Source organism: Acinetobacter sp. YH12254 (assembly GCF_013417415.1).
GTDB classification, from domain to species: domain Bacteria; phylum Pseudomonadota; class Gammaproteobacteria; order Pseudomonadales; family Moraxellaceae; genus Acinetobacter; species Acinetobacter pseudolwoffii.
In genome coordinates, this window is record NZ_VPEB01000009.1 from 115,343 (window position 1) to 161,455 (window position 46,113).

The following is a 46,113-nucleotide window of genomic DNA, read 5'->3' on the forward strand; positions in this document are numbered from 1 at the left end:
GACGGTTAATCAGCAGATCACTTGGCAAGCCTGCACCCAGTGCCGTATTGGACGTGATGCGGGTTACGCGTTGTGCCGGCAATAAAGTCGCAGGCACTTGCTGACCGACCAGCAGGTTTAGCAGGTTTTGTGCCTGTGCCACCTGAGTGCGGTAATTCGCGACATCATTGCGTGCCGTTTCAACGGAAATCTGGGCCTGACGCACAGGAAGTTCGCTGTCGATGCCCACATCAAAACGTTTCTTGTTCAGGTTAAACGATTCAAGCTGTGCTTTTAGCGTTTGTTCAGCCAAAGCCAGATTGGCATTGGCAAATGAATAGCTGAGCCAGGCTTGAGACACCTGACCAATCAGCGCAATTTGCGTCGCATCTCGCGCACTTTGAGTCGCCAGGAAGTTATCCAGTGCATTGTCACTTAAGCTACGTACACGCCCCCAAAAGTCCAGCTCAAATGCGGTTACACCCAGACCTACATTATAGGTGGTTACAGCACCGCGGCTTTGAGGATTGCTGCTGCCCATGTCTTGACGTAACACGCTGCCACTGGCACCAATGGTCGGTAACTGACTGTTTTCAGTAATCTGATACTGTTGCTGGGCGCGTTGAATATTCAGGGCAGCAGTGCGCAGATCACGGTTATTGTTTAATGCCAGATCGAGCACCTGTAACAGGCGCTGATCGGCAAAAAAGTTTTTATAACCTTGTTCTGCTACAGAAGTACCAGACGCATTGGTATAGCTGCTCGGGATATTTGCCTGTGCAACCGGCTCTGGACCACGCATGCTTTGACAGGCTGTCAAAGCAAGCGCAAGGGCAGATACCGCAATGCTACGACCTGTAATAGACCATACATTTTGCATTACGACTTATACTCCTGATTTTGTTGTTTTGGTTTGTATTTAAAGATACTTCGAATCCACACGTAGAATACCGGGATAAAGAAGATACCTAACAAGGTCGAGCTGATCACGCCACCAAGTACACCATAACCGACTGAGTGCTGACTACCTGCACCTGCACCTGAAGCCAGGGCAAGCGGCAATACACCAAAACCAAAGGCCAAAGTGGTCATGATAATTGGACGTAAACGCATTTTCGCCGCATGCAAGGTTGCTTCGAATAAATCTTCACCTTGCTCTTGTAGCTCTTTCGCAAATTCCACGATCAAGATCGCATTTTTCGCAGAAAGACCAATCACGGCAATGATCGCCACCTGGAAGTAAATGTTATTCGACAGGTTCGGGTTTTGCAGCAGCACCATCCCGCCATAAGTCATGAGCAATGCACCGACGATACCCAATGGCACCACCAGCAGAACCGAGAACGGAATCGACCAGCTTTCATACAGGGCTGCCAGACACAGGAATACGATCAGGAGTGACAGGGCATACAGGAACGGCGCCTGTGCACCAGATTCACGTTCTTCCAAAGACAGACCGGTCCATTCGAAGTCAAAGCCGGTTAAGCCCATTTCTGGTAACTTCGCCGCAATTTCTTCCATGGCCACCATGGCATCACCCGAACTGATTCCCGGAGCCGGTGTACCTTGAATGTTCATCGACGATACGCCGTTATAACGTTCAAGACGTGGTGAACCATAGGTCCATTCGCCTGTGGCAAAGGCCGAGAAAGGCACCATTTCACCGCGATTATTACGCACATACCACTGGTCCAGATCTTCCGGCATCATACGTGAGCCAGCTTCACCCTGAACATATACCTTCTTGACCCGACCGCGATCAATGAAGTCATTGATGTACGAACCGCCCCAAGCAATACCCATAGTACTGTTAATTTCGGCAACGCTGACACCCAGTGCACCGGCTTGTGCATGATCAACAATGACACGGTACTGTGGATTATCTTCCTGACCATTTGGACGCACACCTGCCAGACGCGAGTCTTGTGCTGCCAGGCCCAGAACCGCATTACGTGCTGCCAGAAGCTGGTCATGACTTTGACCACCTGCCGCCTTAAGCTGTAAGTTAAAGCCAGCCGACACACCCAGTTCAGGCATTGCAGGTAATTGCAGAGGCATGATGTAAGACGCATCTTTGACAATCATGTTCAGCGCCATACCACGTTGAATAATGGCACCGACTTGAGATTCCGGACTGTGACGCTCTGACCAGTCTTTCAGTTTAATAAAGGCCAGACCTGCGTTTTGACCCACACCGGTAAAGGAGAAACCCGCCACACTAAAGACTGACTCGACATGATCTTTCTCGTTTTCCAGGAAATAGTTGGTCATGGTATTGACCACCTTGTCGGTACGTTCCAGAGTGGCATTTGGTGGTAACTGAACCAGTGCCATGACCACACCCTGGTCTTCATCCGGCAAGAATGAAGACGGCAGTTTCTGGAACAACAGCACAATAATACCCAGTACCACCGCATACACGATACCTGAGAAAATCTTACTGTGGGTCATGCGATTCACGCCGCCCTGATATTTCACAGATACCTTGTCAAAGCTGCTGTTAAACCAGCGGAAGAAACGCGCAAAGATACCATTGCTTTCCGGCTTGTTCGGATCATGCTGTTTGAGCAGGGTCGCACATAGGGCAGGGGTAAAGGTCAAGGCGACAATCAGTGACAGGATCATTGCCGTGACCAGCGTAATCGAGAACTGACGATAAATGACCCCGGTGGTTCCACCGAAGAAGGCCATTGGAACGAATACTGCAGACAGCACCGAGGTAATACCAATCAGTGCGCCGGAAATCTGTCTCATCGATTTTTCAGTTGCAGACACCGGATCCAGATGCTCTTCCACCATGACCCGTTCTACGTTCTCGACTACAACAATCGCATCATCGACCAGAAGACCGATCGCCAGTACCATGGCAAACATGGTGAGGGTGTTGATCGAGAAGCCAAAAACGTTAATGACCGCAAAGGTGCCCAATACCACCACTGGAACAGCCATGGTTGGAATAATCGTGGCACGCCAGTTCTGTAAGAACAAGAACATGACTAGGAACACCAGAATAATCGCTTCGATCAGGGTCTTAACCACACTCTTAATCGACAGTTCAATAAATGGTGTTGTATCAAAGGCCAGTTGATCGACCATGCCTTGCGGATAGTTCGGACGTAACTGTTCTAAGCGTTCTTCAACCGCTTTTGCTGTATCAAGCGCGTTAGCACCTGTGGCAAGTTTAATTGCCACACCACCAGCCGGTTTGCCATTAAATTTCGAATCAAACTGATAGTTATCTGCACCGAGTTCCACCCGTGCAACATCACCCAGACGAACTTGCGCGCCCGAAGTGGTATTTTTTAGGAAGATATTGCTGAACTGTTCTGGGGTTTGTAACAGGCTTTGAGCCGTTACGGTTGCATTCAGCACTTGACCTTCAACAGCAGGAGCACCACCAAGCTGACCGACCGCAACCTGTGCGTTCTGGGTGCGAATTGCAGTCGCAATATCGCTCGGTGTTACTTGCAGGCTGGCCATTTTGGCCGGATCTAGCCAGATGCGCATCGCATAAGAGCCACCAAAGACCTGAACTTCACCAACCCCGGCCACACGGCTTAAAGGTTCAGAAATATTCGCGTTGACATAGTCTTTGATGTCATCGGCGGTCAGGCTGCCATCAGGTGAATAGAAAGCCAATACCTGAAGGAAGCTGGCACCGGATTTGGTGACACGCACACCCTGACGCTGTACATCTTCGGGAAGAAGTGCAGTGGCAGACTGTAATTTGTTCTGAACCTGAACCTGTGCGATATCAGGATCAACACCCTGGTCAAAGTTCAAGGAAATAGAAGAAGAACCGTTACCCGCGCTGTTAGACGAGATATAACGTAAGCCATCCATACCGTTCATCTGCTGCTCGATGATCTGGGTGACTGTATTTTCAACAGTTTCAGCAGATGCACCTGGATAAGTCGCAGAAATGGTCACGGTTGGCGGAGCAATCGTTGGATATTGTGCAATTGGCATTTTGCTGATGGTTAAAATACCGGCCAGCATGATAACCAATGCAATCACCCATGCAAAAATCGGGCGATGAATAAAGAATTGAGCCATGAACCATTACTCCTTATGCATTTGCAGCAGGTTTTTGTTCAGGTTGTTCTTTCTTTGCATCATCTGCCTTTTTCTCGCTTGCTGCAGGCTGTTGCGGTGCAGCACCTTGTGGCGCAGCAGCTTGAGGTTGATAAGGTTTAGCTACAACTTGCTGTTCAGGTTTCACTTTTGCAATCCCGTCCACAATCACTTTATCACCTGGATTCAGACCTTCAGTCACAATCCAGTTGTTGCCTTGAGAGCCGGTGGTCGTGACTGGACGTGGTGCCACTTTACCATCAGCACCGACCAGCATCGCCATTGCCTGACCTGTTGGAGTACGGGTCAACGCCGCTTGTGGGATCAGGAAGGCATTGGGCACTTCACCCTGTACGATTTGCGCAGTCGCAAACATACCTGGCAGGAGTAAATGGTTTTTGTTCGGGAATACCGCACGTAAAGTCACCGTACCTGTTTCCGGATTTACGCTGGCATCCGAAAATGCAAGACGGCCTTCAATCGGGTAGATGCTGCCATCTTCAAGCTTTAACTTCACTTTAGTGTTGTTTGAGCTATTCAAATCGCCTTTGTTGAGCTGCTGACGTAAACGTAAAAGCTCAGCACTGGACTGGTTGATATCCACATAAATTGGATCTAAACGCTGAATGGTAACCAATGGCTCTGGTTGATTCGCCGTCACTAATGCACCCGCAGTCACAGAGGAACGGTTGGTCTGGCCCGAGATCGGTGCACGTACAGTCGAATAGCCCAAGTTAATTTCGGCATTACGCAAGGTGGCACGGTTGGCATTCAGATCGGCTTCAGCCAGTTTGACCTGTGCCACGATGTCATCATATTCTTGTTTAGAAATGGCATTGGTTCCAACCAGCTGGCGGTAACGGCCTTCCTTCACACGTAATACACCCAGATTGGCTTCAGCACGGGCAATTGCTGCACGAGCATTATCCACGGTCGCACGGTTGGTGCTTGAATCGATTTCGTACAGAGCCTGACCTTCACGCACATAACTGCCTTCAGTGAACAAGCGTTTAAGCACCACACCACTGGCTTGCGGACGTACTTCTGAAATTTCAAATGCTGTTGTACGACCCGAGAGCTCTACAGACTGCTCTACACTTTGTGGTTGTGCAACAAGAACACCGACTTCAGTCGGTGGCATTTGTTGTTGAGCACCAGCTTGCTGGCCCTCTTTTGGATCTTTGCTACAACCAACAAGTGCAAGACTTGTTGCTAATGCGCAAGCAGTCAGGGCAGGTGCCCAAAGCTTTGCAGACATCATTGTTTCACCTCTATTAGATCTTTATCTAAATTTTCTTATTTGTGCGCCGCGCAATATCTGATCCAGACCATATACCACAACGAAATCCAAATAAAACTGATACTCCAGCCGGATATGACATCTGAAGGAAAATGTACGCCTAGATAAACTCTTGAAATCCCCATCATCAGCATCCATAAGCCTGCACCGATCATGATGATGGTAAAGCGAGAATGTTGCCGATACATGTAAATTGCCAGACAAGCCAGACATGCCGCATACAGACTATGCGCACTTGGAAAGGAACTTCCAAAACTTTCAACCAGATGCAAGGACTCTGGTGGTCGGGGTCGGGCAATTGCAAACTTTAACAGCCAAGCTAGGAGTATTCCTCCGATAATTCCGATACATATAAAAATTACGCTTGTATGCTTTTTATACCACAGCAAGGCAATACACCATAGTGTGGATAAAAATAATACAAATGGCATGCCACCTATCACTGATAAGGACAGAGTAATTCGATTCCAAAACTCGGTGCGATACAGACTCATCCACTCCACTGCGTGCAAATCAAGCTTGCTTAAAGCAGGGATATTCAGGATGAACACACTGAAAATTAAAAATAAAATACCGACAAAAAGTAACAAGTAATGCATGCCAAAAATCCTTGTCCCTTTAACCGTTCGCAGATCGGTTAATTGTCTGGAGTAGAAGTGTACTTGTCAGTACACTTTTTTTCAAGTGTGCGTATTTTATGCGAATTCCATTTTTTTAGTAAGGAATTTGTTGCTAAATATACTGTAATTGTCGCAGTTTTAAGATTTTGTCGATGTATGATTTTCGTCAATTTCAATGCTTTGCTTGGGTGGCCAGAAGAAATCACTTGGCCGGGTCAGGAAGTGAGTCATGACCAGTTTTGCCAACGGTTTCCACTGTTCAAAACGTACCCGTCGTGCACGTAAGGCCACAATAATGGTCAAACTGAAACTGACAAATAAGTTGGTCAGGCCAATCAACAACACACCGAGGAAAGACACCACAATCAAGCCAATATCCGGGCCATTAATATTGATCAGGCCCTGAATAAAGTTAGCCGAGGCAAAGGCAATATGCCGGATATCGAGCGGCAACCCCAGAATAAAACCAATGGTGCCCATACTGCCGAGCATGATGCCAAACATGAAATTACCTGCCAGCGCTCCCAGATTACGTTCAATATAATCTGCAAACCGGTACAACCGTTCCTGTCCCATCAATTGCGATAAACGTATATGGGCTTTCAGGCGGGGGCCTACCTTGCGGTAGACGGCCATATTGTCAAAATAACCGGCCAATAACCCGGACAGGAACAGACATACCCCGGCAATCGCAGCATGCGGAATCGCCAAAGAGGTAAAGGGATTCAGGTCATGTAAGGTTTTGGTTGCCTTGGCATGATTCATTAAGGGTTCATGCAGAGCAACGTCCCACATTAAGGTAATCAATGCCGCCACCGGAATGGCAATCGAAATATTGCCCAGAATTGCCACAAACTGGGTACGGATAATATTCACAATCAGCGCAGCCAGCTCGGCAATTTGCGCCATTTTTGAGCCTTTGCGTTGCTGGACTGTGGCCGCCAGTGCAGCGGCTGTCATCGCTGGCTGTTTGGTCGCCACGGTAAAATGCAGCACATGAATCAGCATAAAACCCAGCGAATAATTCATGCTATAGCTAAAGGCCTGCATGAGAGGCGCCATGCTCAGGCGTGTCATCAGGATTTTCAGGGTGGCCATCGTCGCGATGATTGCACCTGCACCGGCGGCCGATTTGTACATGGCCAGAAAGCCTTTTTTGTCAGTACTGACATAGTGTTCGCCAGTTTTACTGGCATTCTCAGTCACCTGCAAGGCCAGGAGTTCACTGTTGGTCGCCAGCAGGGCACGTACACTGCGTTCGCTATAAATCGCTTCAGTGATATCTGCAATAAACAGGCCGATGGACTGGTAGCGTAGGTCATCCTCGTCCATGACCATGTTGAGCAGGATTTCAACCCGCTCCAGACACTGCTCCAGCAGTGCCAGCATATAGGTCAGACTCACACTGACCCCAATCCGTTTGGTAGAGCGGCGAATTTTTGCCACGACATCATGGCACTGTTCCAGCATGACCAGCGCTTGCGAAGCATCTGGCGGGGTGATCGAATCGACCAGCGTGACCGTGTTATAGCGTTTTTTGTATTCCTGAATAAATTCATTAATCTCACGGTTCTGCACCAGAAAAGGAGATTCATATTCCATCAGTTCCGGCTGTGCATTAATAAATTCAGGATGCAGACCAATACCACTGATCCGATACGACAAAATGGTCAGTGCCTTGATCAGTTGATCTTTAATGCGGGTCTTTTCAGGCTGATTGGAGTGACCCTGATTGAGAACTGAAAATAAGCGTTGCCAGTCATCTTCATCAAAATAGTCGAGCCAGTATTTATCGGTCGGCTGATAAAAAACCTTGCGAAATAATTCTTGTAATTGCTGATGATCCGGAATAACTGGCAGGATATGCGCGCCAATACGCTGATTGAGCTGATTCCAGAAACCATCCAGAGACAAAATACCGGTATCGGAAAACAGACTGGTCTGTTTATAACGGTTAATGATCCGCAGGGTAAATGTCTGTAATGCTGAAACTGCATTCGGCGTCAATAATAAAGCCTGGATAAATGCATTGAACTTTGCTTCGATTTCTTCGGTATTTCTGCTGTCTTCCGGTCTGATTCTTTCAATCAGTTCAATGAGAAGATTTTCATCCAGCACCGCCTGAGGTTGCTCAAGCTGATGCTGCATGTTTTGGAAAAGATCAAGAAAATTAATATGCATAGGCGAGTTTAAAGATTACTGAATTCGGTGTAGGGCCAGTTTGGCCAGATTAATCAGAGCTTGACGATACTCAGAGTCAGGTAATGCCTGCAGGGCATGAATGGCGGTTTCCGTTTCTTCAGTCGCACGTTGACGGCAATAGTCCAGTGCCCCAGATGCATTGACAATTTGAATGACTTGATCGAGATGTTCTGTACCGCCAGTGGCAATACTGCGACGGATAATTTCATGCTGCTCACCGGAGGTATTTTTTAGCGCAGCAATCAATGGCAGGGTAGGTTTGCCTTCCATCAGGTCATCACCAATATTTTTGCCGAGGGTTTCTGCATCGGAGGTGTAATCTAGAATGTCATCAATAATCTGGAAGGCATTGCCGAAATGACCGGCGAAAGTTTTTAAAGGCTCACGGAATTCATCTTTACCCGACAGAATCGCTGCGCCTTCTGTCGCCAGTTCAAACAGGCGCGACGTTTTACCATGAATAATATTTAAATAAGTCGCTTCACTGGTTTCTGGCTGGTGCTGGGATTGCAATTGCAGCACTTCACCTTCAGCAATTTCACAGGTGCCGGTCGAGAAATCTTTCAGCAAGACCATATTGTTTAAATCGACCAGCAGATCAAATGCACGTGAAATCAGGAAGTCACCGACTAGAACAGCAGTCTGGTTATTCCATGTCGCATTGGCAGTCGGACGGCCACGACGCAGGCCAGATTCATCGACCACATCATCATGCACCAGCGTCGCCGTATGCAGCATTTCAATAATCGCGGCCAGCTTGCGATGCGGTTCTAAATCTTCAGCACCACAAGCCTTGGCAGCCAGAAGACACATAATCGGGCGCATGCGTTTGCCACCCGCTTCGACCACATGTTTGCTGACGGCCATCACCAGTGCAACTTTTGAAGTAATTCCTTCATTAATGAATGTGTCCATCGCAGCAAAGTCGTTAGCAACAGGAGCGAGAATGTCTTGCTTAAAGTCGATGGTCATGTGAAAGAAAACCTCTAGTCTGGTAAATCGCAGGTCGTAGTTTAACAATTTATAACATGAGTGAAACCTAAGAAATGCATAAACTCCACTAAAAATCAGCTTTTTATAGATCTTATTCAGATTCGATCTATATTCTGCGCTACAAAAAATCAGGAAAGGTCAGCGATATCGCTCTCTTCATCAGGCTGAGTATATTAATCAAACTGGCCGAATTTCTGCTGTATTATTTTGTTGCTGAATATATCTTGAGTGTCTGATTTGATAGAAATTATTTAAGTGTTAAATAATTAGCACATACTCGCCATTATTATTTCAGTAAAATGGCTTGTTGTTTTTTTGAATATCCCTTAAAATCCTCGCCCTTAGATATCCCCCAGTGGCGTACGTCTTAAGATCGATATCTTCCTTTATCGGCACGACGACACGGGCTTGTTTGGAGTACATTATGTACGCAGTAATCCAAAGCGGTGGTAAACAACACCGTGTAATCGAGGGTGAAACCCTTAAAGTAGAATTATTGAAAGCTGAAACTGGCTCAACTATTACGTTTGATGACGTATTGATGCTTGTAAACGGTGAAAGCATTCAAATCGGTGCTCCAGTTGTTGCTGGCGCTACTGTAACTGCTGAAGTAGTTAGCCATGGTCGTCACGACAAAATCCGCATTATCAAAATGCGTCGTCGTAAACACTACCGTAAACAACAAGGTCACCGTCAATGGTTCACTGAGTTGAAAATTACAGCTATTTCAGGCTAATTACGAGGAGTAAATAGACATGGCAACTAAAAAAGCCGGTGGTTCGACTAAAAACGGTCGTGATTCGAATCCTAAAATGTTAGGTGTTAAAATGTACGGCGGTCAATCTGTGACTGCTGGTAACATTATCGTTCGTCAACGTGGTACTGAATTCCACGCTGGTCAAAACGTAGGTATGGGCCGTGACCATACTTTGTTTGCGACTGCTGACGGCGTAATCAAATTCGAAGTGAAAGGCCAATTCGGTCGTCGCTACGTATCTGTTGAAGCGTAATTCGCTGAGATAGAAAAAAAGCCCACAGTTTCTGTGGGCTTTTTTATGCCTGAAAATTGACTGTAATGAACGCCTGATCCAGCTTATGTAAAAAAACGGCTGAAATCTTCATCATGATGAACAAAAAAATAGATTTCGAATTAATAACCATACAAAAGTTCTTATTTTCTATCATTTTAGCTTTTAATTTTCGTTTAAGATGAGACATCAAATAAATTGCGATGACGCAAAATATAAAGGTGAAATTATGAATATGCTTCGTAAAACCGTCTGTGCTATGGCTCTGGGTGCAGTGACTTTAGCACCGGTGATGAGTACAACCGTGTTTGCTGCACCTGTGGCAGCGTCGGAGCAACAGGCAACTGCCAGTCTGGTGAAGCAGCTGAATTATGTACGTAGCATGACGGCAAATTTTGAGCAAAGCACCAAGGTGACCAATCCGAGAGCAACCCAGAAAAAAGGCTTGAGCGCACAACATATGAATCAAACCTTTAAAGGGGTGATGAAAGTCGAGCGTCCGGGTAAATTCTATTGGGAAACGACCGCACCATCGAAGCAAACCATTACAACGACTGGTAAAACAGTATGGATTTATGATCCGGATTTGCAGCAAGCGGTTCGTCAAAATCTGGATGAGCAAGTTGCCAATACACCGGCTTTGCTTCTGTCAGGAAATACCAGTCAGATTATGCAGTCTTACCGGGTCACTCAGCCGAATAAGGGGAAAACCTATTACACACTGTATCCTAAAAATACCGATGGTGTCTTTGAGAGCCTGACCATTAGCTTTGGCGCCAATAAAGCACCTAGCTTGATGATCCTGCAGGATTCACTTGGCCAAACTACAAATATTAAGTTTAGTAATGTGAAAGTGAATGGCAGTATTCCAGCTTCTACTTTTAACTTTACCCCGCCAAAAGGTACGGACATTATTGATCAATAATCAGAAGTATCAAGTAAATCAAAGAGCAACCGATTCAGGTTGCTTTTTTATTGCCGATTATCAGGATTGCTTTGAGCAGGCTACAAGGTTCAGCTATATCTAGACACAAGAGCATCTTAAAATAAATAAAAGTCGAGTCAATGAAATTGCAAAATTTTGGGAGCTCAGGATGAAGATCAATCTGTTTAAAACTGCTGAAATTTATGCTGTCTTATTAATCACTGTATATATGTTGGGCTGTCAGCCGCCATCCAATTCAGTTGTTACCCAAACAGATCCGTGGGTGCAGATTGAAGCCAAGAGTATTCCCGTCAAAGGGGTGGCCAAAGTGGTGTGTGAAATAGAAGGCTGTGTACGCTTTGAGCTTCATACGGTGGATACCAACCTCGACTGGATTGATCAATATTTTATAGCGCGTATTCGGGATACCGAGCCGGTTGCATTCACCAAAGTGACTCAGAAAAATCCTAAAAAAGCCGATGAGCCCCATTATCTGGATCAGCGTTTTATCAAGGTACTATTTATCGCTCAGCGTGATCATCTGGCGACTTTTGCCTTAATAAGTTCCAATCTGGTGAAGAATCACACTGCATCAAGTGAACATGTGGAATATATCAATTTTGATATGAAACAGAAAAAGCGTCTGGCTTTGCATCAATTGATGTTAAAGGGCGGTGAGCAGAAACTACTCAATGTGATATATCGAACCAATACTCGATGGCTACGCACACAGGGGATACAAGTACAGCAGTTAAAACTGAGTGATAACTATTATTTTGACAGGTCGGGTCTGGTGTTGGTGTACCCGGCAGGTGAATTAACTTCTAAAGCAGCAGGAACGCCTGAATTAAAAGTGTCCTATGCAGATTTGGGTGAAGTGATTTGGCCTGAATATTTAGCCATTTTACAGCCCAAGACTTCCTAAATATTGTGCTAATAAGGCACAGCTGGGGTCGTAGTCACTGTATTTTTTGACGTTAAGAGCTTACACTATAGCCAGTTTTTTTCTTCTGCAAAGATTGATTATGATCGACCCGAAATTACTCAGAAACAATATTGAGGCTGTAAATTTGGCCTTGGCAAAACGTGGTGTTCAACTCAATGTTGAAGAGTGGGCCTCCCTAGAAGCGCGCCGTAAAGAAATTCAGTCCAAGACAGAAACACTGCAAGCTGAACGTAATGCCGGTGCAAAACAAGTCGGTCAAATTAAAAAGGCAGGCGGTGATGCTTCTGAAATCATGACACGCATGTCTGCGATTGGTGATGAAATCAAAGCGGCTGAAGCAGCATTGGCTGAACTGCAAGCGGAGCTTGAAGAAAAATTACTGTCTATTCCAAACTTGCCAGATGAAGCTGTGCCTGAAGGCAAAGACGAAAGCGATAACGTGGAAATCCTGAAATGGGGTACACCACGTGAATTCGATTTTGAGATCAAAGACCATACTGACCTCGGTGAAATGATGGGCGGTCTGGAATTTGAAACCGCAACCAAATTAACCGGTTCTCGTTTCAGTGTTTTGAAAGGCCCATTGGCGCGTTTACAACGTGCATTGACACAGTTCATGCTGAATACGCATACAGACCAGAATGGTTATACTGAAGCTTATGTACCGTATTTGGTGAATGCGGATTCATTACGTGGCACAGGTCAGTTGCCTAAATTTGAAGAAGATCTGTTTAAACTTCAAGGCGAAAAAGAATTCTATTTAATTCCAACTGCTGAAGTGCCAGTGACTAACTTCGTGCGTGATGAAATCATTGATGCAGATCGTCTGCCATTAAAATATGCAGCACATACCCCATGTTTCCGTAGTGAAGCAGGGTCTTATGGTCGTGATACCCGTGGCCTGATTCGTCAGCACCAGTTCGACAAAGTGGAAATGGTTCAGATTGTTAAACCTGAAACGTCTATGCAGGCACTGGAAGATTTAACCGGCCATGCTGAAGGCATCTTGCAAGCATTAGGTCTGCCATACCGTAAGATCATCCTTTGTGGCGGTGATATGGGCTTTGGCGCGACCAAGACTTATGATCTTGAAGTTTGGGTGCCAAGCCAGAATACTTATCGTGAAATCTCTTCATGTTCAAACATGGGTGACTTCCAGGCGCGTCGTATGAAAGCGCGTTACCGTGCCGACCAGAAAAAAACTGAATTTGTACATACCTTGAATGGTTCAGGTCTGGCTGTTGGTCGTACCTTGCTTGCAGTGATGGAAAACTATCAGCGTGCAGACGGTTCGATTGAGATTCCTGAAGTATTGCGTCCATATATGGGTGGTGTGACTTATATCGACTAATGCTTGATATCAGCATCGCTAAATGTGCATGAAAATTGCATAGACAATCAGATTTAAAATTTTGAGGTAGTTCGTGGATATCTTTCCAATCTCGTTAAAGTTGCAACAGCAACCTTGTCTGATTGTCGGTGGTGGACATATTGCCTACCGTAAAGCGGTATTATTAGCAAAAGCCGGAGCAGTGATTCATGTCATTGCCCCTGAAATTGATGCCAATTTACTTGGGATTGTTCAGCAGTCTCAAGGGCAATATGATCAGGCACCATTCAGTATACAGATTCCTTTGCGCCATTATCGTTTAGTGATTGCAGCAACAGATGATGCTGATGTGAATCGTCAGGTTTTCGAGCTGTGCGAAGCTGAAAATGTACTGGTCAACAGTGTCGATGATCCACCACATTGCCGTTTTATGGTACCTGCGATTATTGACCGTTCGCCGCTGGTGATTTCGGTGGCATCGAATGGCACGTCGCCGGTGTTGTCACGCCAGATTCGGACTCAACTGGAAGCGACGATTCCACATGGCATGGGCAAGCTGGCTGAGTTCTCAGGCAAATGGCGCAGTCGCGTTAAAGCAAAAATTGTCAATCCGGATCAGCGCCGTATTTTCTGGGAAGATCTGTACGCCAGTCCGCTGAAAGAACAGGTGTTTAATGACAATATGGCTGAAGCAGATCGTCTGATCGAGCAAGCATTACAAGAGTGGCAACAGCCGAAAGGTGAAGTCTATCTGGTGGGTGCTGGTCCAGGTGATCCAGAACTGTTGACCCTGAAAGCGTTAAGGTTGATGCAGCAAGCCGATGTGGTGATTTATGATCGTTTGGTGTCTGAACCGATTATGGATCTGTGTCGCCGTGATGCGGAAAAAATCTATGTTGGTAAGGCGCGTTCCAATCATGCAGTTCCACAAGATGGGATTAATGCTTTATTGGTCAAATATGCCAGTGAAGGCAAGCGAGTTTGTCGTCTGAAAGGCGGTGATCCTTTCATCTTTGGGCGTGGCGGCGAAGAAATTGAAGAACTGTTTGCGGCAGGTATTACTTTTCAGGTGGTGCCGGGTATTACCGCAGCTTCAGGTTGTTCCGCCTATGCCGGTATTCCATTAACGCATCGGGATTATGCACAAAGTGTGCGTTTCCTGACAGGTCATTTAAAAGAAGGTTCGCCTGAATTGCCTTGGCGTGAGCTGGTCTATGAAAACCAGACCTTGGTGCTGTATATGGGACTGGTGGGACTGGAAAGAATCTGTGCGCAATTAATAGCCCATGGTCAACGCGCAGATATGCCGGTGGCACTGGTCTCTAAAGGCACGACTCCTGAGCAAAAGGTTGTGGTGGGAACCCTTGCCGACATCGCCTCCAAAGTGTCTGAGCATCAAATTCAGGCACCGACTTTAACCATTATTGGTGAAGTGGTTCGCTTGCGTGAACAACTGCAATGGCATGAGCGAGGATAAGCAAAGCACTGCTTTGCCCGAGCGCAAGACGAAGGCTATGCCTGAGTAAGAGGATAAGCAAAAGTTGTTTCTTGGTTTGACCGCAAGACGAAGGCTGTGCCTGAGTAAGAGGATAAGCAAAAGTTGTTTCTTGGTTTGACCGCAAGACGAAGGCTATGCCTGAGTAAGAGGATAGCAATAGTTGATACTCTTTGTCTGAATGCAAGACGAAAATTACACCTGAATAAAAGGATATGACGATTAATCTCATGGTCCGAATACAGGAAAAAGCTGTATCTAGATAACAGCACTGATGTTGCTGTTTGATCTATAAGTTGAAAGCTATATCTGAATGAAATGTATAAAGTGAGAAATAAGTGATCCACGTTGTTTTATATGAGCCCGAAATTCCTGCAAATACAGGCAATATTATTCGTCTGTGTGCCAATACGGGAGCACATTTGCATCTGGTCAAGCCACTGGGTTTTGAACTGGATGATAAAAAACTGAGACGTGCCGGTCTGGATTATCACGAATATGCACGTATGCAGATTTGGGACACTATCGAAGATTGTTTGGCCGATCTGGCAAGCAAAGGCATTGCTCTGGATGCGGTCTATCCGCTGACCACCAAAGGGACTGAAACGCCACATACCTCGGACTTGAACCGTTCTGTGGCATTGTTGATGGGGCCGGAAACGCGTGGTCTGCCTGAACATGTTCGGATGATGTTCCCGCAGCAGCACTGGATTCGTTTACCGATGGCAGAGAACTCTCGTAGTTTAAACCTTTCGAATGCCACGGCAGTGATTGTATATGAAGCCTGGCGTCAGCAGGGTTTTAAAGCGCTCTAAGCTTAAATTTACAATAATTTGAAAAGCTGCCTTTGGGTGGCTTTTTTATTTGCTAGGATAGAGAGAGACAACTGATTGGAATAAGAAGGATATACGCGTGAAGCCGATATTAAAATTTGCCTTGGCCTGTTGTATTGGAATGACTGCTTTACACCTCGGTGCGCAAGAAGCAAGTGATGTAATGGGGGAAACGCAACAAGTTCAGCCAATTACGCAAGCGGAAATACAGCAAGGATTGGCTGACATGCAAAAACGCTTGGATGCGCGGATCGATAACTGGGGACAGAGTCTGAATTCCGATGATTTTGAATGGACTTGGCGTGGACGTAAATTGAAGCAGACCAAACGTCAGGAAGTTTGTGCTATTTTTCAGGATGTGGTCAATGAAATGTATCAGCTGGCGGTCAAGAATAAAGCCAGACTAAATCCGGAAGAGCAAAAATTATTGTCGAATAGAAGTCTGTTCATTGAAAAACTGGGCTATGAAAATAATCGGGTCAATACCCAAATGGGTTTTGATTGTCGTTTATCCTAAGTAAAATCAAAAACATAAAAAAGGCGCTTAAAGCGCCTTTTTTATTTGAACCGGAACGATATTATTTATCGTCAAATTCGTTGTGCTGAGGTGCAGGATGCTTGAAACCTTTGGTTTTATAACCCAGGTACAAGATACCGCCAAATGCCCAGATCAGACCATATTTCAATGAGGTTTGATCAACTTCGAGCCATAAGGCAAATACTGCAATGAAACCTGCAAGTGGTACCACCACAAAGTTCAGAATTTCTTTCGCAGTTTTGGTACGACCATCACGTAAAGCATAGCGTGAAATGACAGACAAGTTTACGAAACTGAACGCCGTCAATGCACCGAAACTGATCAGTGAAATCACAAAATCAAGATCCATGAAGCCAGCTGTTAAGGCTACAGCACCGACAATCATAATGTTGTATGACGGTGTGTAGTTTTTCGGACTGATATGACCAAAGATTTTCTTGTTGATCACGCCATCACGGCCCATGACGTACATTAAGCGAGATACACCTGCATGTGCAGAAATCCCTGATGCCATGACGGTAATGATTGCAAAACCAAGTACATAAGCCTGGAACAAGGACCCACCCACCAGCATCAAAATTTCCGGCTGAGTTTCAGCAATATTCTGGAAATATGAACCTGGATTGTTCGGGAAGTAAATCTGCATGAAGTAAGTGCTGATAATGAAAATAATACCGGCAATTAAAGCGGTCAAGAAAATCGCTTTAGGCAAAGTTTTTTCAGTATCTTTGGTTTCTTCAGCCAGCGAGCTTAAAGAGTCAAAACCAGTGAAAGAGAAGCACAGTAAAGTCGCACCAGTAATCAGGGCGCCTACTGAGGTTAACTCATTCCAGAACGGTTCCAGACTCCAGAGCTGATAGCGTTGCTCAGCTGTGATTGGACCATCCGCATTAAAGCCAGCCTGTAACTTGCTGTAGACCATCCAGGTAAATACGGCAATGACAATCAACTGCACGAACACGATCATACTGTTGAAGTTTGCTACAAAGCGCGCACCACGTAAATTGATGCCAGTCATGAATGCAGTCAATACCACGACCCAAACCCAATGATTGATATCAGGGAACAGGGCTTCTAGGTAAATGACGGCAAGAATGATGTTGACCATTGGCGACAATAAATAATCGAGCCAAGATGACCATCCCACCATGAAACCCACATTCGGGTGAATGGATTTTTGCGCATAGGTATAGGCCGAACCCGAAGAAGGGTAGCGACGAATCATATGACCATAGCTCAAAGAGGTTAACAAAATTGCAATCAGTGCAAAAATGTAAGAGGTGGGAACGTGGAAGTTACTTTCTTCAGATACCAGACCGAATGTATCAAACAAGGTCATGGGTTGAATATAAGCCAAACCAATAATAATGATGTGCCAGAGTCCCAGCGTTTTTTGCAGTTTAGCTGCCGATTGAGTCCCAGAGATATTAGTCAACGGCGTTATCCTCTTAATCGTTGATCAAGGATCAGTCATATTTATAAGGATCGTTTGAGACGAACGATCCCCCCTACAGTTTTCTATAAAAGCCCGCCAATCTACTTGAAAAGAAGGGCTTTTGCTAGCTATTTTTTTGACTTTTGAGGTGCATAAAGTATGCCATTCAAATTAGCGCAATGATTTCTTTATGCAAGATAAAAGCCTGATGTCTAAAAAAACATCAGGCTTTAATTTTCGCTATATTGGCTTATTTTTCAGTAATTACCAAGCCTTTTTTAAGATAGATTTTAAATCTTCCAAGGTGGCTTCTTTCGGGTTATAAATGATGGAACCATCGTTCAGGGCTTTCTCTGCCACTTCATCCAGCTGCGCTTCAGAAATCTTGCCGGTTTCACGTAATGTACGTGGCAGTTTGGTCAGACTATAAATCCGATCTCGCATGGTCAGAATAGTGGCAATGGTTTTGTCTGCACGTAAATGTGCTGGTGTTTGCGCATAAATATCGGCACCTGCCAAAGGTAGTAACAGATCAGCAATCTTGTCACCATTGACCTCTTTGTTGTATTCCAGCACATACGGCAGGAACAGGTTCATACATAAACCATGCGGCAAGTGCACCACTGCACCCAGTGAATGACCGAGTGAATGCACAATCCCGACCATCGAGTTAGAAAATGCAATACCGGCCATGGTCGATGCTTGAGCCAGTTCCAGACGGCCTTGCGCATCATTGGGATTATCCAGCACATTGAATAGATGGCTACTGATCTTCTTGACTGCTGCGGTGGCATAAGCATCTGAGATTGGATTGGCTGCCATGCAAGTATAAGCTTCGACCGCATGGGTCAGTGCATCCATTGCGGTCATGGCGGTTAAATGCGGCGGCAAAGTCTGGGTCATGCGCGGATCTAAAATCGCAGCATGCGGCATCAAATAATACGATGCGAAAGGCATTTTAACATTCTTCTCAGTATCTGAGACGACGGCCACCATGGTGACTTCTGAGCCTGTCCCCGAAGTTGTTGGAATCACAAAAAATGGCTTCAGCGGCTTAGGCAGGTTATGGGCACCAGAATATTTAAGCAGGTCATCACCGCCTTCAGAGACCAGAATATTAGTTGCTTTGGAGGTATCAATGACTGAACCGCCGCCCACAGCAATGATCGCATCACAGTGATTTTCACGATACAGTTTCGCCGCACTACGTACTGTACCCAAGCTAGAATCGGGTGGTACGTCATCAAAAATGGCTACAATTGCAGCATCCGCCATTTCAAATGCTGCTTCAATCGGTGCCAGCAGATTATTGGCGCGTACACCTTTGTCGGTAATGATGAGTGGACGTTTTGCACCTAAAGTCGCAAGTTCAAACGGAATATGTTCTAACGCGGCATGCCCGGCAATGACTTTGACCGGACAGAAAAATTCATAATAAGGTTTAGCCATGTTATACACTCCGTTTTAAATAAGATTGAGCGATTTTTAGATAAATACTGCTCGCTTCGCTTAGTTTTTCTTTGAGGCTGAGATTGCTTGGATATTCTTTGACAGCCAGTTGCGCCACCAGTTTAGGCAAAATCAGTGCTTCCATTTTATTTAGACAACGCACCAGACGAATGGCATTGGAAATATCGCCATCGGCAATCATGCGGTCATTGGCAAAGGCTTGAGAGGTGCTTTCCTGAAAGGAAAAAACTAAAAAAGCATGGTGCAGATGTTTAAAGGTAATAGTCAGATCAGGTGCTTTTTCCAGATTTTTCACCAGTTCCAATTGCTTGTCCTCAGTGACCCGCGCCACAAAGGCTGGGCCATGCGGAAAGACTTTCATGGAAAGAGTGAAATGGACTGGAAATTGGGCAACTTCCTGTTTGATTTCTTCATCCACCTGGCTTGCCATGACCAGACCGCGGCCAATCACATCCATCATGAGTTTGACATAGGCAAGCTGCAAAGCGGGTTTTACGGATTTAGTTGCAATCACGTGATGATCCCTATCTCAATATTATTGGTTTAGAGTAAATACTCTAATTTATTTGGAGGTGAAATGCAAAGGCTTTATCTTTGCTCGACGGTGACTTGATTAAAGTAACCGCTGTGGCGCAAAGTTTCAATAATTTCACGACATAACTGGTTGAATTGTGGCGGTTGTTCCAGTAGGTCGCTCATGCGAACCATTTCCAGTCCCGCATAACCACAAGGGTTGATGGTATTAAATCCGCTCAGGTCACAATCCAGATTTAAGGAAAGACCATGATAGCTACGGCCTTTACGAATTTTAAAACCCAGTGAACCAATTTTTCGTTCAGCCACATAGACCCCCGGTGCATCGGGTTTGGCATAAGCATCGATGCCGTATTTTTTCAGCAGATCGATCATCAGGTTTTCAGCATAGGACACCAGTGTACGCACATTCCAGCCCAGGCGATTCAGGTCAAACATGAAGTAAGCCACCAGCTGGCCCGGGCCGTGCCAGGTCACTTGACCACCACGATCGGTTTGAATTACCGGGATATTGCTCGGTATCAGAATATGTTCTGGCTTACCGGCCTGACCTTGAGTCAATACATCCTGATGTTGCAGAATCCACAGCTGATCCGGGCTATGTTCATCACGGTTTTCCGTAAAAGTTTTCATTTCCAGAAAACGATCTTCATAAGGTGTGAGGTCGTGATATTGACGAATGATCAGCTCGGGCTTTTGCAGCACATCAGTCACAGGAAGTGTCCTTGGTAATTATAAAAAACTGATCATAATTATAATGATTTCGGCATGAAATAGGGGCGAGACCTACAATATTTAAGCGCTAGCTCAGTCATTGTACAGGCATAAAAAACACGCCCGAAAGCGTGTCTTTTGTATTTTTGATTACAGTGCGGTTTTAATCAGCGGACAGGCGGCCAAATCTGCATATACTGCATGCACCTGCTCCAGTTCCAAAAAGCGCAGTTGTGCGGTAATGGAATGATATTTGCCAGTACGCGACGGTGTGATGGTCATTTCACTGCCATCAAACTCAGGAAAATGTTTTACAAAGATATCATTTACGGCCTGACGCAGTTCAATGCCAGCAAGGCCAATCAGTTTAATCGGATAATCCATAGGGAAAACCCAAAGATGTTCTTGAAGTTCACGAGATGGTGTACGGTCTAACATGGTAGTCCCCCTGATTTGAAACGCCTGCAATCATGCAGGCGTTTGGGTCTGTCTTGGCTACTTAAGTGGAGACTGATGATTAAATTTCAAGTCTCCAGAATAAGCATCAAATCTTAATCATTCTCGAGGAATGAACGTAAGTGTTCTGAACGTGATGGATGGCGAAGCTTGCGTAACGCTTTAGCTTCAATCTGACGAATACGTTCACGTGTCACATCAAACTGTTTGCCCACTTCCTCCAAGGTGTGGTCGGTCGGCATGTCGATACCAAAACGCATTTTCAGGACTTTGGCTTCACGTTCAGTCAGGTTTTCCAGAACTTCGCGTGTCGCTTCTTTTAGGCCTTCTGAAGTCGCAGCATCAATTGGTGACGTGATGTTGCTGTCTTCAATGAAGTCACCCAGATGCGAATCTTCATCATCACCGATCGGTGTTTCCATCGAAATCGGTTCTTTGGCGATTTTTAGCACTTTACGTACTTTGACTTCGTCCATTTCCAGACGTTCGCCCAACTCTTCAGGTGTCGGTTCACGCCCCATTTCTTGAAGAAGCTGACGCGATACACGATTGATCTTGTTGATGGTCTCGATCATGTGCACCGGAATACGAATGGTACGTGCCTGATCGGCGATTGAACGGGTGATCGCCTGACGAATCCACCAGGTTGCATAAGTCGAGAATTTATAACCACGACGATATTCAAACTTGTCCACCGCTTTCATCAAGCCAATGTTACCTTCCTGAATCAGATCCAGGAACTGCAAGCCGCGGTTGGTGTATTTTTTCGCAATTGAAATCACCAGACGCAAGTTGGCTTCGACCATTTCTTTCTTGGCGCGACGTGCCTTAGCTTCACCAACGGCCATGCGTTTGGCAATGTCTTTAATGCCTTTAACATCAAGACCCAATTCTTTTTCAATATCGGCAATCTTTTGCTGGAAGGCCAATACATCTGGACGTACTTTTTCCAGATAGGCTTTCTGGTCTGCAGGTGTTTTCGCGATCTGTTCATCTAACCAGGCTGGATTCGATTCCTGTCCCGGGAAAGAAGTACGGAACTGGGTACGATCCATACGACCACGGCGCACGGCATAACGCATCACTTCACGTTCTGCACCACGGATCTGGTCATGCGTACCACGAATCATTTCTGAAATGATATCGAATAGACGCGGCGTGAATTTGAACATCATGAATACGGTCGCCAGTGCTTCCAGCGCAGCTTCAGATTCTTCACTATCACGACCATGTTTTTCGATGGCTGTTTTGGTATTCAACCATGCATTTTCAAGTTCAGTGAAGCGCGCTTTGGCAATTTCAGGATCTGGACCAGAATCAGCTTCTGAATCATCTTCAGTTTCAGCTTCTTCCTCTTCATCATCGTCCAGTTTTACATCTTTGGTCGATTTTTTCGAGTCAGTCTTGTCTTCAGCGATCTCGACTTCTTCTTCAAGTACTTCAGGAATTTCTTCGTCTGATTCAGGATCTAAATAACCCGATAACAGGTCAGCAAGACGGCGTTCGCCCGCTTCATAATCTTTATATTCTTGGAGTACAACTTCTACCGCATTGGGCCAGTAAGCAATCGAGTGCAAAACATCACGAATACCTTCTTCGATGCGCTTTGCAATGCTAATTTCGCCTTCACGGGTTAAAAGCTCAACGGTACCCATTTCACGCATATACATACGCACAGGGTCAGTTGTACGACCTGGCTCATTTTCTACAGAGGCCAGTACGGCTGCAGCTTCTTCTTCTGCAACTTCATCGGCAGCTTCTGTAGTATCTTCGAACATCGTATCATCAGATTCAGGCGCGCGATCATGTACAGGAATACCCACGTCATTCAGCATCTGAATGATATCTTCAATCTGCTCGCTTTCTGTGATGGAGTCCGGCAGATGATCGTTAACCTCAGCGAAGGTTAAGTAACCTTGTTCTTTGCCTCGGCTAATCAGAGCCGCTACTTGTGAAGTAGGGGAAGTCATATCGCTCATCTTTTGCTTACTCTTCGTTGAATCTGTGACAGGAAAAACCGTACAACTTATGCACGATTTAAGCTCATTAAATTTAGTGAATAGCCTACGTATTTCATCAGAGTATTCAGCGTTCAAGCTGTCTGATAAAATATTTAAAATGAAATTCAGTAATTTAAGATGGGGATGAATTTGTTATTTTCAAGTCCAACCCCGGCATCTGTGTATTTGACCAAAAAATGTGTAGTCAAAAAACATAAGGACGCAGGGTGGATTATATCATGTCACACAATGTCCTTAAAAAAAAGCCCTATTTACAACTTTAAAATACGAAAATTTAAATAAAACTTGACTTGTGGTTTTAGGCAAGATAAATAGCGCTAAAACCATTTACATTTTTCACTATGAGGAAGTTTTAGTGTCTTCTACAGATTTTGAACTAGATGATAGCTTCGGTGAGGATGATGTTAATTTCGATGAAGCTTCCAGTAAGCTGAGCGCTAAAGAGTCGTTGGAAAAACGTCGTCTGATTGATGACTTACTTTCACAACGTCGCTTGGAACGCGAACTCAAAGATTTTGACTATGACTTCGACGATGATGACGATTTTGATGACGAAGATTAACGAATTCGGATTTAGCATGGCCTGAATAAATGCTATGCTAAACCTTTCGGTTTTCTAAGTTTGGATGTTAGATGAGTGCTTTAGATTTAGACCTGTTGAGTGAATATCTAGATGGTGACCAAAATGAACATGGTCTAGATTTCGCAGCAACCCATGGTTTCTTATGTGCTATTGCAGTAGGCCCAAAATTCGACAAATGGTTAGACGAGCTTTTTGATAGCAATCAAAAGAAAGTGCCTGCAGAAATCATCACTCAGGTACAAGCATGGTTAGAGTCTATCCGTCAAAGCTTAGCCAATGAAGAAGGGATTACATTCCCATTTGAAATTGAAGAAGCAGACACCGAATCAAGCTTGGGTGACTGGAGTGTGGGCTTTGTCGATGCCATGTTCCTGAACGAAGAAGCTTGGTTTACTGAAGAATTTGAAGAACAGCTGGTAGATTTAACTCTGCCAATCATGGTCTTCAGCGGTATCGATGATGAAGATCCGCAAATGGAAACTTTCCGTCGCAATGGCCAGTTAATGGACGAACTTGCAGAAGAAATTCCAGACAATTTAAATGAATTGTATCTGATGTATCACACTCCAGAATAATTCATAAAAAAAGCACCGCACGGTGCTTTTTTTAGCTTTGGACTTTTATCAAAGCATCGAAGGGATTTTATTTTCTTTCAATACCGACCCGTTTGCTCAGACTGTAGCGGGCATAGCTATTATAGGCAATATGAAAGATCAAACCATGCACCGCAATCACAGCGGCCATCAGAAATGAATTCGGGCCCCTTCCGGTATAAGCCATGTTGTTGAAGATGGCTTCAGTCTGTGGATGCATCCAGATCACAACAAATATAAAAATAAACCCAAATGTAATCGCAATGATGGTAGAACCCCATACCAGTTTGCTTTTCTCTTCCTTGCTGGGTAAATGTTGTTCTCTCTTCACAAAGTATCGGGCACTGAGAAAGGCTGACGCGATCAGGGCCGGGATCAGGAGAATCGCGCCCAGATTGAATACATAAATGAGTACGCCCACGAATAGAACCAAGCTAAGATAAACGGTGGCAAAATATTTAAGATAGTGCGACATCGTTTTAGCCTCCTTCATGCTGAGGTCTATTCAGGATGGACGATTTTTACGCTGCTGTCTACGGTAGATAACCCAGGCAATAATGACTATAACAATCGCAATAATCACATAACTGACTTTACTGAAAATTTGCTGCATCAACTCTTGGTTTTCACCAAAGTAAAATCCGACACAGGCCAAAAACGTGGTCCAGATGATGGTTCCGAGTGCGCTATAGAACATGAATTTCCAGAAGGGCATACGGCTCATGCCGGCAGGAATGCTGATCAGTGAGCGGACGGCAGGAACCATGCGGCCAAAAAACACAATCCGATGTCCATAATGTTCAAACCAGCTCAGTGACTTTTTCACATCATTGGATTTGATAAACAGATATTTGCCATAACGGTCGACAAACTTGAAAATGGAATCGTGATTGAATTTATAACCCACCCAGTACAGCAAGGCTGCTGCTAGTAATGAGCCAATGCAACCGGCCATGATCACCCCGACCAGTATTAACTCACCCTGAGAGGCCGAATAGCCCGCAGAAGGCATAATGATTTCGGAAGGGATGGGTGGGAAGACATTATCCAGAAACATGAGCAGGGCAATACCCCAGTAGCCCAGTTGTTCCATGACGGAAATAATCCATTCAGTTAAATTCATAAGATGGTCAAAATAAAAAATACTGCCTGTATCCTAAGCAGTATTTTTTATGCGGTAAAGTCTTGGAATATAAATGAGCAGGCAGAATCAGCTATGTGTCAGCGTATAAATATAGACTTTGCGTAAGCCATAGGCCAAACAGACAGGTAAAACACTCAGCAGCATAAAATGAATGACACTGGTATTAAGATGATAACCAATAAACAGCGCTAAAATCGCGCCAATCACAGTTCCCAAGATGACCACAAACACATGTGACTGGCTCTCAAGCTCGTCATTAACCTGATGAAGTCGTTGTTGTTTTATATTCTCTTTGGGTTGAAACTGAACCAGATTATCTGGATCTCGAGCAAGTGAACTGGTCATGTTATATTCCTTTTCATTTTAAAATTTAAGTTAATAATGAAAGACTTGGCTTAAGATAGACTTTTCAATAGACTAGCAATCTTGCTTGGAAAAAAATAAGGTTCTTGGTAATGAATTGGTGAGAGTTTTATTACTGTTGTAATTTTTATGTAAATAAAAAACCCTCCGAAGAGGGTTTTTATATATTTTCTTACAAAGCGGCTGGCTTAGAGACGTTTACGTTTTGCTGCCAGAATTTGGGACTGACGCATACGGAAACCGTCTTTTTGTTTCTCTGTGGTCTTGTCAATGCAGTACACGCAAGAGACACCATGTTCATAACTTGGCAGCGCCACTTCTTCAGGAAGCAAAGGCCAGCCACAGGCATGGCATTTGGTGTTTTGACCTTCTTCGACACCGTGTGTTACTGCTGTACGGCCATCAAATACGAAGCATTCGCCTTCCCACATACTTTCTTCAGCCGGAGTTTCTTCCAGGTATTTTAAAATACCGCCTTTCAGGTGATACACCTCTGTAAAACCTTCTTGCAGAAGCAGAGAGGTTGATTTTTCACAGCGAATACCACCGGTACAGAACATGGCAATTTTCTTGTCTTTGTGCTGTTCCAGATTATTTTTCACATATTCAGGGAATTCACGGAAGCTTTCAGTTTTCGGGTCAATCGCGCCTTTGAACGTTCCTGCTTTGTATTCGTAATCGTTACGGGTATCAACCAGAATCACGTCATCACGCGCAATCAGTTCATTCCATTCCTGAGGATCAAGATAGTGACCGACCAGATCACGTGGTTTCACTTCTACCCCTAAAGTCACGATTTCTTTTTTTAATTTAATTTTCATTTTACGAAATGGCTTGTCAGAGCTGTCTGACTCTTTATATTCCATCTCAACAAAGCCTTCATTGAGAAGGAACTGGTGAATTTGATCAATCGATGCACGGTCACCTGCAACCGTACCGTTAATCCCTTCACCCGCTACAATGAGTGTTCCACAAAGGTTGATTGTTTTTACCAAGTCTAAAAGACGTTGTTGAAGATCGGCAGGATCTTGAACTTCTTTGAATTGATAAAGTGCGGCAACAACCCAACCTGAGGTCGCTTGCTGTTCTACAGGTGCAAGCTGTTCTACAGTAGCGTTCATGGAATACTCCAACGTAGCATGATAATTTAAAGGCGCATATTTTAGCGTGATTCGAGTGAATAAGCGAGTAAAACACTTGCCTTTTAACAGGCTTCAATTCGTGGGGGAGAGCGTGTATAGTCATGCCCGACCCGGAATTTTGTAAAGTTTTATGCAGTGATGCAGGTACTGGAAGTTGTAGTATCTTTGGAGTGTGTTTTGAGTTCAGATCGTCGTATTGCGTCTTTAACCCCGTGTGCTGGGCGTTGCTCGACCGTATTTGGTGATGCGGTATGTCGTGGTTGCCGCCGTTTCAATCATGAGGTGATTCACTGGAACACTTATGGCGCTGATCAACATCATGCCGTATGGCGGCGTCTGGATGCACAGCTGGATCAGATTTTAGTGCCGTTGTTGCCACATGCAGATATCGTCAAGGTTCAAGCCTTTGTGCTGTCAAAACGGGTACGTTTACGTGACGATGCCTCCAAAGGACGTAAGCTGTATCATGCTTTAAAGCTCTGTGAAAAAAATCGGCATTTTACCGATGATAGTGGTTTGGGGATTCATTATAAGCAGGTACGTCCACTCTGGGATGAGTTTGAGCGCCGGATTCTGGCTTTGGCCACTGCCAGTTATGATCTGGCTTTTCTGCGGGCGGATGGCATTAGTCAGCATCTGATTCATCTGCAGGAAGAGGAATAAGTCCTCTTTTTTTATGCAGAAAAATAACAACAGCTGAGGGAAAAGCATGAATATCAGTGAGTATCTCTTGTATTGTCTGGCTGTTGTGGTAATGATCGCCACGCCTGGTCCGGTGATGTTGCTGGTGGCCAGTGCCGGTCTAAAAGGCGGTTATGCTGCGGCTTTAAGAACTATTTTTGGCACCAATTTCGCTTCATTGATATTGATTGCTTTATCGATATTAAGCCTGAAAGGCTTGCTGGTCATTAATGAACAGTGGCTGGATGCCATCAAGTTGCTGGGTTGTCTGTATATTGGTTATCTGGGGCTGCAAATATTTCGGGAGGTGATTTTCCAGCAAGCAGAGTCAACTCAAAAGAAGTTATCTCCGGTACGTGGCGGCTTTCAGCAGGGTTTTCTGGTCGGTATTTCCAATCCCAAAGATATTATTTTCTTTGCGGCTTTTTTCCCGCAGTTTATTGGTATTACATCTGATCTCGATTTGAGTCTCATAATCTTAACCTTGAGCTGGATCGTGCTGGATTTCCTGACCCTGTCGGTGGTGTATTTGGGTTTTAACCGTTTATCCCGTTCTCGGTTGTATCCGCATTTGCTGGCCTTGTGTGGTCTCATTCTGCTGATCATTGCTCTTTACGGCATTTATCAGATCCTGATTTAAAAAAGTACTGCACAGTTGTAAGGTTCCTGCCTGGCATATGCGCTAAAAATCATGCTAAGGTAAAATCAAATAAAAATTGAACAGATCAGCATGTCTAAAACAGTAACCAAGCCCGATCATCCATTCTCACCGCTGTTATTTATTCAACCTGCTGTTATTCAGATTCTTCAAATCATTGGACTCGCGCTGATCGCTGTCAGTATCGTGTATCTGCTGGCAGCAAACTGGTGGATGCTGCCGAAATTTGTCCAGTTGTTTATGCCGCAAGTTTTATTGCTGGGTTCGGCATTGCTGAGTGTGCATTTTGCTGCGCGAGAAAAGTTAAGACAAAGTCTGGATACTGTATCGGGTTTAATGCTGGGCTTAAGTCTGGCGGTGATTGGGCAGATCTATCAGACTGGCGCGGACAGTTATCAACTATTTTTGCTTTGGGCATTGTTACTTTTGCCTTGGCTGTATCGACCGAATATTGGTGTGTTTGCATTATTTTGCGTGGTCAGCCAGCTGGCGCTTTATTTTTATTTTAAACAAAGCTTTTGGTTGGTGCGTGCTGAAACTGCCTATCTGCTCAGTCTTAATCTGTTGACCGGACTGAGTCTGATCTATGCATTACGCTATTATCCGGTTTTACGCTATCTGTTGATTGCCGTGGTGGTACTCATTTCGGTATTCAGCATGTTTCGATTTATCGACTCGAATTCGATCTGGTATTTGGCTTCGGTACTGGTCTTAGCACTGTTATTTAGTGCTTATTTCTATACTCGGCAGCAACAGCTGGAAACCAGTTTGCTGGTTGCAGGGCTGGCACTGAGTTTTAGCATTCTGATTTTTGATCTCACAGACCAATATTTGCAAAATTCAGCTGCAGGCTTATTGGTGCTGGCTTTGCTCATCTTTGGCTGGTTTGCGGCGATTAGTGCGCTGCTGATAAAGCTGTTACCCCAGAGCCGGTTTTCGGTCATTCCACTGGCGCTGGGCGCATGGATTGCTGGTGTGATACTGGCCATGCTGTTGCTGACCTATTGGGAAAGTTTATCCATCCTGATGGGGCTAATCTTTATCGGGATTGCCTGGTGGCTGATTCATAGCAAGCCTTCAGTTTTTCTGCGGCAACTGGCTTATTGTTTGTGGGTTTGCGGTCAGGCTGCTGTCCTGATTCATACCGAATTGTTGACAGATAGTTTATTGCTGATCTGGCTGATACAAATCGGTATTACGTTGCTAAGTATCATGAATCGCATGCATTGGCTGGTGCTGCTATTACAGTTATTACTGGCTCATGCGTTGGGAATTGCAGTTTTAATCGAGCAGCACCCATTTTCTCATGACCATCGCCTGATCACATGGATCATGCTGTTGAATTACAGTGTGCTGACCGTGGCTTTACTCACTGCAAGACACTGGCTTGCTTCAGCTTATGCCAAAAGTGTGAATCTGTGGATGATCAGTATTTTGGCAGCAACGGCTATTTTTCAATGTCTGTTGCAATTTGGCGTAGCGCAGCAACTGCATCCGCGCGGTATAGATGAAGCAATTGTTTTCTATATTTTACCCGCAGTATGGCTGCTGAGTTTTATCGGAATACATCTGAAGCAATTTTCGCTGACACCACTCTGGCTGATTCCTGCCGTAGGCATTTTACTGATTGCACTGGGCTATTTTGAAATTTTCATCATTCTGGTACTTATGGCCTGGGCGATGGTCAATCAACAGCGATTGATGCAGGCCTTATTGGTTCTGTTACTGATCTTCTGGTTATGGTTGCTGTATTACAATCTGGGACTCAGCTTTTTATTTAAGAGTGTCAGTATCTTTGCTTCAGGTCTGCTGGTTTTGCTTCTGGCTTATGTGTTGAGCTCACCGAAATTTCAGTCGAAAACAGGAGTAGCCTCATGAAAAAGTTCTGGGTGCTACACCTGAGTATTTTTAGTATTGCCTTATTTGTGGGCTTAATTATCCAGCATGAATGGCATTTAAGAAATAGTCAGAGTATTTTTGTTAAGTTGGCGCCCGTCGATCCGCGTTCGATTTTGCAGGGCGATTATATGGCGCTGAATTATCAGTTGCATTTTGCTGGTCTAGATGCTGATGAAACTGCCCTGAATCAAACAGGTTCAGATATCACTATTCAGGATTTTAAAGATCGGTCTCAGATCATGAGCTATGTACGCTTGGATGCACAACGACGGGTGATACGAAGCAGTTTTGATCCGCGTCTGTTACAAGTTCATCCGGCATCTTCCGCAAAACTGCTTTTAAAGAATCCACGCAATAGTTTTGAAGCTTTATATCCGGCGGCCAATAGTTTTTTATTCGCCGAAGGCCTGGAGCCGTGTTATCGCAATGCCAAATTTGCCGAACTTAAGCTTAAGGAAAATGGAAAGGCTTTACTGGTTAATCTTGTTGACTCCCATTTAAAGCCCCTAAATTGTGAAAGTTCTAAAAGCTGGCGGCAGGGCAGTTAATTATATTTAGTCATTCTGGCCATAAAAAAGCCCGCGAGGTGCGAGCTTTGGGAATCTGGTCGAATCGACTTAAGCGACTTGTACCGGAATACAGTTGGCAGTATGGCTGACGGTATTGTTTGGATTTGCATAGACCAAGCGTGGCTGATGTGCATTTGCTTCAGCTTCAGTGAAATCACCAAAAGTTGCAATAATGATGATATCGCCTACATCGGCTTGATGTGCAGCGCCACCATTGACTGAAATGATGCCTGAATTATCTTCGCCACGAATGGCATAAGTTGCAAAACGTTTACCATTGGTCACGTTCCACACATGAATTTCTTCGTATTCGCGAATGCCAGCTAAATCCATCAAAACGCCATCAATTGCACATGAACCTTCATAGTGTAATTCTGCATGTGTAACGTGAGCGCGGTGAATTTTGCATTTTAATAAACGAGATAGCATGGCTAGCGTCCCCTGAGTTGAACTAAGACTTTGATCATCATATGGTTGAATCAATTTCTACGACACTGGATAAGTGGGTAGGCTTGCGCATTTTGCGCTTAAATGATCTTTCTGACAAGCGGAATTGTCCAGCGATTTTTGAATGATCAGTTAGGCTTATAGGCATTAATTTGATTCATGGCTTGCTGTACTTCTGCATTCACCAGCATTTTGGTACGTGCGAGCGCATGTGAAATTGCATCATCCATTAACTTTTGTTCGCTGCTGGGCGCTTTACTGAGCACATGACCAGAAACACGGTCTTTGGCACCAGGATGACCGATTCCAATACGCAGGCGATGGAAGTTTGAACCAATATGCGGCACGATATCGCGTAGACCATTATGGCCACCGTGACCACCACCCGTTTTCAGGCGAATGATACCAGGATTCATATCCAGTTCATCATGGGCAATCAGGATCGATTCAGGTGCGATATTGTAGAATTTGGCGAAAGGAACAACACTTTTACCGGAAAGGTTCATAAAGGTTGTAGGTAGAAGAAGACGAACGTCTTGACCTTCGATATTGCCACGACCACTAAATCCATTGAATTTCGGGTCTTTCTTGAGGGTAATGCCATATTGCTCTGCAAGGCGTTCTACGAACCAGGCCCCTGCATTATGGCGGGTTTGGGCATACTCAGAACCTGGGTTGCCCAAACCAACAATCAGTGAAATATTTGACACTAATTACACCATTAACACTTATGCGCGTTTAAAGTCAGCGTGCATAGGCGTGTTTTTAGCTGGGTGACGTTGTAAGGCTTGGATTTTCACGCTTTCAACTTTACCGTCTACATCAATTTCGATAACTTCTTCAAAGAAAGAGTTATTTTCTAAAAATTTAACAAGCTGACGAAGCTCAAGAGTAACAGCTACAGGAGCAGCTTCGCCACCGTAGATGATTGCAGGAACTTTAGCTTGAAGACGAAGGCGGCGGCTCGAACCTTTCCCTTGAACTGCTTCTTCACGTGCTGCTGCGTTTAATACGAAGTTTGCCATGATAGACATCCTATTTAAGTTAAATGAACCAGACTTGCGACCAGTCTAGTGAGTAAAAGCCCTACCAAATGGCAGGGCTTTGAAAATTCAGCGCTCTATTATAGATAAGAATCGAACATTGCGCTAATAGATTCTTCGTTGTTAATGCGACGAATCGTTTCGGCAACCATGCTGGCTACGGAAACCTGGCGAATCTTGCCCAGTGCTAAAGCTTCATCTGAAAGTGGGATGGTGTCACAAACCACCAACTCATCAATCACAGAATGTCTTAAGTTTTCTAATGCTTTACCAGAAAGTACTGGATGCGTTGCATAAGCAACAACCTTGCGAGCACCGAAAGTTTTCAATGCATCAGCTGCTTTGCATAAAGTGCCTGCAGTATCTACCATGTCATCGACGATGACACAATCACGATCTTTCACATCGCCAATCAAATGCATCACTTGTGATTCATTCGCTTTTTGACGACGCTTATCGATGATTGCAAGATCGATATCACCCATTTGTTTCGCAACAGCACGTGCACGAACCACACCACCGACGTCAGGTGAAACCACCATCAGGTTGTGATGTGACTGCTGACGTAAGTCAGCAAGTAGCGCTGGTGTACCGTAGATGTTGTCTACAGGGATATCGAAGAAACCTTGGATCTGGTCAGCATGAAGATCAATCATCACAACGCGGTCAATACCTACAGTCGTCAGCATGTCTGCAACGACTTTAGCAGTAATTGGCACACGGCTTGAACGTGGACGACGGTCTTGACGAGCATAACCAAAGTAAGGAATCACGGCAGTAATACGACCTGCACTTGCACGACGCAAAGCGTCAGCCATGACTAAGATTTCCATCAGGTTATCGTTAGTAGGAGCACAAGTAGGTTGCACGACGAATACGTCTTTACCACGAACGTTTTCAGTAATCTCGACAGCGATTTCACCATCAGAGAACTGACCTACAGAGGCAGCGCCTAGAGGAATATGTAAGTGACTTACGACTTTTTGAGCGAATTGTGGATGCGCAGATCCACTAAAAACGACAAGATTGGGCATGAAGCACCCTTGGCGGTTGGGATATATGGGAATAGATGGCAGGGGTAGCTGGATTCGAACCAACGGATGCCGAGATCAAAACCCGGTGCCTTACCACTTGGCGATACCCCTAATGCGGCAGAACTTTAATATTTTTACGGTAAAGTGTCAAGGTAAATTAACAGTCTTACAGCAAATGAGTGTTCTGTCTTTTTTCGAGAAAATGGCAGGGGTAGCTGGATTCGAACCAACGGATGCCGAGATCAAAACCCGGTGCCTTACCACTTGGCGATACCCCTAAATTTGATGAACTGTAAGATGGCAGGGGTAGCTGGATTCGAACCAACGGATGCCGAGATCAAAACCCGGTGCCTTACCACTTGGCGATACCCCTAATACAGTACATCTACAGGTGAAAATGGCAGGGGTAGCTGGATTCGAACCAACGGATGCCGAGATCAAAACCCGGTGCCTTACCACTTGGCGATACCCCTATCTACACTTTAAACTGAACTAAAGGTGATTCTTGTAAACTGTTGACCAGGTAAGCTTTACATGGTGCATTTGCAAGAATATCTTCGATATTCAGATTTTCAGTGACTTCAATAAACACACAAGCACCTGTACCTGTAAGTTTTGCAATACCGAACTGGTCGAGATATTGCATCGCTTCATCGACTTCAGGATATAAGGATCGAGCCAGTGGCTCAAAGTTATTTCCAAAATCAGATGGCGTTTGCTGATAGGCGCAAAATTTAGTGCTCTTCGTGTCTCTTGTCAATGCTTTTTGCGAAAAAAGCCGTTGAGTGCTGATAAAACAGTCAGGTTTTAACACAATGAATTGTTTTTGATCTAAGTCTATGAATGTTAAGTGTTCGCCAATGCCTTCAGCCCAAGCATTTCGACCATGTACAAATATCGGTACATCTGCACCCAGCTTGACTCCGAGATCTGCCAGTTGCTCGATATTTAAACCGCACTGCCAGAGCTGGTTCAGCACAATCAGGGTGGTGGCTGCATTAGACGAGCCGCCCCCGAGTCCAGCACCCATCGGGATATTTTTTTCCAGATGAATCTTTAGTCCGGATAGTGTTTGAGCATAGGGCTTCAACAGTTGTACCGCACGATAGATTAAATTCTGTTCTAGGTCGACGGAGGCCAGCCCTTCAATCTGGATGTGTTGATTATCTGTTTGTTCAAACTCCAGCCAGTCATACAGATCAATCAGCTGAAAAATGCTTTGCAGCTCGTGATAGCCATTTTCACGGCGACCGGTAATATGTAAAAACAAATTCAGTTTAGCAGGCGAGGGAACACGAATCATCATGGGCTAACATCAGGTCAATTAACGGTTTTCAATGATCATTGTAATACGGTTTTCCGCGCCATTTTCAAGTGACTGCTTTAAAATCAAGCGGTTTGGTATTTTGGCCTGCGCATTGTAATTGAGATCGACCGTCCAGCCCTGTTCAATAATCTGGCTAATCCGCTGTGTATCATCTTTTTGCAATTTGGCAGTCGTTGTCGCAGGGCGGGCCTGTACCCAGTCCACTAAATAGCTGATCGGTGCTTGCCAGCCTGTGGCGCGTTGCAGTAATTCTTCGGCACTTGCCGCTTGAATCACACCTGTTTTAGCACTGTTTAATGTGACTTGGCCGGGCGTGCCGGAAATCTGGGTTTTGCCCACACCTAAAATACCACTCAGCTCAATATCAAATTCTTCTTGCTGTTGTACCCAGGTAAAGAATGCACTGCCGGTCTGTTGCGGTGTGCGCACACCAATTTTACCTTGCAGCTGGAATTGATTATCTGCCTGTACAGAAGGTGTCACTGGCGTTTGCGGATTGATCATCTGCTGACAGCCAGTTAAGAATAAAGCAGTTGCTGCAAAGGCACAGCAGCCCAATTGGCTTAAATTGCGCATAAAAGAATTAACTCGTTTGGTTTTGTGGTGCTAACAATAGCGAATTAAGTTGTTTTAATTCGGGGTCATTTGGATGGTTTTGTTGTAATTGTTGTAACACTTGATGGAAGTGTTGTATATCACCATTCATGTACAACGAACGCGCATAACGTACCCCAATCTTCACGCTTGGATTGAGTTGATATGCTTTGTATAAGACATCTGCAGCCGTGGCAAAGTCATTCTGTAAATAACAGATATAACCATAAGTATCCAGAATGGAAGCCTGTTCCGGTGCATATTCCAGTGCCTGTTCGACATAGCGGCGCGCTTCTTCCAGACGCCGGTTCTGCATTGCCAGGGTATAGGCATAGGCATTCAGATAGGTCGGACTATTCGGTTCAATCTTGAGTAAATTTGCCAGCAATTTATCCAGCTTGTTGCGATCCTGATGTGGATCTAGCAATAGCACTTGCGCATAAACCAGTTCCGGATCATCCGGCAGGTTTTTGCTGGCTTCTTCTAGCAGGCGGATCGCAGCTTTTTTATTCTGCATACGCGTTAAAATATCTGCCTGGGCCAGATATAAAAAGCTGGCATGTTGTGGATAATTCACCCGTTCCTGAGTCAAGAAACGCAGCGCATCATGCAGCTTATCCTGCTGGGCAAAAATCGAGATCATGTTACGACGCGAGACGGTGTACAGACTGCCATCGACCAGACGATAATAGGCTTTGGCGGTTTCATAATGCTGTTTGCGTTCAGCATTCACTGCCAGATAATAATAGGCTTCATTTTGATACTGCGCAGAATAACGCAGTTCGACCAGATGTTTTTCGGCCTTCTCGTATTCTTCCAGATCAATACTGGTCAGTCCGGCAATGAACAGGGCTTCTTCAGCCGTTGGCCATTTTTTTAGAATGTCTTGCAGTTTTTTCAGCGCCAAAGTCGCTTCGTTCAGCTTGACCAGATATTTGACTTCGGCCAGACGCACATCCAGATTATTGCGGTGTTTACGGCTGGATTTTTCATACCATTGCAGGGTTTCTTCTGGATCGCCAAGAGCATTCAGCAGATTGGCTTTCATCAGGATATAACCAGTCGCATTCGGACGTTTTTTTAGAGCACGGTTAATGGTATTTAAAGCCTGTTCCAGCTGACCATTTTGTGCTTCCAGACCGGCCACCAGCACCAGAATAGACGGATTGTCTCTGGCTTTGGTGGTGCTTAAAGCCTGAATCAGATAGCTGCGGTCTTCTGTGCCTTCAGGTGAAATCCCAGCGAGAATTTCTTCCAGATCGGCACTGTCATCAATTTGCAGGATTTTCTCTAAGGTCTCTGCCGCCAGCTCATACTCATGCGCTTTCAGGGCAATATGGGATAAATAAAATAAAGCGGGGACATCCTGCGGCTCCTGTACCACCCAGTGGGTCGAGATATCGAGGGCTGCCTGTAAATCATCATGTTCCAATGCAACATTCAGTGCACGCTGCTTGACCGTGGTGGAATTGCTCTTGATTGCCAGAACCGTATAGTTGTGCAAAGCAGTCGGAATGTCATGTGCGGCAATGGCAAACTCGGCCATCATACTTTGTTTTATGGCATCATAATTTTGATTTGCATGGTAAACTGCTTCCGCTGCATAAAGATGAGCAGTTGAAGCCATGCTACCCACCAATAGGAATGTGGTAGAATATTGCTTAATTGTAGGGCCGTTGATACGGCTGATTGTTTGACGCAATTTTTCTTGATCCAAGTAATGCTTTTTATGACACCGATATTGCACAATAGCATAAATTTATTGAAATGATGACCTGATATGTCTTTCTTTGCATTGGGTGTCAACCATCAAACTGCCTCTGTAGAACTGCGGGAACAAGTTGCGTTTAACCCTGAAAAGTTAAGTGCCATTCTTGCCGAGCAAAGCCAACACCCTGAATTAAACGACATGGTGGTGGTGTCTACATGTAACCGAACCGAAGTTTACGCGATGTCTGACAATGTCGACATGGTGCTGAACTGGCTCGCCCAAAAAAATGGGGTGGATGTCAAACAACTGCAAAATCATGTCTATCGTTATGAAAATGCCCAAGCCGTGACGCACTTGATGCGTGTCGCCAGTGGTCTGGATTCACTGATGCTGGGTGAACCGCAGATTCTGGGACAAGTCAAAAATGCACTTTCTCTTGCCAAAGACTCCCAGACGGTGTCACGCAGTTTAAACCGAATTTTTGAATATGCCTTTTATGCGGCCAAACGGGTTCGTTCCGAGACTGCTGTCGGCAGTCATGCGGTATCGATGGGCTATGCGGTTGCACAGTTGGCCCTACAGGTATTTAGTCATCCAGACAAGCTCACCATTATGGTGGTAGCAGCCGGGGAGATGAACAGTCTGGTCGCCAAGCATCTCGCAGAAATGGGTGTGGGCAAGATTATTATCTGTAACCGTACCCGAGAACGTGCAGACATTCTGGCGCAGGAAATTGCGCATCGGGTAGAAGTAGAAATTATTGACTTTGACCAGCTGGCAGACAATCTGCATCGCGCCGATGTGATTTCCAGTTGTACCGGCAGTCTGCATCAGGTGATTCATTTTGCAGATATCAAAGCGGCACTGAAAAAACGCCGTTACCAGCAAATGTTGTTAGTCGATCTGGCCGTGCCACGTGATATCGATCCTAAAGTTGAAAAACTTGATGGGGTATATCTGTATGGCGTCGATGATCTGCAAAGCGTGATTGAGGAAAATCTGGCGCATCGTCGTCAGGCTGCGGTTGAAGCCGAAGTTATGGTGAATCAGCTCGCAACAGAACTGATGACCCAGCAAAAGGTCAAGCAGGCCGGGGCCACCATTCATGCTTATCGTGACCATGGTGAAGAGTTGCGGCAGGAAGAACTGGCATTGGCGCTGCAACGTATTGCCCAGGGTGAAAAAGCAGAAATGGTTATGGCTGAGTTTTCGCACCGCCTGACACAGAAACTCTTACATCCGACTTCTATTGTGCTGCGTGAGGCGGCCAAGGCGGAAGATCCAAGCTGTTTTGAAATGATGCGCGATACCTTGCAAGAGGTAGTTGATACACGCCGCAAGACCAAACATTAGCGAGCTCTTTAACAATAGCTATTTTGAAGAACGGCGTTTAGAGATAAACGCCTTATTTTTATTTGAAGCGATTTAAAACTGTTAATCGTCCAATAAGGTCATGGAGCGTTTTTTATCAATTTCGTAAATCTGCATTTTCAGATTCTTCATTTCTGCAATGCTGCTAAATTTTTTCGATTTTATCTTGTTTTTCAGACACTGATATTGCAGCTTGGTCGAGAAGTCTGCCGCCAGTTTGTCGGCCTGTTCAGGCGAAGAGGTATAATCGCTCACATTGGCATGTTGTAGAATATGCTGTAATTCATGATGATGTACTGCACAGGCACCTAAAACATAATAGATCGAGAGTTCAGGATCATCCGGCAGGTCATCAAAAATCACATTCAGAATATTTAGGATTTTAAACAGCAGCTGATCTTCAGATACCAGCGCACGCAGTGGTTCAAAATGAATATACAAATAGGGATGATTCATCAAAATTGCAATCACATATTCTTCAGCATCAATTTTGGTGCTAAAACTTAAGGATGCATCGGTATTAACCTTGGGTTGCCATTTACGGTTAAAGCCCAGTTTTTCGCGGAAAAATTGCTGCAGCAAATAGCGGAATGAGCCATGTTTAGGCAATAATTCGGTCAGATTTTTCAGTTCACCCATGACCTGACTTTTACCTTCAGGGGTAGTGATGTCCTGATTTTGGGTCAGATGGGCAAACACGAAGTCCGACATCAGCGGCGCCTGATCCAGCAAGCGTCTAAAGTTTTCGATGCCTTCACGGCGGATCAAGGAGTCCGGGTCATGGTCAGCAGGCAAAACAAAGAATTTCAGCTCACGGCCATCACTGAGTAATGGCAGGGCAATGTCCAGCGTTCGGCGTGCGGCTTTTTGACCGGCAGCATCGCCATCAAAGGCAATGGTAATCCGGTTGTTCTGCTTAAACAGAATGTTCAGATGGTCGGTATTACTGGCAGTCCCCAGTGTCGCGACTGCGCCATGAATGCCGTATTGCTGCAATGCAATCACATCCATATAGCCTTCGACCATCAGCCATTCCTGGGCTTTCTGCTTTCTGCCTTCATACAGCCCATAAAGCAACTGGTTCTTATGGAAAACTTCAGAGTCTGGCGAGTTGATGTATTTGGGCTTGATCTCGTCATTGAGCGCACGGCCACCAAAGCCGACCACACGACCCTTGGTATCACGAATCGGGAAAATTACCCGTTCACGCAATAGATCAAAATCACGGCCACTGTCGCTGGTACGAATCAGCCCCAGTAGTTTCAGGCCTTCAATATCCTGAGGAAAGGCTTTTTCCAGATGTTGCCAGTCTTCAGGTGCATAACCTAAGCGCCAATAGGCAATGGTTTCTGCAGTCAGGCCACGTTGCTTGAAATATTGCTGTGCACTGGAACTGTTGGGTAACTGGCGTTCATAGAACTGCGCAATATTTTCCAGCAGGTCGTATAAGTTGCCGTCTTGCTGAACTTCGGCCATTGGCATGTGTTCAAAAGCAGCAAAAGGGTCGCCGTAGAAATCCTGTTCGGAGGCCTGAAACTCTGCAAATGGATCAAAAGAAGCATCCGACACAGAATATTCTTGTGCTGGGCGTTGCGGAGCTTGCGTATTCTCAACTTTGGTCGTAGCGACTATTTTCGGTTTGGCTGCTTCCCGTTTGTATTTTAATTTATTGGAATCAGTATTGTCTTTTGGCAGTTCAATGCCGGTCTGACTGGACAGGTCTTTCATCACTTCGACGAAATTACGGCTACCAATGTCCATTAAAAAACGGATGGCGTTGCCATTGGCCTGACAGCCAAAACAGTGAAAATATTGTTTGTCACGATAGACGTGAAAAGAGGGCGATTTTTCCTGATGGAAAGGACAGCAGCCCGAATAGGTACGGCCAGTTTTTTTCAGTTTCACGAATTGACCAATCACATCGACAATATCGGTGCGATCGAGAATCTGATCAATCGTATGTTGAGGAATTGCCATAATCTGCTGAGCTTCTCGTGCTGCGTATCTAAGGTTTAAGTGATTGAATCAATAGGATTGAACTGATTCAGGTCAATTCTTTTTAACTTCCTTTGTATACCTTTTGTACGATTTGTTCAAGCCTGGCCGGGACAAAGCAAAAGGGCAAGTATGATACCTTGCCCTTAAAGAAAATGCACCTGTGACAGTCGGCTTATTCGGCAGTCGGTTCAGGTTGCTCTGCTTCGGTATTTTTAGGACGATCAAGCAAACCAAAAGACACACGATTGGTCAGGCTGCGCTTTTCAGTTTCTGGCGCATCCGACTCTGCATTGTTGTCAGTCACCGTCTTGGCTTCTTTACCAAAAATACCCAGTGTGGCACGGTTAAAGAAACTGCTTTCGCTACGTGCTGCACGCAAGTTGACCGTACCATCAGATTTCACCAGATTTGGATAATTCAGCTTTAACACATCAACATATTGCTGAGAGGTTGCTTTATCACCCAGTTGATCATAGCCATAGGCAATCGTTGCCAGTGCTTCTGGAATCTGAGGGGTTTGTGGATAATGTTCCACCACCCATTGTGCACGTTCAACCGCAGCCAGATAGGCTTTACGTTTTAAATTAAAGCGTGCCGCATTCATTTCATGCTCAGCCAGTTCCTGACCGATAAATTTCATGCGCTGCGCTGCATCGACCGCATAGGTGCTAGACGGATAGCGGCGAATGAAATCGACAAAATTCTGATAAGCCACTTTCAGATAGCTGACATCACGATGCGACTGTTTCAGCGAGGTATAACGCAGCAGACCATTATAGTTCTGCTCCATATTGGATACGCCGCGTACATAGTAAGCATAGTCGACATTTGGATGTTGTGGATTCAGACGGATAAAACGCTCTGCCAGTGCCACTGCACCTTCATAATCTTTTTGCTGAAATTTTACATATAACAGTTCAAGTTGCGCTTGCGGAGCATACTGACTGGTCGGGAAATAGGTTTCCAGTGCTTCTAGCTGTTTTGCGGCATCGGTATATTGATTACGATCTAGCGCTTTCTGTGCTTTTTGAATATAAACTTGCTCGCTAGATTCAGGACCTTTATCCACGACTTCTTTTTTGGGATTACTGCTACAGCCTACCATTGCCGATGCAATGCCAATCGTGAGGGCAAGCATTGTCATTTTATAATGTGGTAGCGACATAAAAATTCCTCTGTTAATACGGGCAATGAGCTACAATTGCACTATTAAACCACTTTTGTCTGAATGAGCAAATGAGTCAAGCACAATCTTCCAATTCTAATATCCCTGATACTGATTTCAATTTACTTGAAGATTCTGAGGATGCAGATAACCATACTTCAGAAGCAACTGCAACACGTTTATCGTTGCAATTTCAACTGGATGAAACTTATATCGGGCAACGGATCGACCAGATTGCCGCGATGGTCTGGAGCGATTTTTCCCGAGAAAAATTAAAGCAATGGATCAAAGATGGCAATTTATTGGTGAATGGTCAGCCGGTCAAGCCGAAATTTAAAAGTGATGGTTTTGAAACCCTGACCTTAAATGTCGAGCTTGAAGCACAAACGCGCAGCCTGCCAGAAGACATTCCACTGGACATCATCTATGAAGATGATGACATTATGGTCATCAACAAACCAGTCGGTATGGTGGTACATCCGGGCGCTGGCAATAGTTCTGGCACCTTGGTGAATGCTTTATTGCATCACTATCCGAAATCAGCTGAACTGGCGCGTGCAGGTCTGGTACATCGTATCGATAAAGACACCAGCGGTCTGTTGGTCGTAGCGAAAAATCTGGAAGCACAGTTCTCTCTCAGCAAACAGCTTGAGAAAAAATCAGTGTATCGTCTGTATGATCTGGTGGTATATGGCAATATTATTGCTGGCGGTACCATTGATGAACCGATCAAACGCCATCCGGTGGATCGCGTGAAAATGACTGTGCTTCCGGGCGGTAAAGATGCAGTAACGCATTATAACGTCAAAGAGCGCTTCCAGCATTTCACCCGTGTTCAAGCCCGTCTTGAAACCGGACGTACCCACCAGATTCGTGTGCATTTTAGCTATATCGGCTTTGGCTTGATTGGTGATCAGGTGTATATGCCGCGTGTACGTATGCCGGCAGGTGCATCACAATTATTAGATGATACTTTACGTGGCTTTAAACGTCAGGCCTTGCATGCAGCAAAACTCGGTCTGACCCATCCGCGTAGCAAAGAAGAAATGACCTTTGAAGCGCCGTGGCCGGAAGATTTTGCCAATCTGATTGAAGTGCTGCGCACCGAAAACAAAGCCTATTAATTTTTTTATTTAGCTCGCGTCAAAGCAAGGAATCGAGATGCAATTTGTACCAGGACTTCCACAAGGTGTGTATGTGGGTCAGACCCGCGTTCATCATGCGAAAGTACAGCCATCCATGCAGCCTGAGCTTGCAGGTTTTAATCTGGCCTTGCATGTGCAGGATGATGCGCAGCGGGTACAACAGCATCGTATGGCTTTACTGCAAGATTTCGCTGCCTTTGGCGTAGATAAAATTACCTGGATGACCCAGACGCATAGCACCATCTGTCATAGCATTAATGAACAGATACCCTTTGAGGCATTGGTCGGCGATGGTCTGGTGACGCAGCGCAAAGCGCATGCCCTGATGATGATGACCGCAGACTGTTTGCCGGTGGTGTTAGGTAATGCCGATGGTACGGAAGTTGCCAATTTGCATGCCGGTTGGCGTGGTCTGGCCGGTGGTATTATCGAAAATACCATTGCGGCCATGCAGACTCCGCCGACCTGGGCCTGGCTTGGTGCAGCCATCAGTCAGCCCTGTTTTGAAATTGGCACTGAGGTGAAAGTGGCTTTTTGCAGTAAATATCCTGAACTGGACAGTGCATTTCAGGTGGGCGAGCAGGCGGGTAAATATTATGCCGACCTGTATGCGATTGCGCGTTATATCTTGCGACAACATGGGATACATACCGTATTGGGCGGGGATCAGTGTTCTTATCGTCAGGCGGATGAATATTTTTCTTATCGCCGTGAGCCTAAAATGGGTCGTATGGCGACATTCGTGTTTATGGCATGAAAATGTTAAACTTAACTGAATTTTTTGGCTTTTGAGCATTATGTCCCTATCTTCCAAATCTGTTGCGATTGTTTATCACAGTCCTTATGGACACACGGCTAAAGTGGCAAATTTTATTGCTGATGGTGCACGGGAAACTGGTGTTCAGGTGCATATGATGAATGTCGAACATATTGATTGGGATGTGCTAGATGCCGCAGATGCGATTGTCTTTGGTTGTCCGACCTATATGGGAAGCCTGACCTCTGCCATGAAGCTGTTTATGGAGCAGTCATCCAAGCGCTGGCTGGCGCGTAGCTGGCAGGGCAAACTGGCAGCAGCTTTTACCAATGGTGGCGGACTTAGTGGCGACAAACTGGCAGTGTTGCAGCAAATCAACCTGTTTGCGATGCAGCATGGTATGTTGTGGAGCGGTTTGCCCTTGATGCCGACAGGTCGTGCCGTGACTGATCTGAATCGTATGTCGAGCTTTTTGGGGCTGATGACCCAGTCGGACAATGCACCGGTAGAAGTCACCCCACCTGAAGGGGATTTAAAAACCGCGCTCTGGTTTGGCGAATATATTGCTTTGACACTGGCGCGCTTAAATCATCCAGCTTAGTCACTGATAAAAAAACCTCCACATGCTGGAGGTTTTTATATTCAAGTATTGATCCATTATTTATGGAAAATTCGCGCTTTATCACGTTGCCAGTCACGGTCTTTTTCAGTGGCACGTTTGTCATGGAGCTGCTTACCTTTGACCAGTGCAATTTCCAGCTTGGCATGTGGGCCTTTCCAGTAACAGGCCAGTGGCACGCAGGAATAACCTTTCTGGTTAATCGCGCCCATCAGCTTTTCAATTTCACGGCGATTCAACAACAGTTTTCGGGTACGGGTCGCTTCAGGCACCACGTGTGTTGAAGCACTCAGCAAAGGCTGAACTTGCGCACCAAACAGGAAAGCTTCACCATTTTTAAAGGTAATATAGCTTTCTACAATGGTCATACGACCGGCACGCATTGATTTGACTTCCCAGCCCTTTAATGACAGCCCCGCTTCAAATTTCTCTTCAATAAAATAATCGTGGCGGGCACGTTTATTCAGTGCAATGGTACCGCCATTATTTTTTTTTACTACAATAGATGCTTTCGCCATAATCTGATACTTCCAAACGTGCTGCTATTGTACCGCAACTAGAAATAAGGTGAAGTTTTTTAAATTAATGAGGATTATTCACCAAAAAAACAAGTTTTTGCTAAAATAAGATTCTACATAACAAACAGAGTACAAATGGATGTCTAAAACTCGTGTGATTTATCCGGGGACTTTTGATCCAATTACCAATGGACATATTGATTTGGTAACCCGCGCAGCGCGAATGTTTGATGAGGTCGTTGTGGCGATTGCCATCGGTCATCATAAAAATCCGGTATTTAGTCTGGAAGAGCGTGTTGCCCTGGCAAAAGAGTCATTGAGTCATTTGGACAATGTTGAATTTGTAGGTTTTGATGGTTTGCTGGTCAATTTCTTTCGTGAACAAAAAGCGACGGCTGTACTGCGTGGTTTGCGTGCAGTGTCCGATTTTGAGTATGAATTTCAGCTGGCCAATATGAACCGTCAGCTTGACTCCCACTTTGAAGCGGTATTTTTAACTCCTTCAGAGCAATATTCTTTTATTTCATCCACTTTGGTGCGTGAAATTGCTCGATTAAGAGGTGATGTGACCAAGTTTGTACCACCAAACGTGGTTGCTGCCTTCGAGCGTAAACTTCAACAAGGTTGGTAGCGTGTCTTTATATATCACCGATGAATGTATTAATTGTGATGTCTGTGAACCTGTATGCCCGAATGAGGCCATTTATATGGGTGAACTCATTTATGAGATTCATCCAGATTTATGTACAGAGTGCGTCGGACATCATGATCAACCGCAATGTCAGCTGTTCTGTCCGGTGGATTGTATTCCACTGGATCCGAACCATGCGGAAACGCAGGAGCAGCTGCAAGCCAAGTATGAAAAACTGACTGCTCAAAAAACATCAAGCAATTAGTCTCGATATTTGGTACTATGCCGCTCGAAGTGAGCCAGACGATCGCTGCTGTGGAGATCTCCGTGATTGAAGCAGGGGAGGAAAGTCCGGGCTTCATAGGGCAAGGTGCCAGGTAACGCCTGGGCGGTGCAAACCGACGGCAAGTGCAGCAGAGAGAAGACCGCCTTCATTATGTTTTCGAGCAATCGGAATCGGAGGTAAGGGTGAAAGGGTGCGGTAAGAGCGCACCGCATGGCTGGTAACAGTTCATGGCGAGGTAAACCCCACCGGAAGCAAGACCAAATAGGAATCCATTAGGCATGGCCCATGCTGGATTCGGGTAGGTCGCTTGAGCGCATGAGTGATTGTGCGCCTAGAGGAATGATCGTTCACGACAGAACCCGGCTTATCGGCTCACTTCAACAAATTTTGATCAAACAGTGCATTATGGGGTTGACGCTCTTTAAAGAAAATCTCATAATGCGCGCACAGTTTAAGGCTATGTAGCTCAGTTGGTTAGAGCACCGCACTCATAATGCGGGGGTCACAAGTTCAAGTCTCGTCATAGCCACCATATTCTGAAAAAACCCACTCCGATTGAGTGGGTTTTTTTATGTCTGATATTTGGTGATGATGTTGGTGGAAAATCTGAAAAGCACTACAATAGGGCTTTGTTGCATAAAGGTGGCTTTGTTGCACAAACCTATCTGTAAAGGCTTTTTCAGCGATATAATTTTCAAATGAAGAAGCCTACACACAAAATCTACCGCACAACCAATTGGCCCGCATATAACCGAGCACTCATGAGTCGCGGAAATATTGCCATTTGGTTTGATCCTGCTACGCAATGGTATGCGCCATCAAAAGGCAAACAAGGGCGAAATCAAACCTACTCCGACGCAGCCATCCAATGCTGCTTAATGATTAAATCCTTATTCCGTCTGTCTTTACGTATGGTCACTGGCTTTGTGCAAAGTCTGATTA

47 protein-coding genes, 5 tRNA genes and 1 other RNA gene (1 of these 53 running past the window's edge) are annotated in these 46,113 nt (G+C 45.1%); 23 read left to right on the forward strand and 30 right to left on the reverse strand.

All coding sequences use genetic code 11. The features are described from left to right. The 6 genes from adeK to sdsA all read right to left on the reverse strand — a co-directional run. A protein-coding gene (adeK, locus tag FTV29_RS08905; protein WP_180075389.1) for a multidrug efflux RND transporter AdeIJK outer membrane channel subunit AdeK crosses the window boundary here: on the reverse strand, nt 1-859 show its 5' portion. It extends 614 nt beyond the left edge of the window; the window shows 859 of its 1,473 coding nt (coding positions 1-859); the start codon lies at nt 857-859; its stop codon lies beyond the left edge, outside the window. Next, entirely contained in the window at nt 859-4,035 is a 3,177-nt protein-coding gene (locus tag FTV29_RS08910; RefSeq protein ID WP_180075390.1) for an efflux RND transporter permease subunit, read from the reverse strand. The genes adeK and FTV29_RS08910 overlap by 1 nt, the downstream gene beginning before the upstream one ends. A 13-nt stretch (nt 4,036-4,048) precedes the next feature. Next, a complete protein-coding gene (locus tag FTV29_RS08915; protein ID WP_034608437.1) occupies nt 4,049-5,314 on the reverse strand; it encodes an efflux RND transporter periplasmic adaptor subunit in 1,266 nt (421 codons plus the stop codon). Between the two features lie 35 nt (nt 5,315-5,349). Next, nucleotides 5,350-5,952, reverse strand: coding sequence for a phosphatase PAP2 family protein (locus tag FTV29_RS08920; RefSeq protein WP_005097780.1), 603 nt, complete (start codon nt 5,950-5,952; stop codon nt 5,350-5,352). Nucleotides 5,953-6,111: 159 nt separating this feature from the next. Continuing rightward, a complete protein-coding gene (locus FTV29_RS08925; RefSeq protein ID WP_034608441.1) occupies nt 6,112-8,154 on the reverse strand; it encodes a site-specific recombinase in 2,043 nt (680 codons plus the stop codon). Nucleotides 8,155-8,169: 15 nt separating this feature from the next. Then, a complete protein-coding gene (gene sdsA, locus FTV29_RS08930) occupies nt 8,170-9,147 on the reverse strand; it encodes an All-trans-nonaprenyl-diphosphate synthase (protein WP_005097778.1) in 978 nt (325 codons plus the stop codon). Nucleotides 9,148-9,592: 445 nt separating this feature from the next. Between sdsA and rplU the strand changes: the two genes are divergently transcribed. From rplU to FTV29_RS08970, 8 genes are all read left to right on the forward strand, one after another. Further along, nucleotides 9,593-9,904 (forward strand): 50S ribosomal protein L21, encoded by a 312-nt coding sequence (rplU, locus tag FTV29_RS08935; RefSeq protein WP_005097776.1) that lies wholly within the window; start codon nt 9,593-9,595, stop codon nt 9,902-9,904. Between the two features lie 19 nt (nt 9,905-9,923). Then, nucleotides 9,924-10,178: a 50S ribosomal protein L27 gene (gene rpmA, locus FTV29_RS08940; RefSeq protein WP_005097774.1), complete on the forward strand. Its 255-nt coding sequence runs from the start codon at nt 9,924-9,926 to the stop codon at nt 10,176-10,178. Between the two features lie 247 nt (nt 10,179-10,425). Further along, nucleotides 10,426-11,121, forward strand: a complete 696-nt coding sequence (lolA, locus tag FTV29_RS08945) for an outer membrane lipoprotein chaperone LolA (protein WP_180075391.1) — start codon at nt 10,426-10,428, stop codon at nt 11,119-11,121. A gap of 169 nt (nt 11,122-11,290) precedes the next feature. Then, the gene (locus FTV29_RS08950; protein WP_180075392.1) at nt 11,291-12,046 is read left to right on the forward strand and encodes a DUF3298 domain-containing protein; all 756 of its coding nucleotides are present in this window, start codon (nt 11,291-11,293) and stop codon (nt 12,044-12,046) included. Between the two features lie 100 nt (nt 12,047-12,146). Continuing rightward, a complete protein-coding gene (serS, locus tag FTV29_RS08955) occupies nt 12,147-13,418 on the forward strand; it encodes a serine--tRNA ligase (protein WP_180049597.1) in 1,272 nt (423 codons plus the stop codon). 73 nt (nt 13,419-13,491) lie between these two features. Continuing rightward, nucleotides 13,492-14,874 (forward strand): siroheme synthase CysG, encoded by a 1,383-nt coding sequence (gene cysG / locus FTV29_RS08960; RefSeq protein WP_005169798.1) that lies wholly within the window; start codon nt 13,492-13,494, stop codon nt 14,872-14,874. 356 nt (nt 14,875-15,230) lie between these two features. Then, a complete protein-coding gene (locus FTV29_RS08965; RefSeq protein WP_180075393.1) occupies nt 15,231-15,707 on the forward strand; it encodes a tRNA (cytidine(34)-2'-O)-methyltransferase in 477 nt (158 codons plus the stop codon). Nucleotides 15,708-15,846: 139 nt separating this feature from the next. Beyond that, complete coding sequence (locus tag FTV29_RS08970) at nt 15,847-16,242, forward strand: hypothetical protein (protein WP_218946060.1); 396 nt, start codon at nt 15,847-15,849, stop codon at nt 16,240-16,242. 61 nt (nt 16,243-16,303) lie between these two features. Here the strand turns inward: FTV29_RS08970 and FTV29_RS08975 are convergent, their stop codons facing one another. The 6 genes from FTV29_RS08975 to rpoD all read right to left on the reverse strand — a co-directional run bounded on the left by FTV29_RS08975 (nt 16,304) and on the right by rpoD (nt 22,902). Then, a complete protein-coding gene (locus FTV29_RS08975; protein WP_005097762.1) occupies nt 16,304-17,698 on the reverse strand; it encodes an APC family permease in 1,395 nt (464 codons plus the stop codon). Nucleotides 17,699-17,962: 264 nt separating this feature from the next. Next, complete coding sequence (locus tag FTV29_RS08980) at nt 17,963-19,147, reverse strand: iron-containing alcohol dehydrogenase (protein ID WP_005097761.1); 1,185 nt, start codon at nt 19,145-19,147, stop codon at nt 17,963-17,965. Nucleotide 19,148: 1 nt separating this feature from the next. After that, entirely contained in the window at nt 19,149-19,682 is a 534-nt protein-coding gene (locus tag FTV29_RS08985) for a hypothetical protein (RefSeq protein ID WP_005097759.1), read from the reverse strand. A gap of 74 nt (nt 19,683-19,756) precedes the next feature. Further along, nucleotides 19,757-20,416, reverse strand: a complete 660-nt coding sequence (lipB, locus tag FTV29_RS08990) for a lipoyl(octanoyl) transferase LipB (RefSeq protein WP_100355550.1) — start codon at nt 20,414-20,416, stop codon at nt 19,757-19,759. A 150-nt stretch (nt 20,417-20,566) separates the two neighbouring features. Continuing rightward, on the reverse strand, nt 20,567-20,854 hold the full coding sequence (locus FTV29_RS08995; RefSeq protein WP_005169807.1) for a YbeD family protein: 288 nt from the start codon (nt 20,852-20,854) through the stop codon (nt 20,567-20,569). 113 nt (nt 20,855-20,967) lie between these two features. Then, a complete protein-coding gene (rpoD, locus tag FTV29_RS09000) occupies nt 20,968-22,902 on the reverse strand; it encodes an RNA polymerase sigma factor RpoD (protein ID WP_225554192.1) in 1,935 nt (644 codons plus the stop codon). 346 nt (nt 22,903-23,248) lie between these two features. On the opposite strand from rpoD, the gene FTV29_RS09005 reads away from it, so the two are divergent. Both FTV29_RS09005 and FTV29_RS09010 read left to right on the forward strand, forming a co-directional pair. Continuing rightward, entirely contained in the window at nt 23,249-23,455 is a 207-nt protein-coding gene (locus tag FTV29_RS09005) for a PA3496 family putative envelope integrity protein (protein ID WP_005169810.1), read from the forward strand. Between the two features lie 71 nt (nt 23,456-23,526). Next, nucleotides 23,527-24,051 (forward strand): YecA family protein, encoded by a 525-nt coding sequence (locus FTV29_RS09010; protein ID WP_005169813.1) that lies wholly within the window; start codon nt 23,527-23,529, stop codon nt 24,049-24,051. A 67-nt stretch (nt 24,052-24,118) separates the two neighbouring features. Here the strand turns inward: FTV29_RS09010 and FTV29_RS09015 are convergent, their stop codons facing one another. The 4 genes from FTV29_RS09015 to FTV29_RS09030 form a co-directional block, all read right to left on the reverse strand. After that, the gene (locus FTV29_RS09015; protein WP_100329106.1) at nt 24,119-24,544 is read right to left on the reverse strand and encodes an ABZJ_00895 family protein; all 426 of its coding nucleotides are present in this window, start codon (nt 24,542-24,544) and stop codon (nt 24,119-24,121) included. 30 nt (nt 24,545-24,574) lie between these two features. After that, nucleotides 24,575-25,192: a DedA family protein gene (locus FTV29_RS09020; protein WP_180049603.1), complete on the reverse strand. Its 618-nt coding sequence runs from the start codon at nt 25,190-25,192 to the stop codon at nt 24,575-24,577. 87 nt (nt 25,193-25,279) lie between these two features. Further along, entirely contained in the window at nt 25,280-25,558 is a 279-nt protein-coding gene (locus tag FTV29_RS09025; protein WP_005097750.1) for a hypothetical protein, read from the reverse strand. Nucleotides 25,559-25,764: 206 nt separating this feature from the next. After that, the gene (locus FTV29_RS09030; RefSeq protein ID WP_005097749.1) at nt 25,765-26,697 is read right to left on the reverse strand and encodes a rhodanese-related sulfurtransferase; all 933 of its coding nucleotides are present in this window, start codon (nt 26,695-26,697) and stop codon (nt 25,765-25,767) included. 198 nt (nt 26,698-26,895) lie between these two features. Here FTV29_RS09030 and FTV29_RS09035 point away from each other — a divergent pair, with 198 nt between their 5' ends. The 4 genes from FTV29_RS09035 to FTV29_RS09050 all read left to right on the forward strand — a co-directional run bounded on the left by FTV29_RS09035 (nt 26,896) and on the right by FTV29_RS09050 (nt 30,504). Beyond that, complete coding sequence (locus FTV29_RS09035) at nt 26,896-27,381, forward strand: DUF1289 domain-containing protein (RefSeq protein ID WP_035337988.1); 486 nt, start codon at nt 26,896-26,898, stop codon at nt 27,379-27,381. A gap of 46 nt (nt 27,382-27,427) precedes the next feature. Next, nucleotides 27,428-28,039 (forward strand): LysE family translocator, encoded by a 612-nt coding sequence (locus FTV29_RS09040; protein ID WP_005097747.1) that lies wholly within the window; start codon nt 27,428-27,430, stop codon nt 28,037-28,039. A gap of 90 nt (nt 28,040-28,129) precedes the next feature. Then, complete coding sequence (locus FTV29_RS09045; RefSeq protein WP_100329104.1) at nt 28,130-29,935, forward strand: DUF2157 domain-containing protein; 1,806 nt, start codon at nt 28,130-28,132, stop codon at nt 29,933-29,935. Further along, nucleotides 29,932-30,504 carry a GDYXXLXY domain-containing protein gene (locus FTV29_RS09050; RefSeq protein ID WP_005169829.1) on the forward strand — a complete coding sequence of 191 codons (573 nt, stop codon included), beginning with the start codon at nt 29,932-29,934 and terminating at the stop codon, nt 30,502-30,504. Before FTV29_RS09045 ends, FTV29_RS09050 begins: the two co-directional genes overlap by 4 nt. Before the next feature lie 69 nt (nt 30,505-30,573). Here FTV29_RS09050 and panD read toward each other — a convergent pair whose 3' ends face one another. The 11 genes from panD to FTV29_RS09105 form a co-directional block, all read right to left on the reverse strand. Then, on the reverse strand, nt 30,574-30,954 hold the full coding sequence (panD, locus tag FTV29_RS09055) for an aspartate 1-decarboxylase (protein ID WP_005097743.1): 381 nt from the start codon (nt 30,952-30,954) through the stop codon (nt 30,574-30,576). Between the two features lie 146 nt (nt 30,955-31,100). Further along, a complete protein-coding gene (gene pth, locus FTV29_RS09060) occupies nt 31,101-31,682 on the reverse strand; it encodes an aminoacyl-tRNA hydrolase (RefSeq protein ID WP_005097742.1) in 582 nt (193 codons plus the stop codon). 18 nt (nt 31,683-31,700) lie between these two features. Then, complete coding sequence (rplY, locus tag FTV29_RS09065) at nt 31,701-31,997, reverse strand: 50S ribosomal protein L25 (protein WP_005097741.1); 297 nt, start codon at nt 31,995-31,997, stop codon at nt 31,701-31,703. A gap of 98 nt (nt 31,998-32,095) precedes the next feature. After that, nucleotides 32,096-33,049, reverse strand: coding sequence for a ribose-phosphate pyrophosphokinase (locus tag FTV29_RS09070; RefSeq protein ID WP_005097740.1), 954 nt, complete (start codon nt 33,047-33,049; stop codon nt 32,096-32,098). A 36-nt stretch (nt 33,050-33,085) separates the two neighbouring features. Beyond that, a tRNA-Gln gene (locus FTV29_RS09075) sits at nt 33,086-33,160 on the reverse strand. Between the two features lie 92 nt (nt 33,161-33,252). Then, nucleotides 33,253-33,327, reverse strand: a tRNA-Gln gene (locus FTV29_RS09080). A 20-nt stretch (nt 33,328-33,347) separates the two neighbouring features. Continuing rightward, a tRNA-Gln gene (locus tag FTV29_RS09085) sits at nt 33,348-33,422 on the reverse strand. A 25-nt stretch (nt 33,423-33,447) separates the two neighbouring features. Then, nucleotides 33,448-33,522 (reverse strand) — tRNA-Gln (locus FTV29_RS09090). 2 nt (nt 33,523-33,524) lie between these two features. Then, a complete protein-coding gene (gene ispE, locus FTV29_RS09095) occupies nt 33,525-34,352 on the reverse strand; it encodes a 4-(cytidine 5'-diphospho)-2-C-methyl-D-erythritol kinase (RefSeq protein WP_180075399.1) in 828 nt (275 codons plus the stop codon). A gap of 21 nt (nt 34,353-34,373) precedes the next feature. Next, nucleotides 34,374-34,952 carry a lipoprotein insertase outer membrane protein LolB gene (gene lolB, locus FTV29_RS09100; RefSeq protein ID WP_180075394.1) on the reverse strand — a complete coding sequence of 193 codons (579 nt, stop codon included), beginning with the start codon at nt 34,950-34,952 and terminating at the stop codon, nt 34,374-34,376. A 7-nt stretch (nt 34,953-34,959) separates the two neighbouring features. Beyond that, entirely contained in the window at nt 34,960-36,672 is a 1,713-nt protein-coding gene (locus FTV29_RS09105) for a tetratricopeptide repeat protein (RefSeq protein ID WP_005097736.1), read from the reverse strand. A 78-nt stretch (nt 36,673-36,750) separates the two neighbouring features. Here FTV29_RS09105 and hemA point away from each other — a divergent pair, with 78 nt between their 5' ends. Then, entirely contained in the window at nt 36,751-38,034 is a 1,284-nt protein-coding gene (hemA, locus tag FTV29_RS09110; RefSeq protein ID WP_005169843.1) for a glutamyl-tRNA reductase, read from the forward strand. 81 nt (nt 38,035-38,115) lie between these two features. Here the strand turns inward: hemA and FTV29_RS09115 are convergent, their stop codons facing one another. After that, nucleotides 38,116-40,029, reverse strand: coding sequence for a DNA primase (locus FTV29_RS09115; RefSeq protein WP_100355888.1), 1,914 nt, complete (start codon nt 40,027-40,029; stop codon nt 38,116-38,118). 193 nt (nt 40,030-40,222) lie between these two features. Then, the gene (locus tag FTV29_RS09120; RefSeq protein WP_005097733.1) at nt 40,223-41,215 is read right to left on the reverse strand and encodes an outer membrane protein assembly factor BamD; all 993 of its coding nucleotides are present in this window, start codon (nt 41,213-41,215) and stop codon (nt 40,223-40,225) included. A gap of 71 nt (nt 41,216-41,286) precedes the next feature. Here FTV29_RS09120 and rluD point away from each other — a divergent pair, with 71 nt between their 5' ends. The 3 genes from rluD to FTV29_RS09135 are packed head-to-tail and all read left to right on the forward strand — an operon-like array spanning nt 41,287 to nt 43,718. Then, the gene (gene rluD / locus FTV29_RS09125; RefSeq protein WP_180075395.1) at nt 41,287-42,339 is read left to right on the forward strand and encodes a 23S rRNA pseudouridine(1911/1915/1917) synthase RluD; all 1,053 of its coding nucleotides are present in this window, start codon (nt 41,287-41,289) and stop codon (nt 42,337-42,339) included. 37 nt (nt 42,340-42,376) lie between these two features. After that, nucleotides 42,377-43,117, forward strand: a complete 741-nt coding sequence (pgeF, locus tag FTV29_RS09130) for a peptidoglycan editing factor PgeF (protein WP_180075396.1) — start codon at nt 42,377-42,379, stop codon at nt 43,115-43,117. A gap of 40 nt (nt 43,118-43,157) precedes the next feature. After that, complete coding sequence (locus tag FTV29_RS09135; protein ID WP_005097730.1) at nt 43,158-43,718, forward strand: flavodoxin family protein; 561 nt, start codon at nt 43,158-43,160, stop codon at nt 43,716-43,718. A 56-nt stretch (nt 43,719-43,774) separates the two neighbouring features. On the opposite strand, the gene smpB is transcribed toward FTV29_RS09135, so the two are convergent. After that, nucleotides 43,775-44,254, reverse strand: coding sequence for an SsrA-binding protein SmpB (gene smpB / locus FTV29_RS09140; protein WP_004280586.1), 480 nt, complete (start codon nt 44,252-44,254; stop codon nt 43,775-43,777). A gap of 139 nt (nt 44,255-44,393) precedes the next feature. Here smpB and coaD point away from each other — a divergent pair, with 139 nt between their 5' ends. The 5 genes from coaD to FTV29_RS09165 form a co-directional block, all read left to right on the forward strand. Then, a complete protein-coding gene (gene coaD / locus FTV29_RS09145) occupies nt 44,394-44,885 on the forward strand; it encodes a pantetheine-phosphate adenylyltransferase (RefSeq protein WP_004280585.1) in 492 nt (163 codons plus the stop codon). Nucleotide 44,886: 1 nt separating this feature from the next. After that, nucleotides 44,887-45,150: a YfhL family 4Fe-4S dicluster ferredoxin gene (locus FTV29_RS09150; RefSeq protein ID WP_005097729.1), complete on the forward strand. Its 264-nt coding sequence runs from the start codon at nt 44,887-44,889 to the stop codon at nt 45,148-45,150. A 26-nt stretch (nt 45,151-45,176) separates the two neighbouring features. Then, nucleotides 45,177-45,554, forward strand: an RNA gene (gene rnpB, locus FTV29_RS09155) — RNase P RNA component class A. A 72-nt stretch (nt 45,555-45,626) separates the two neighbouring features. Beyond that, nucleotides 45,627-45,703, forward strand: a tRNA-Met gene (locus FTV29_RS09160). 166 nt (nt 45,704-45,869) lie between these two features. Next, nucleotides 45,870-46,113: transposase (locus tag FTV29_RS09165; RefSeq protein WP_171072066.1), on the forward strand; the 244-nt coding region annotated here is incomplete at its 3' end.

What these genes read in the sequence shown, in the direction of transcription:
- FTV29_RS08910 (WP_180075390.1), bottom strand. Translation starts at nt 4,035, where the DNA reads ATGGCTCAATTCTTTATTCATCGCCCGATTTTTGCATGGGTGATTGCA.
- FTV29_RS08915 (WP_034608437.1), bottom strand. Translation starts at nt 5,314, where the DNA reads ATGATGTCTGCAAAGCTTTGGGCACCTGCCCTGACTGCTTGCGCATTA.
- FTV29_RS08920 (WP_005097780.1), bottom strand. Translation starts at nt 5,952, where the DNA reads ATGCATTACTTGTTACTTTTTGTCGGTATTTTATTTTTAATTTTCAGT.
- FTV29_RS08925 (WP_034608441.1), bottom strand. Translation starts at nt 8,154, where the DNA reads ATGCATATTAATTTTCTTGATCTTTTCCAAAACATGCAGCATCAGCTT.
- sdsA (WP_005097778.1), bottom strand. Translation starts at nt 9,147, where the DNA reads ATGACCATCGACTTTAAGCAAGACATTCTCGCTCCTGTTGCTAACGAC.
- rplU (WP_005097776.1), top strand. Translation starts at nt 9,593, where the DNA reads ATGTACGCAGTAATCCAAAGCGGTGGTAAACAACACCGTGTAATCGAG.
- rpmA (WP_005097774.1), top strand. Translation starts at nt 9,924, where the DNA reads ATGGCAACTAAAAAAGCCGGTGGTTCGACTAAAAACGGTCGTGATTCG.
- lolA (WP_180075391.1), top strand. Translation starts at nt 10,426, where the DNA reads ATGAATATGCTTCGTAAAACCGTCTGTGCTATGGCTCTGGGTGCAGTG.
- FTV29_RS08950 (WP_180075392.1), top strand. Translation starts at nt 11,291, where the DNA reads ATGAAGATCAATCTGTTTAAAACTGCTGAAATTTATGCTGTCTTATTA.
- serS (WP_180049597.1), top strand. Translation starts at nt 12,147, where the DNA reads ATGATCGACCCGAAATTACTCAGAAACAATATTGAGGCTGTAAATTTG.
- FTV29_RS08970 (WP_218946060.1), top strand. Translation starts at nt 15,847, where the DNA reads ATGACTGCTTTACACCTCGGTGCGCAAGAAGCAAGTGATGTAATGGGG.
- FTV29_RS08980 (WP_005097761.1), bottom strand. Translation starts at nt 19,147, where the DNA reads ATGGCTAAACCTTATTATGAATTTTTCTGTCCGGTCAAAGTCATTGCC.
- FTV29_RS08995 (WP_005169807.1), bottom strand. Translation starts at nt 20,854, where the DNA reads ATGTTAGACCGTACACCATCTCGTGAACTTCAAGAACATCTTTGGGTT.
- FTV29_RS09010 (WP_005169813.1), top strand. Translation starts at nt 23,527, where the DNA reads ATGAGTGCTTTAGATTTAGACCTGTTGAGTGAATATCTAGATGGTGAC.
- FTV29_RS09015 (WP_100329106.1), bottom strand. Translation starts at nt 24,544, where the DNA reads ATGTCGCACTATCTTAAATATTTTGCCACCGTTTATCTTAGCTTGGTT.
- FTV29_RS09020 (WP_180049603.1), bottom strand. Translation starts at nt 25,192, where the DNA reads ATGAATTTAACTGAATGGATTATTTCCGTCATGGAACAACTGGGCTAC.
- FTV29_RS09025 (WP_005097750.1), bottom strand. Translation starts at nt 25,558, where the DNA reads ATGACCAGTTCACTTGCTCGAGATCCAGATAATCTGGTTCAGTTTCAA.
- FTV29_RS09030 (WP_005097749.1), bottom strand. Translation starts at nt 26,697, where the DNA reads ATGAACGCTACTGTAGAACAGCTTGCACCTGTAGAACAGCAAGCGACC.
- FTV29_RS09040 (WP_005097747.1), top strand. Translation starts at nt 27,428, where the DNA reads ATGAATATCAGTGAGTATCTCTTGTATTGTCTGGCTGTTGTGGTAATG.
- FTV29_RS09045 (WP_100329104.1), top strand. Translation starts at nt 28,130, where the DNA reads ATGTCTAAAACAGTAACCAAGCCCGATCATCCATTCTCACCGCTGTTA.
- FTV29_RS09050 (WP_005169829.1), top strand. Translation starts at nt 29,932, where the DNA reads ATGAAAAAGTTCTGGGTGCTACACCTGAGTATTTTTAGTATTGCCTTA.
- panD (WP_005097743.1), bottom strand. Translation starts at nt 30,954, where the DNA reads ATGCTATCTCGTTTATTAAAATGCAAAATTCACCGCGCTCACGTTACA.
- rplY (WP_005097741.1), bottom strand. Translation starts at nt 31,997, where the DNA reads ATGGCAAACTTCGTATTAAACGCAGCAGCACGTGAAGAAGCAGTTCAA.
- FTV29_RS09070 (WP_005097740.1), bottom strand. Translation starts at nt 33,049, where the DNA reads ATGCCCAATCTTGTCGTTTTTAGTGGATCTGCGCATCCACAATTCGCT.
- ispE (WP_180075399.1), bottom strand. Translation starts at nt 34,352, where the DNA reads ATGATTCGTGTTCCCTCGCCTGCTAAACTGAATTTGTTTTTACATATT.
- lolB (WP_180075394.1), bottom strand. Translation starts at nt 34,952, where the DNA reads ATGCGCAATTTAAGCCAATTGGGCTGCTGTGCCTTTGCAGCAACTGCT.
- hemA (WP_005169843.1), top strand. Translation starts at nt 36,751, where the DNA reads ATGTCTTTCTTTGCATTGGGTGTCAACCATCAAACTGCCTCTGTAGAA.
- FTV29_RS09115 (WP_100355888.1), bottom strand. Translation starts at nt 40,029, where the DNA reads ATGGCAATTCCTCAACATACGATTGATCAGATTCTCGATCGCACCGAT.
- FTV29_RS09120 (WP_005097733.1), bottom strand. Translation starts at nt 41,215, where the DNA reads ATGTCGCTACCACATTATAAAATGACAATGCTTGCCCTCACGATTGGC.
- rluD (WP_180075395.1), top strand. Translation starts at nt 41,287, where the DNA reads ATGAGTCAAGCACAATCTTCCAATTCTAATATCCCTGATACTGATTTC.
- pgeF (WP_180075396.1), top strand. Translation starts at nt 42,377, where the DNA reads ATGCAATTTGTACCAGGACTTCCACAAGGTGTGTATGTGGGTCAGACC.
- FTV29_RS09135 (WP_005097730.1), top strand. Translation starts at nt 43,158, where the DNA reads ATGTCCCTATCTTCCAAATCTGTTGCGATTGTTTATCACAGTCCTTAT.
- smpB (WP_004280586.1), bottom strand. Translation starts at nt 44,254, where the DNA reads ATGGCGAAAGCATCTATTGTAGTAAAAAAAAATAATGGCGGTACCATT.
- coaD (WP_004280585.1), top strand. Translation starts at nt 44,394, where the DNA reads ATGTCTAAAACTCGTGTGATTTATCCGGGGACTTTTGATCCAATTACC.